We start from the raw sequence: 57,367 nt of genomic DNA, 5'->3' as shown, positions 1-57,367 counted from the left end.
GTTTATCATCGCACATAGCGAAAGGAAAATTATCGGCTTGCCTTTTTAAGGCTTTAAATTCCCGATATCTTCCTTCATTTTTAATTTTATCTATATGATCGCTAAATATAGTATCGTAATAAGACATTAAACCTATTATCTTGTTTGAAAAATTTTTATGTATCCCGTCATTGCGAGCGACTAAAAGGAGCGTGGCAATCTCGTTTTATAATCCTGAGATTGCTTCGTCAAAATTTTCAATTTTTCCTCGCAATGACGTTAACCTATTCGCAACCATTCTACATTAAAACTAATTAAGTTAAAAGCTATAATATAGCTTTTTGTACAATATCATTAAGTCTTTTTGAGAAAGCCCCTGTATCTGCTACCGGTTCACCCTCTAAAATACAAGCTTGATCAAATATTAACTTAACTAGCTCCTCGTTATTTTTATTATTCGCTTTTAAGTCATTAAATATTTTTTCTATGATCTTATTTTTGGGATTCAGCTCTAGATTTTTAGCGGATGCAGCAGCTATTTGCTTCTGCTCGATCAAAAATCGCTCCATACGAATATCCATAGCAGCTTCACTAACAGCAAGACAAGCAGGGCTTGAAGTCAGTTTTTTAGATATCTTAACATCTTTAACTAAACTCCCTAAAATCTCTTTAAAGTAATCAGTTAATGATTTATATTCATCATCAGATTTTTTATCATCCTTATTTTTTTCTTCTGGTGATGAAGTAGCTTGATCTACATCAATATCGCTTCTTGTAGCCGACTTAATTGCATGTCCTTTATATTCGCTATTAACATTTACCCAAAAATCATCAACAGTATCGGTAAATAATAACACATCGATATTTTTACTTAATAACCCCTCTATTTGTGGGCTTGAAAGTAGTTTGTCAGGATTATCACCACTTAAATAATATATAGTATTCTGCCCATCTTTAAAGCCTTTTATATATTCATCAAGGCTAATCATTTTATTATGCAAGGCACTTCTAAATATACATACTTCTAATAACTTTTCATGATCTGTTGTAGCCTCACATAACCCTTCCTTTAAAGCTCCACCAAAATTAGCCCAAAAGTTATTATATTCATCCATAGCCTCTTCTTTCTTTTTCTTAAGTTCTCCTAGCACTCTTTTAGTAATAGCGTTTTTGATTTTCTCAAGTATGTTATTATGTTGCAACGATTCACGGCTTATATTCAGCGGTAAATCCTCTGAATCTACCACTCCTCGTAAAAACCTTAGATATGATGGGATTAAATCAATATTCTCATCAGAAATAAATACTCTTTTTATGTATAATTTTACACGTCTTTTGCGATCAGGATGGAATAAATCATAAGTTTTGCTTGATGGGATAAATAGCAGATTTGTAAACTCTATAGCTCCTTCATTTTTATTATGCATAGTAACCCAAGGATCATCCACCACATAAGATAAGCTTTTATAGAATTTTTTATATTGCTCTTCGGTAATTTCTGATTTTGATCTTGTCCATAATGCTGATGCAGAATTTAGTTGTATTTCGTTATTATCCCCCTCATCAAAGAAATATATTGGCACAGCTATATGATCGGAATAGCTTTTAACTATATGTTTTAATCTAAAATGATCAAGGAAACTATCTTCTTCCTTTTTAATGTGTAGAGCGATTTCCGTTCCTCTGCTAAATTCTCTATCTGAGCTTGATACAATATATTCGCCTTCGCCTTCCGATTCCCAAACATATACTTTATCTTCGCCAGCTTTTCTTGAAGTTACAGTGACCTTATCAGCTACCATAAAGCTTGAGTAAAAACCAACGCCAAACTGACCAATTAGCATATTATCTTTTTTAGAATCACCTGAGAGATTCTTAAGGAAATTTGCCGTACCCGATCTTGCAATAGTGCCTAGATTCTCGATTAAATCCTCTTTATTCATACCGATTCCGTTATCACGGATGATAACCTGACCATTATTTTTATCGACTTTAACAGTAATTTTAAAGTTAGAGTCACCGGCTACTAATTCAGCTTCACTTTGGGATAGATAACGCAGCTTATCACAAGCATCAGAGGCATTAGAAATCAATTCCCGCATAAAAATCTCTTTATTACTATAAAGAGAGTGAATCATTAAATTTAAAATCTTACCGACTTCGGCATCAAATTTCTTTTTTTCTTGTTTCATTACTTAAATCCAATTTAAAATTCTTGTTTTAGTTTTGTTGTATTTAATGTCATCCCGCGACTTGATCGCGGGATCTTATGACTCAGTTTGTGATACAAGACCCCGTGATCAAGTCACGGGGTGACACCAATGTAACAAAACTTTATTCATTTAATATAGGATTTTAAAATCAAATTTAAATACTCTTCATCAATATTTTTTATTAAAATTGTCTTTAAGCTGTTAGTATGTCCTTTAGTAATTTCTAAATTACTCCGCAATAACTGCCATTCTTTTGCCAAAAAATTTATGATCTCTTCGTTAGCTTTGCCTTGTTGTGCATGTGCTTTTATAGATAATTTTAGATGGGGGATATCGTTAATTATAATAAATTCTTTGATAGCATTATTCTTAGCAGCTGCTTTAACTTTTATATTTAAATATGCTGTTTTTAATAAAGAATTATAGATAAAAAAGTTCATGGTAAATAACGTAACAGTTGAAAATTATAAAATTTAATTTATAATGCCTTGTGAAAATTCAACTAAATCTATTTATGAGTTCTACAAACAAATATCAAGCACTTATCACTCAGTTACAAAAAAACGATCCTAATTTTGTACATCTTGACCTTAAAGATATAGATTTAACAATATTACAGCTAGAAGAAATAGCAAGTAAAATCCAAAATAATGATTTTATCGGTAATGTAAGCTGGGGAAAAATGCCTAATTCTTCCAGTGATTTTATACAGAAGATAGAAAATAAAATAATTTTAAACAATCAGAATTATAAGCAGCACCCTAGCGATTTTATTCATGGGTTACTTAGTTTGCATTCTTATATAGATTCTAAAACACAAGAAAAAGTAACTCTTGAAAAAGCAAAATATAATCAATATTTAGAAGATTGGAAGATATTTAAAATATTTAGCGAGTCTAAAATAGGCAGATATTACGCCGTAGCATATGTAAACGACAAGACCAAACAAATAGTATTTGCTCATCGAGGCATTACATTTGAGGGGGTGGGATTTGCTAAAACCGGACTCACCGCTTAAGACCCATTTAAAAAGTATTTTAGGCGGGCAGATAGTAGCACAACAAGCAGCAGCATATCAGACTACGCAGGAAATCACCGAATATGCTAAAAAGCATGACTATAATCTATCTTTTACGGGTTATTCTTTAGGTGCATGGTTTGCAGAATTAAGCTTATATTTTGCTCATCAAGATTTTAACTATTACAAAGGAAAAGCTATAACGTTCGATAGTCCTGGCTCTGCAAAAGTTATAGGTAGTTTTAAACCCAATATAATTAGTCATAAAACTCATTTTGATATAAGAAATTTAGACATAACTACTTATCTATCTGCTCCGAATTTTGTAAATACTAGTAACTCTCATATTCATAAGGCATATAGATTATTTCCTGAAATTACGGCTACCGAGTATAGCAGTAAAATAATAAATACCTTGAATAAAGCCATCCCAATTAAAAATTATATTTCTTTACTATCATTAAGTAGCGACTTACTTACTTCAATGCTGGATGCCTTTGATCCCGAAACCGGTAGACCTATAAAATATGAACAGATAATAGATTGGCCTTGTATCAAATATGAACCTAAAGACAATACGTTAGGAGATAAGTTATTTTATTTTGTGCCTGTTAATAACACAATTAAAGATTTGGCAAGCGATCTAGCAGATAGAGGCATAACGGCAACGACATTAGGAAGTTTTCTTGAGGTAATTAATCAATTTGTCAGCGGTAATGTCGCAATTGAGCAAATTTTAGAAGTTTACAAGCATTTAGAAAACCCTGAACAACTAAAGGGAAAGAATCAATTTGAGCTTTCTTACCAAGGTCATTACCGCTCGCAGGAAGTAAATTTGTCTGAAGATGTAGCTAATATAAATGATAAAAGAAACGGTGATTGGTATTTATGCCAACTAGCAGAACTAAACCTTGAAGTAAAAGAGATACCAAACTTAGCTAGAAAGCAATTAAAGATTATAAAAGAACAATATGAGATAGAACATAAAAATGACAAAGATTATATATTTATAAAATCATCTAATATTAAGGTGGATGATTTAAGGGAGCAAATTTTAAGATTAGTTGAAGTGAGTCATGAGGCAAAAAAAATATTGAAAGATTGTAATGTTTATTCTGCCGGTTATATAGGGAGTGTAAACAGTAATTTACCTATTTTATCAATTCATAACCTTATTCATCGTGAAGAAGCATTTAAACAAATCGATAATGCTTTAAGTAAAAACTCATATGTAGCAATTAGTGCTTTTGCCGGAACGGACAAAACTACTCTAGCTAAGGATTACGGTCGTAAACAAAGAGACGAAGCAAAGAAAATAGTACGCTTTATTAATGCTGATTCTGCCTATAAAATTAATGAAGCATATAGGCAACTTGCTAAAGAGCTTGCCATTTATATAACAGATAAAAAAGAGGGAGAGATAATAAGATTAGTCTGTAATAAAATTGCAAATTTAAATTCAAATACATTATTTATTTTTGATAATGTCGAAGCATATAAAGATATTGAACTTTATATTAACGGTATAATGAATATACCCAAAGATAAAGTACAAACCATAATTACTACTAAAAATAATAAGCTAAGTGATGATATAACAAATATTGAATTAAAACCTTTTAATATAAAAACAGCAATAACATATTTAGAAAATTCCTTAGGAAATAGGTTTAATAATGAAGACATTAACGATTTAATAGAAGAGTTAGGCAATAAAGATGAAGTATTGCCATATAGTTTGTCCAAAGCGGTAGCATATTTTAAAAAAATAAATTACTTAAAGTAAAAGATTATCTTAATTTTCTACGTAATAATAAAGATGAACAACCTGAGACAATACTGCTATTAGAAATATTAGAAAAATCACCAGTAGCCTGGCAGATGTTACAATATTCAGCATATTTAGACCCTGACTTTATAAGTATAGATATTTTCAAAAAACTATTTCTAGTGAGTGAAGAAAAATTACAAGAACCTATAAAAAGATTAGAAGAATTATCGTTAATGAATCTAATACGCCAAGATGAACAAGCAGGTTTACAATTACATGGATTAGTACAGTTTGCAGTAAAAAGATATGCAGATAGACATAAAGAGCATGCAATGGATAAAAAAGAAGTTTTTGTAAGATTAATAGAAGTACTAGATAATTTATTTCCGTCAGTAACAAATGAACCAAGCAAAGATTGGGAAAATGCTAAATTAATTTATCCTCATGTAATAAAAATATTAAATATACATAAACTTAGCAAAGCAAGCTTATATAAAAAAGTGGGGTATTATAATGATCATATATTATGTAAATTTAAAGAATCATTAGAATATCACGAGGAAGCTTTAAAGAGATATAGGGTACTGTATTCAGGTAATCATCCTTATATTGTTATTTCTCTCAAAAATATTGGTATAGCTTATCAAAAATTAGGACAGTTTTCAAAAGCACTAGAATATTTAGAAAAAGCCTTGAAGATAAGGCAAATGGTATATCAAAACAACCATCCTTATATTGCTAACTTGCTTAATTGTATTGGGACTGTTTACAGTGACCTAGGATACTCATCTAAAGGACTAGAATGTTTAGAAGAAGCCTTAAAGATAAGACAAGCATTATATCAAGTTGATCATCCCGATATTGCAAATTCTCTTAATAATGTGGGTATAGCTTATCAAAAATTAGGACAGTTTTCAAAAGCACTAGAATATTTGGAGGAAGCCTTGAAGATAAGGCAAGCATTATATCAAGCTGATCATCCCGATATTGCAAATTCTCTTAATAATGTGGGCTTAGTTTATAAGGATTTGGACAATATTTCTAAAGGGCTAGAATATTTTAAAAAAGCCTTAGAGATGAAACAAAAATTATATCAAATTGATCATCCTACAATTATTACCTCCCTTAATAATGTAAATACAGTTTATGATAAATTAAACCATATCTCTAAAGAACTAAGATATAAAGAAGAAGCGTTTAGGATGATAAAAATATTATACAAAGGAAATCATCATTATATTATTCTTTCTTTTATTGATATTGGAACAGTATATAGAAAATGGGGAGACATAAGCAAAGCAAAAGAACTTCATAAACAAGCTTATTTAATGTATGTACAAACTTTAGGCTTAAAACATTCCCATACTAAAAACTTAGAAAGTTATATTAAAATAATCGCACCGAAGTTTATCCGAAATAACGAGACTAGGGAGTTTATATGGCTCTGTCGCATCTATACATCATGTCTAGTATTTTCACTAAAACCTAAGATTTTAGATATTATGCTGCCATTAACATTTTAAAGTTTTCAAAAGTAGATACCTGCTCATTAGCTCCTACTATTTGTCCTTTTTGAATCATACGAATATTTTCAATACCAGCAATAGTTATCTTAGCACTACGGAAACTCTTAAAACCAAGCATTGGCTTAGTTCGTTTCTTAACAAATCTATGATCTTGTTCTATCAAATTGTTCAGATATTTATTTTGAAGTATTTTTATCTTTTGTTCTTTAGGTGAGTTTTTATTAAAGTCAGTAAGAGCCGAAGTATTACTACCACTCTTATCTATTACTACCTTTTTAGGTATATCGTTACTCTTAAAGGCTTTTTTAAAAAACGCCTTAGCAGCTGCAGCATCTCTACGTTTTCTTAATAAGAACTCAATAGTATCGCCACAAGAGTCGATGGCTCTATATAGATATACCCATTTACCATTGAGCTTAATATATGTTTCATCCATTCTCCAGCTATTGCCAATCGGTTTCTTACGTTTTCTAACCTCCCTATCTATCAAAGGAGCAAATTTAATTAACCATCTTTGAAGAGTAGCGTGATCTATTTTAGCACCTCTGATACTTGCCATCTCCTCAAGTTCTCTGTAACTTAACGAAAATCTACATTTCATATACACAAATAACATGATTATCTCAGGAGATGAACAAAATCCTTTAAAATACTTCAAAAGTTTTGGTGATATTGCAAATGGCATACTGCTAATTTTTTGGCTCTTTATAGCCTATATTACGACACTTGGCAATAGATGCGACAGAGCCAATTATCCGTTCTGTCATTGCTAAAGTAAAGGGGACCACTAAATTGCACGAAAAAGGGACCAGAGAATTTGGTGTAACCTAATAAGGTTATAATGTGCAATATTCACTAGATAATTAATTAAAATAAATATCTAGTGATACAATGATAAGAATAAATATGTACACAACAATTATCACCCTTTATAAGCAAGGCAACAGTCAAAGAAATATTGCCAAACTAACAAGGATAGACCGTAAAACAGTAAGAAAAATAATAAATCGTTACGTAGAGTCTGGTACAGAATATCCTGCACCCTATGAACGATCTTCAGCACTGGATTCTTGGCACGAACAAATAATTGAGTTATTAGAAAAGAATCTAAGTTACATAAGAATTTTTGAAGAGTTAAAAATTCAAGGTTATACAAAAAGTTATGGTTCGCTAACCCGTTATATCAAAAAATATAAGATTCAGAATAACAGTTGCATTCGTTTTCATACTTTAGCAGGAGAGGAAGCACAAGTAGATTTTGGTGACATAGGCTTACAGTATAATGCCCAAGGGCGTAGAGTTAAAGCATATGTGTTTAATATGCGTTTAAGCTATAGTCGCCTTGATTATTATGAAGTAGTGTTTGATCAAAGTTGTAAAACATGGATACAATGTCATATCAATGCATTTAATTATTTTGCTGGTAGTCCAAAAGTAATAAAACTTGATAATCTTAAAGCTGGGGTGGTAGATAGCAATTTCTATGAGCCTGTATATCAGAAGGAATACAAACGTTTAGCTGATCATTATGGGATTTTACTTTCTCCTTGTCGTATATATCAACCTCAAGAAAAAGGCAAAGTAGAATCAGGCATAAAGTATGTCAAAAATAATTTTTTTGCTGGACGTAAATTTCATAGATATGAAGAATTAATACACGATCTTGCAAACTGGTTAAATAAAGCAAATAACCGAATACATGGTACTACTAAAAAAATTCCTCAGGAACTATTTGAGCAAGAAGAAAGTAATAATTTAATGCCCTTACCATTAGAAACGTTTGATTTATCATCGTGGCATAATCGAAAAGTAGCAAAAGATTGTCATATCACCATAGATAATAATTATTATTCCGTACCAGCAAAATATATATACAGTGAAGTATTGGTACAATTATCACCAAACCTTGTTCAAATATTTTCTATACAAAATGATTTAATAGCAAGGCACGTTAGAGTAGATGGCAAAGGAATATTTACCACTAATCCGTCTCATTATGCCAAATATAAACGTCTATGCCCAGGTTTTATAGAATATAGCGAACATTATCAACAACAAATGCAGCAGATAGGCAATAATTGCAGTTTATTATTAGAGTTATTACAACAAACACGAGTAAATGATTGGCAACGTTGTGCCAGAGGTATTATTTCTTTACGTAAGGTTTACAATGATGAGTTAATAGATAAAGCCTGTCATAGAGCATTACATTACGGTATAAGTTCTTACTCTAAAATTAAGAATATCTTAAATAGTAATGCAGTAAACTTACCATTGCCAGAGTTTGGAGGTCAGAATGCAGAACTTGCTTAATGACCTACGTAGTTTTAGATTATCAGGTATAGTCAATAGCTTAAATGAAAGGATTATTTATGCTCAAAATAATAAACTAGGATTTAAAGAATTTCTCTCACTATTATGTGAAGATGAAAAATCTCACCGTAAGGATAATAATTACCGTCGTCGTAAAAATGCTGCTAAATTACCGGTAACTAAAAATTTAGAAGACTTTGATTTTCAGTTCCAACCAAGTATTGATACCAAAGTAATAAGTGATTTATCTACTTGTGATTATATTAATACTAAGGGCAATGTCATATTCATAGGTAATTCTGGAACTGGCAAAACTCATCTTGCTATTGGATTAGCATTAAAAGCTTTAACACGAGAATACTCTGTATATTTTACTACGGTATCGGATATGCTTTATAATTTACATATTGCAAGAGCAGATAATAGCTATCACAAAAAAGTTAAATTACTCTTATCATTTGACTTATTAATTCTTGATGAGTTAGGTTTTAAGCAATTACCAAAACATTCAGTAGATGATTTTTTTAATATTATTGCTAAACGATATGAAAATAAATCTACCATTATCACCACAAACAAGGATTTTGAAAGATGGAATGAAATATTTGCTGATGAGTTATTAACTCATGCAATTATTGATCGAGTAGTACATCATGCACATATACTAAACATCACAGGTAAAAGTTATCGTATTAATAACTATAAATCTGGAGGTAATATGACATAAAAAATTTTAAATAAAGTGGTCCCTTTTTTACGTAATTTAGTGGTCCCTTTTTATTTGACAATGACACCGTTCTTCGGCGTATTATAAAGAACAGTCGCTTAGTAACTATAATTTAAATATATTAAATAGAGTAGACGATATATATACGGATAATCCAGAATTTGGTTATCGTTATATATATCAGCAATTATTAGCAGACGGTTTTAAGATAGGTTGGGATCGTGTGCTAAAATATATGAGATTAATGGGTATTGAAGCGATATACCTTCATCGGAAGAAAGTAACTACTATAAAAGATAGTGAGCATAGAATCTATAGTTATTTGCTTGATAAATATTGGACTAAATCAGGAAAAACTAAAAATGTGTGTGTTCCTTATACTAATGAAGTTTGGAGTGGTGATATAACATATATTCGCACTAAAGGCGGTTTTATGTATCTAGAGCAGCCATTATAGATTGGCATAGTAAAGCCATATGGCTCTGTCGCATCTATTGCCAAGTGTCGTAATATAGGCTATAAAGAGCCAAAAAATTAGCAGTATGCCATTTGCAATATCACCAAAACTTTTGAAGTATTTTAAAGGATTTTGTTCATCTCCTGAGATAATCATGTTATTTGTGTATATGAAATGTAGATTTTCGTTAAGTTACAGAGAACTTGAGGAGATGGCAAGTATCAGAGGTGCTAAAATAGATCACGCTACTCTTCAAAGATGGTTAATTAAATTTGCTCCTTTGATAGATAGGGAGGTTAGAAAACGTAAGAAACCGATTGGCAATAGCTGGAGAATGGATGAAACATATATTAAGCTCAATGGTAAATGGGTATATCTATATAGAGCCATCGACTCTTGTGGCGATACTATTGAGTTCTTATTAAGAAAACGTAGAGATGCTGCAGCTGCTAAGGCGTTTTTTAAAAAAGCCTTTAAGAGTAACGATATACCTAAAAAGGTAGTAATAGATAAGAGTGGTAGTAATACTTCGGCTCTTACTGACTTTAATAAAAACTCACCTAAAGAACAAAAGATAAAAATACTTCAAAATAAATATCTGAACAATTTGATAGAACAAGATCATAGATTTGTTAAGAAACGAACTAAGCCAATGCTTGGTTTTAAGAGTTTCCGTAGTGCTAAGATAACTATTGCTGGTATTGAAAATATTCGTATGATTCAAAAAGGACAAATAGTAGGAGCTAATGAGCAGGTATCTACTTTTGAAAACTTTAAAATGTTAATGGCAGCATAATATCTAAAATCTTAGGTTTTAGTGAAAATACTAGACATGATGTATAGATGCGACAGAGCCGTTTATAGAGTATATTTTTCTGAAATAAAACCTTTATCGATATAGCTAGGTAATTTTGATAATTCTTGTTTTAGTTCGTTATCTACTCCTATAGTTTCAAATTTACGATCAACTAAGAAAATTATAGGCTTAGTATTGTGATTATAGAAAAAATCAAAATTTGGCTTGTTATCAAAATATTGATACACTCGAGGGAAATGATAAGCATGGGTAACAATAGCGATTTCAGTATTATTTAAATCAATATTACCGTCTTCATGTTCTTTATATAAAGTTTTAAACTGTCCGCCAGTGTTAGCCTGATTTTCCGGTAATGCAAAAATATAAAAATTCTCTTTTGGATAATCCTTGATCTCGTTCTTATCTAAATCTTTCTGTAACAAACTGTTACCTTCCGCTCCGCCATTAAATAAAATTATCGGTCCATGCTCCTTTAATTCTTGATAAGTTAAATCAGATACGTGCTTATTAAGCTTTTTAGCGGCTACTTCTCTTGCAATTTCAATACCAAGTCTCATTCTATTATAACCGTCTTCTTTATCTACAGCCCCTATATTTTGGGCATGAGAAATAATAGGCATTTTATTATAAGAATGTCTTGCTGACAAAACCCATACATATTTTATATTCTTATCTATCTCAGGATTTTCAGTGGCATAAATATTTTGTATCTCTGAAATGAAACTTTTACGTACCTGCTCATTATTAATCTCTAAATTATTAAGATCAGTTACTAGTTGTTCAAAATGCTTATCTTGTGTATGTTTTTGGTAATTCTGAAATCCTAGAATCGAAACTATAGCTATAATAATTATAGAAATAGCAATGCCAAAGTTTTTGCAGCTTTTCATATTGTGATAAAGTAATTAGGTTGAAATATGGGAGAGACATATCACGGCTTAATCGTAATATCAAGCAAAATAACTTTTGGTAACTGGTATTACTATTTTCCGTCTGAGCTAAGGAAATTACGGAGTAATTGACGAAGCAATCCAGAAAAAATAATATTAGTATTTTTAACTGGATTGCCGCGTCGATGCTACGCATCTCCTCGCAATGACGGAAAAATTGATCCATTTTATCTCCTACCACCCGCATTCATAGCTAAGCTTGCTGAGACAAATTCTTCGAGATCGCCATCAAGTACGCCCTTAGTGTCAGAAGTTTCATAATCAGTGCGTAGATCTTTTACCATTTGATAGGGCTGCAACACATATGATCTAATTTGATGCCCCCAACTATTATCCGTCTTGGCGGCATTCTGCTCGTTAACACTATCGGTACGTTTTTGCATTTCAAGCTCATAGAGTTTAGCTTGTAGCATTTTCATAGCTTGAGCTTTATTTTTATGTTGTGATCTGTCGCTTTGGCATTGTGTAACCGTGCCGGTAGGTATATGGGTGATACGTACCGCTGAATCGGTAGTATTAACATGTTGTCCTCCCGCTCCCGATGCTCTAAAAGTATCGATTCTTAAATCTTTATCCTCAATTGTAATTGCTATATTGTCGTCAATTTCCGGATATACCCAGCTACTTGCAAAGCTGGTCATACGTTTGCCTGCCGCATTAAAAGGAGAAATACGCACCAACCTATGCACTCCTGCTTCAGTTTTAAGCCAGCCATAAGCACGCTTACCGATTATCCTAATCGTGCATGATTTTATGCCTGCTTCTTCGCCGTTAATCATATTAATGATCTCAGTTTTGAAGCCTAATCTTTCGGCAAAACGTAAATACATACGCATCATAATAGACGCCCAATCATGACTTTCTGTTCCTCCCGCTCCGGCATTTATTTCTAAAAAGCAGTTATTACTATCTGCTTCGCCTGAAAACAAACACTCAGTTTCAAATTTTGCGGCAATAGTGCTTAAATTTTGTAAATCTTTCTCAACTTGCTGCATTATCTCAAGATCATTTTCAGCTTCAGCCATTTCTTCAAGCTCTAATGCATCTTTTAGATTAGACTTAATTTTATTATAAGCTCCTAATTGTTCTTCTAGATTGCTTTTTTCTCGTAGTAATTTTTGAGCATTAGCTTGATCATTCCATAGATCGGGACTTGCCGCTAACTCCTCTAACTCTGCTAGTCTAGTTGCTGACGTTTCGACGTCAAAGTGACCTCCGAAGCAGTTCTAAAGACTGCTCAATTTTCTTAACGTAATTCTCTATTTCCGCTCGCATTATTTTTTCCTGTTATATATTTTGGTTTTGTTATATTATCGTGACTATAGACGTCATTGCGAGGAAAAACTATAAGTTTTGACAAAGCAATCTCAGGATATTTTCATGAGATTGCCACGTCAAGGCTTCGCCTCTCCTCGCAATGACGGAGATGATAAAACGCAAATTATATCACAATAATTATGAATAATCAAAAATATATAAGGAACTTCTCAATAATAGCTCATATCGATCACGGCAAATCTACTTTGGCTGACCGGTTAATTGAATATTGCGGTGGCTTGCAGGCAAGAGAAATGAGCCAGCAAGTACTAGATTCAATGGATATCGAAAAAGAGCGGGGCATAACAATCAAAGCCCAAACAGTGCGGCTTGTATATAAGGCTAAAGACGGCAATACTTACTACTTAAATTTGATGGATACCCCTGGGCATGTCGATTTCGCTTATGAGGTTAGTAGATCGCTTGCAGCGTGTGAGGGGTCGTTGTTAGTGGTTGATAGTACGCAAGGGGTAGAGGCACAAACTCTTGCCAATGTTTATCAGGCAATTGAGAATAATCATGAAATAGTGCCGGTACTGAATAAGATTGATCTTCCGGCGTCAGAACCTGAGCAGGTAAAACAACAAATAGAGGACATAATTGGGATTGATGCAAGTGAGGCAGTACTGATTTCTGCCAAAAGTGGTATAGGTATTGACTTAGTTTTAGAAGCAATCGTAAATAAATTACCTCCACCGAAAGAAAGTAATACAGATATTTTAAAAGCATTGCTTGTTGATAGTTGGTATGACCCTTATCTTGGTGTGGTTATTTTAGTGCGTGTTATTGATGGATCGTTACGTAAGAATATGAAAGTCAAAATGATGGCAACGAATTCGGTTTATACAATAGAGAATGTTGGATATTTTACTCCCAAAAAACATATTTCGGATGTTCTGCATGCAGGGGAAATCGGCTTTTTCACTGCTTCTATAAAGCAGGTAGCAGATTGTAAGGTTGGAGATACTATTACCGATGAGAAGAAGCCTTGTGAGCAAGCTCTGCCAGGTTTTAAACCAAACTTGCCGGTAGTATTCTGCGGGCTTTATCCGACAGATAGTAGCGAGTTTGAGCATTTAAAGGATTCGCTGGCAAAACTTCGCCTTAATGATGCTAGCTTTGAGTATGAAATGGAAAGCTCATCAGCTTTAGGAGTTGGTTTTAGGTGTGGTTTTTTAGGGTTGCTACATTTAGAGATCATACAGGAACGTTTAAGTAGAGAGTTTGATCTAGATTTAATTACTACCGCTCCAAGCGTGGTGTATAAAATTCATATGCGTGAGGGTGAAGTGCTAGAGATTCACAATCCAGCTGATTTACCTGATCTGCAAAAAATCGACTCAATGGAAGAACCTTGGATTAAAGCAACTATAATGGTACCTGATGAGTTTTTAGGTGCGGTATTATCGCTTTGCACTGAAAAAAGAGGAATTCAGTTAGATCACAACTATATAGCAAATAGGGCAAAAGTAGTATATAAATTGCCACTAAATGAGATAGTATATGATTTTTACGATCGGTTAAAAAGTTGCTCAAAAGGTTATGCAAGTTTTGAATGGCAAATGGATACATACGAGCCGTCTGAACTTGTGAAGCTTGGGATTCTGGTTAACAGCGAGGTAGTTGATGCGTTATCGACAATCGTACATCGCTCACGTGCTGAGCAGCGGGGGAGGGCGTTATGCGTAAGGCTAAAGGATTTGATACCGAGACAGCAGATCGATATTGCAATTCAAGCAAGTATTGGCGGCCGTATTATTGCCCGTGAGACTATTAAGGCATTGCGTAAAGATGTTTTATCCAAATGTTACGGCGGTGATATAACTCGTAAACGTAAGCTGCTCGAGAAGCAAAAAGCCGGTAAGAAGAGAATGAGGCAGTACGGCAATATCGAAATCCCACAATCTGCATTCATCGCAGCATTAAAAATAGGGGATGAATAGTAGTTTTTTCTTCGTCATCCCGTGATTTATTCACGGGATTCAGCATAAAGCGAGATAACCTAAGCTTTTTATATTAGTATTTTTTATTATTTTCTGTATTTAGTTTAACACCGGTTCGCAGCATCCTCCTCTCAAAGATCGCCTGATTACGACCAACCACCCCGCCAAGCCTTGCCTTCTCCGCCACATTACCAAAGCCAGTACCGTTCATTATCCCAGTCGTAACACCAGCCGCTAGCATATCCTTGCCTAGCGATCTTAAAGCCTTTTTGCTAGTAGATTCCTTTACTCCCTTTAAAATATTCCCACCATTATTTGCAGCTCCTATCACCACTCCAGACGCAAATCCACTCACCCCAGCCGCTATAGCACTACTTACGCCTGCTCCAACTGCACCTCCAGCTCCTATACCTCCTGCAACACCTGCACCAATCGTACTACCTACTCCGGCGGTTGCTGCCGTTACTGCTGTCCCTATTACCACTTGAGCTTGAGGGGTTAATGTACGTGTCTTACGATCCCAGTTCTTACTTTCTCTCTTTATCTCACCAATATTTACATTCTGCTTGCCCTGCCTTGCCTCCAACATACTCACCCAAGCAGACCTTAACCAAAAACCTACTTCTTTGGTATTTGCGGAGTTTCGATTAGTTTTAGTCTCGCACGTTTAGAATTATCATTTACTGCAAGATATTTAGGATTCTGTTTAAGCCCTAAGTTCCTCATAATATCATTAAAAATATTTTCTATTTCTTTGAACTCGTTTTCTAAATACTCAAGATTAGCATCACATTTACTATAACTATTAACAATGTTTTCTGTTAGCCTTTCTGTTGTCTTTACAGCCGCTTTGCCTAGATTTATAACTAGCATTCTTTGAAAAAGACTTTTTAATATTAATTTTAGCTTTTTATTAACGCCAGTTTAGGATAAGGAGGTCTGAGGATAAGCAAGTAGTGTTAGAAATTTTTTAGATTTATTGAAATTAAAAGCATTTACGCAAGAAAGTATATGAACTAAGAAATTAATAGGGGAGCGATGTCTTGAATGTTCAAGGTTCATGCTGTTTTTTAGTACATTAAATACTGATTCAATTATTGATCTGCTTTTTAAGAGTATTTTATCTTCTATATCTAATAAATGATTTTTCATATCCTTGCGAATCCCAGTAAATAACCGTAGCCCACGACTAAATAATTTAGCGGACATTTCCTTAGAAATATAAGCCTTGTCTCCAAATAATTTACCCCATAATCCTTTGGTAATTGAGTCTACAGCAGATAAATCACTAGCATTACCCTTTGTTATTTTAATTGCCATAATCTGACCTTTATTATTAATTACAATATGTAATTTAAATCCCATAAACCATCCGTAACTACTCATACCTATTTTAGCAATGCCACTAAACACTTTATTATTATTTGTACGTTTTGCATGACATATCGATAATTTGGTTGAATCAACAAAATATATACCAGTCTCATCTCCTGTAAATAATTGTAACATTATAGTTAAAGGTAATACTAATCTTGGCCACAACTGGATTATCCGACTGTAACTAGGAAGACTAAAATATCCTCTATATTGGCTCTGTCGCATCTATTGCCAAGTGTCGTAATATAGGCTATAAAGAGCCAAAAAATTAGCAGTATGCCATTTGCAATATCACCAAAACTTTTGAAGTATTTTAAAGGATTTTGTTCATCTCCTGAGATAATCATGTTATTTGTGTATATGAAATGTAGATTTTCGTTAAGTTACAGAGAACTTGAGGAGATGGCAAGTATCAGAGGTGCTAAAATAGATCACGCTACTCTTCAAAGATGGTTAATTAAATTTGCTCCTTTGATAGATAGGGAGGTTAGAAAACGTAAGAAACCGATTGGCAATAGCTGGAGAATGGATGAAACATATATTAAGCTCAATGGTAAATGGGTATATCTATATAGAGCCATCGACTCTTGTGGCGATACTATTGAGTTCTTATTAAGAAAACGTAGAGATGCTGCAGCTGCTAAGGCGTTTTTTAAAAAAGCCTTTAAGAGTAACGATATACCTAAAAAGGTAGTAATAGATAAGAGTGGTAGTAATACTTCGGCTCTTACTGACTTTAATAAAAACTCACCTAAAGAACAAAAGATAAAAATACTTCAAAATAAATATCTGAACAATTTGATAGAACAAGATCATAGATTTGTTAAGAAACGAACTAAGCCAATGCTTGGTTTTAAGAGTTTCCGTAGTGCTAAGATAACTATTGCTGGTATTGAAAATATTCGTATGATTCAAAAAGGACAAATAGTAGGAGCTAATGAGCAGGTATCTACTTTTGAAAACTTTAAAATGTTAATGGCAGCATAATATCTAAAATCTTAGGTTTTAGTGAAAATACTAGACATGATGTATAGATGCGACAGAGCCGTAAGCTTTAATGTGGATCTAGCAGTTTGCATAAGTGACCTATTCATTTTTGAGTTTGTTGATTTCAGCAATAGATAAACCGGTAGCAATAGATATAGTATTAATATCTATATTCTGAGCTAATAAGTTCTTAGCAACTAATGTCATGGTTTCAGCTTTTCCCTCAGCTTTTCCCTCAGCTTTTCCCTCAGCTTTTCCCTCAGCTTTTCCCTCAGCTTTTCCCTCAGCTTTTCCGATCTGCATACCTCTAGCTTCGCCTCTAGCTTCGCCTCTAGCTTCAGCGGATTCAATCATGAAATCTTCGACAGCTTTGTTATCCATGATGCGTTTAATTTCCTGCTCATAAGCAAGGAGTTCTGCTTCATTCCAGTTAAACTGATTTAATGCTTCATAAGCACGCCCTACTACAAGATCACTACCTATAATTTTCTGCAAGTCAGATTCACTAGTTTTAGAAGCATATTTAAAGAAATAGCACCATTTTTCGGTAATAGTTTTTAAGTCTTCAATTTTATCTATATTAAATTTAGGTAGTTCAATAAAGCTAAAAGAGAAATCCTTTAAATCGTGTTCAAAAGTAATTTTATCTAGGATAACATGATGAGAGATATAATCAACTTTATCAGGGAAGATAATATAATCACTAATAGCAATAAAGATGACTTCCTTAAGGTTAGCATAGAGACCGTCTTGTTTTTGTCCTTGTGATAGTTGTCGAGAATAAGCTTTGGCGGCATAATATTGAGCTCTTTTCTCAAAGCCTTTAGAAGGGGAGACTTGCATTTCTACGATGATTTGCGTACCATTTTGAGCTTTACAAAGAACATCGACGAGAGATTGCTTTTTATAAGCAATATCAGGGTCTTGGATAGGACTTAGGAAAGTAACATCCTGTATTTGTTCATCATCTTTAAATCCCATGATATCATTGATGAAGTGGATAAGAATATCTTTGTTTTTTTCAGAACCAAAGATTTTCTTGAAGGCGACATCATTTTTAGGATCGAGGAACTTTGAAACTGCCATAATTAGTTACTAATATTTGTATGTGCATTATATTATAGCACAAAATAGAAGATAAGTAAGTTATAAAAATAATCGCATAGATGTTGTTGAGTGATATTCATATTCTCATCTTCCGGGTAAAGGAAGGTACAATGAGTCTTGTATTAAAGTAGAACCCAGAGAATGGATTCTACTATTTACATTATATAATATAGATTCTTTAAGTTACTTTAATTTTTTTAGCTTTACTTTGTTCTTTTTTAGGTATTTTAATAGATAAGATACCATCTTTAAATTGTGCTTCTATATGTTCTTCATCAATATTAGATGGTAAACTAATAGAACGGTAGAAAGAACCATAATATCGTTCTTGCATATGATAATTATGATCTTTCTTTTCAGAAGATTGTTCTTTTTTACCTATTATCTTGTGTAATGCCTGGTAATTCCATTTCTAGATTATACGCAGAGTCATTTTCCATAATATAGATTATAGAACAATCTTATATTATTAGGTAAATTCTTGTTCTGTTTCAAAATTTTGAGTTTTATTATCGGTTAATTCATTATTTCTATTTAATTCTTTTGATTTATTTCTTTCTAAATATTTTTCAATTTTTTCAGAAACATAATCAACCGTAGAAAAATTATGGCTTAAATCTAAAGCAGTTAAAGATTAAGTATTTTAAGAGAAGTATTCTTTTTACAAATATAAATTCCAGTACGAAGCTGTTTTTTCAGGAGATTGTGTTGGAAGTGACCCCATTAAAGTAAGAGAAGTTAGAAAAATATGCGTTTTAAAAACTTAGAGAGTGATAATTCTTTATCTTCAAATCTATTGAAAGTTAGCAATATATGTAAATAAGTAATTTAGAAATTAGTTGGCTGGGACGGGAGGATTCGAACCTCCGGATGACGATACCAAAAACCGTTGCCTTACCACTTGGCGACGTCCCAATGTATGAATTTGCTGTGTTGATGTCATTCCCGCATAGGCAAGAATCCAGAAAAATAATAAAAAATACTAGTACTAGTTTGAGTTGACACTTGTGCGTATTACACAATATGTGACATAGTTATAGACTTTATACCAATAAATAGTAGAAACGTCAATTACAATAATAGCTATAAAAATAAATTTATTTCATTATCAAGCCACTTCTGAGCAGCTGGGGATAATAAATGATGAATTTGTGTTTTAATTTTCTGATAATAATGTTTTATATAATTTATTTCATCATTATTAAGCAATTTAACATCAATCAATTCCTTAGCATAAGGCACTAAGCTTAGAGTTTCGAACTCTAGCCAGCCATTATTTTCTTTTACATATATTAAATTTTCAATCCTGATACCATATTCCCCAGGAATATAAAACCCTGGTTCGTTGGATAAAATCATACCAGCTTGCAAAATCGTTTTATTACGGAGATTTATACTTTGCGGTCCTTCGTGAACGCTTAAGAAGCTTCCAACCCCATGCCCTGTGCCATGAGGATAATCCAGTTCGTCTTGCCATAAATATTGCCGTGCTAAGATATCAAGATTTGCTCCCGTAATGATATTTTTAGGAAATTTGGCTTTAGCTAGAGCAATATGCCCTTTAAGCACCTGCGTATAACGCTTTTTCTGCTCATCAGTAGCAGTACCTATTGTAATTGTTCTTGTTATATCAGTAGTAGCACCCTTATATTGACCGCCTGAATCGATAAGCAATATCCCCTGCTCTTCAATCTTCTTAGCGGTTTTAGCATCAGCTCTATAATGAATGATTGCACTATTTTCCCTAAAGCCACAAATAGCCGGAAAACTATCTGAAACATAGCCCTCCTGCTTTGCTCTATATTCGGTAAGTTTTAGACCGAGAGTATATTCGTTTAATATTTTGTCATAGCTCACAGTCGTAGACTGCGTGGCAATCTCCTCATATTTTCCTGAGATTGCTTCGTCAACGCTTTGCATCTTCTCGCAATGACGAGTACTTTCCTCCAAATCAGCAAAAAACTCGCATAAAGCCACTGCATCTTTAATATGAAAATCTATTGCATGCTTAATTTCTACTTCATTTTTACAGGCTTTAAGCATTAAGCAAGGATCTTTAATTTTATGTACTTTTTTATCCGCTATCAAATCCATTATATGAATAGATGCTATGCTGTCATCGATAAAAATATTATCCTGATCTTTTAAAATATTCTCAAATTCTTCTTCAGGTAAAATCGTTATTTCAGGGCGTTCTTCAATAATTTCAGGGCTAATTCTTGCAGGATTAATAAATAGATACAACTTTTTAGGAGTGATTATCACTTTAGCAAACATTAGAGGCGTATAAGCAACATCGCTAGCCCGCATATTTAATAGCCAGCATATAGAAGAGCTATCTAGGAGGATTAAAGCATATTCTTCGGTATCTATTTTTCTGGATTCCGTGGGTAAACCACGGGATGACGTGTTACGGCATTTATCAATCTTCTCTATATGTGAGACACCTGCAAACTGAATGTCATGTAAATAAACTTGAGAATTTGGCTCTTGAGGCTGGTTTTGCCAAATTTTATCAATTAGATTACCTTTGATTTTCTGTAGATTGTCATCCCATGGTTTATCCACGGAATCCAATAGATTAGCTATAGCAGGGTAAGTAAATAATTCTGGATCATACCCTGCTCTACTTAAATAATCTTTCCAAGCAAATTTAGATATGTCCTTTAAGTCAAAAATCTTAAAAAGCTGCGGGTTAAGTTCTTTACGTGCTTGTTCTAAATACCTACCATCAGTAAAGAATAACACTATATCTTTGCATATAACAGCTATACCATTCGAGCCAGTAAAACCTGTAATATATTCAAGCCTTTTAGCATACTCAGGTACATACTCGCTCATATATTTATCATTAGACGGAACTATATAACCATCTATGCTATATTCTTTAAACAAACTTCTTAGCGAATTAATACGTCCTTTTACCATAAACTTTTTTTTATTACCCACTATCATTTAGTTGCTTGTTCGGCTTTGTTGCGTGGCTCGAAAAATGCCCTGTATGTCATTTCTAGCTAAAAGCGGGATACCTAAGCTAATTTTAAAACTTGCTGCTTTTATGTTTATTTTTCTGGATTCCCGCTTCTACGCAGTAGTGTCCGGAAAAAAATGCTAAAATTAGTTATTTTTTACTATTTTTCTGGATTGCCACGCGGTCTACGACCGCTCGCAATGACGGTTTTAATAATACTCCAATTTTTTCCGGACACTATTGTGCTTCTGCGGGAATGACATCGAATAAAAACTGTCCGGTACTATAGATTTATTCACGGAGTCCATTTTTCAGGATTCCGCAGATACAAGCAACTAAATAACATCGAACACTTTTTTAGAGCCATGCAACAAAGCCGCTAAAAGCTACCAACTGTGTAAGCATATTGTATTTAATAAAATATTAAAACTAATAAATAAGAAAATAATAAGATAAATAGTAGAGAAATATGGAATCGGGATGGTTTTTCCTGCATGGATCAGTTCCCTCTGTCATGCCATGGCAGCATTGTTGCGTAGATCGAAAAATGCCCTAAGGTAGTCATACCGTGGCTTGGGAACTAGATCCAGAAAATAATAAAAAATACTAATATTATATTTTTTAGCTGGATTGCTTCGTCAATTACTTCGTAATTTCCTCGCAATGACGGAAAAACTGATTCACGTGGGCAATGCCATCACGGGGTGACAAAGGAAAAATTGAAAATTTGAGCCGTAGCGGTCAAAGACCGCCTGGCAATAGATAGGATTAGATTAGAAATTTACTCGTACTTTTAAACTACCTGAATGTGCTTCGTACTTCTTAGCAAAAGTAGCAGTATAATTAATGCCGTATTCCATCATGTTGTGTTTTAATGAAAGACCGACACCTAAATTATAATCTACTTTATTACTCTTAAAGTTAATTGTTGGTAAAGTTTCATCTATACCTTGCAATTGAGCATTAACACTAGGAGTTTTATTTTTCAGAGAATAATTAACAAAGCTATATAATTCAGGTGTTATAGTTAACTTACCTTGATTTATATTTTTAAATGTTCTAACTCCTAATGTGCTGCTTAACTTATTATAATGTTTCTTCGCAACATTTAAATTCTGAAAGTTAGTTCCAGTTTCTTTATATCCAGAATCTTTAATTAAAGAACCTGTCATACCTAAACTTGGTGTAATATAGATGTCATTACTTGTATGATAATTATATCCTAAAGACACGCTACCGCTATATAAATGTGATTTATATTTGCTTGATGCTACTTCGTTACCATTACGTACATTTTTACCTCTTATAACACTTTCTGCATAAGATATAGTACCATCTACAAACCAATTATAATTTGGTATATTATATGAACCATATAATGAGAACATATTAGTTCTGGCTTTGTCTACATTACCTGCATTTTGATTTTGCGGCTTTATGCTTGTATAAGCGTTAGTATACGCTAAACCAAGAAGTAGATTATCGTTTATTAAGGTATCAACACCTATAGTATTACTATGCCCTTTTGTTTTATAACCACTAAAATATTCTGCTGTCTTATTACTTGTTTTATCTTTACTGTGACTAATTGATGCCCTAGCCCATACGCCATGTTGCCATGTATCACCAACAACATCATCATCACCTGCTGCTACTACTAAAGGTCCATTACTTAACCTGCTATGTATCGCACTCATTGCAGAATTATGGGTATCTGTTAATGCATGTCTTAAAGCTGCACGTATAATTTCGCTATTTCGCTCTTTTGGACGATCAGTTAACTTAGAAAAAGCTTCTTTTACTTGCTGCTCCTCAATTAATTCATCAAGACTATTTCCAAATTTTTCTGCATCACTACCTGGTAATGCTTTTCTTAATTGCTCGACAAATTTTTTATCTTTAGACGAATTAAAAACTTCCTCTTTATCTTCATCTTCAAAATACTCTCTATTTTCTTGAGTGTAGTATTCTCTATCTTCTTGAATAACGTCTTCTCTATTTCCTTTAGTAACGATACCTGCATGTTTGTTACGAAGCATTTGAGCATCTGTTATATTAGAAAGTAATGCTCTTGCTGATTCTAATGTCAATTCATCACCGTTCATTTCTGCTAAAACTACAAGATCTTCAGCAGTAAACGCTCCACAAGAAGTGCCATCACTTTGTTGATGTACTTGTAAATCACGTATTGGTATATCACCCAATTCAACTTTCATTAGTCCTATTATTTTTTCAAGTAATGTTTTAGGATCAGGATTATATCGATTACCTGCAGGATCGTTGTAATATAATGTAGCAGCCCCTGATTTATCTTTACGTATTATTGCCGCAGTCCAATGTCCAACAACATTACCTTTCTCATCTTTACTATTGCCATAAAAATTAGGTATTAAAACTTTTATATCTTGCACTGGAATACCTTGATTGGCAATCTTTTCAATATTGTCAATACAAGACTGAGCCATAAAATCTTTTGTAGGATCATCTTCAAGCTCCGAAATTGGCGGTACGATGTGTATACTTGGATTGTTGCCCACACGATTCTCTAACACTTTAAGAATATCATCCTCTTCATATAAATGGCTAAGATCAACTACCTTTGTAGGTAAAGCAGAAAATGACATGCTACTAGTTAGTAACATTAAAGCAAGAGTACAGCGATTTAGTTTATTAAACATATTAATCTCTCTAATAATTGATTTATTTTTAGTTATGCGTACTATACACATATTTTATTTTTTTGTCAATCAAATTATTAATATGTTAATAATTTAAACTTTATAAATGTAAAGTTTAAATATTGAAGAAAAAAGAGAGTTTTTAAATTTTGTATTTGTGAACCTAGTTTGAAGGACGAAAACCTTGATTACTCTCTGGCTTTTTCATTTGATAAACTGCAAGAAATAGCAGACTGTAGGTACTGGCTCCCCGGGCCGGACTCGAACCAGCGACCGAACGGTTAACAGCCGTTTGCTCTACCACTGAGCTACCGAGGAACATTAGAAGCATCTGGAAAATTCAGATAATTCCTTATAACAAATCTTTTTGTTAACGTCTAGCCTTTTCTTTCAATAAAATAAAAAAAGTTATAAAAATACGGCTAGACATATTTTAATTTAACCTAACTATGGCTTTGCTTTTACTTTTGCATAATTTTTTTAGCTTTAGAAGCATCTTTCTGATGAGCAGTTTTTGATTTTGAATCTTGCTTAGTTGTCTCTATCGCTTTTAGCTTTGTTGGTTTTAAAATCTCTTCTTTTAAATGCTTAATTGCTTTTAGATCTTCTTCATTTAAATCTAATAAATTTGGTTTTTCTTTAGCTTTAGCTTTTTCTTTAGTTGGTGTTTTAACCTTTTTTATCTCAACTTCTTTTGAAAAATCTATTAAATCTTTTTCGTTATTAATTTCTTCATTTAAGCTTTTTATAGTTTTTATTAAGTGTTTTTTTGCACTAGGTCTAATCCCTAGAGTTTCTAGAATTCTGTTTAAAGTAGAACTAACTTTGTCTCGTAATTTAAGTTTCTTTCCTCCTATTTTTCCTTCTTCACCTTTAAGAATTTTTTCAAAGTAATTAGGATGTTCTTTCATTAACGATTTTAATTCTTGCTCTTTTATTTCAAAATAAGGGTAATCGTATTTTTTGGAAATTACATTAGTTAACTTTATTTCAAGACCATATTCTTTCAAAGACTCCTGTCTTTTTAGCATCACATCTAATAAGCTATCTTTAACCTGCTGCGGGGTTATTTTTTCAGATTTATTAAATCGTCCTGGCATAGCCTGCTTAGCAAAACCTGCTATTGCTTCGTCGCTATAATATTTAGTTAATTCATCAAAACTTTCATTAATAGTTTTAGTTAAATTGATTTTGGAAGCCGCAATTAAACTATCACCAAGTTCAGGACTTCTTCTTAATTTAGACGGAAATTCTCTAAAGTGATTAGTAGGACCAAAGCCAGGTAAATGCCTCATTCTTGAATGAGAATAAATTTGATTTGTTAATTTATCAAAACTACCAGCAAAATCAATTCTTACTAATTTAGGTAAAATTTTTGGATTTTTCTCATCTCTAATAACCCCTATATTTCCGACATGTATATCAAAATCACCAATCAACAAACTTGTCGGCATGATATTTTCAAAATTTTGATATTTAACTTCTTTAAAAGCATTTTCTAAAGTTCTAAATAATTTATTCCGGGCTCCCATAAAAAGTGGTCTGCCCCCATCTTTTCTAAACCAAGAACTTGGTTTAGTTTCAGCAGACATATGTTTATCCATATCCACATACATATCACTACTGTAATTCTTAAAGAATTCAGATTTAACATATATTTGCGAATCACTATTTTTAGATTTGCTAAAACCATCTGGAGCAATTAAACTAACTTCAGCACCATTACCAGGGCTTATTGCTGCAAAAAATTTAGACCCTAAAAATTCAGCTATATTTTTTGATGATGAAGCTTCTTGTTTTATCATTGCAGTAATGTTACTATCCGCACTTTGATATACTCCACCGTACTCCCCTGCTTCATTAGCACCACCACTTTTAGGCTTTAAAAATTTCCAATCTTTAAAAGCTGATTTTTTATCTAAACTTAATTCAGGCTCTAAAGACTCAATTACATTTTTTAATACTGGTTTCTTGCTTGTAGCCATTTTTACCTCTCTAAAAATAATTTATTTCTTAAATATACCGCAGATACTTCAAAAGTTGGTAAGTCAAGTAAGCGGTGAGTCTGCGGAACGTAGATAAACTACGTGAGCAAAGACGAATCCCACAATTTGGCTTATACGAAGATCAACTTCAAAAAGAGTAATCGGTTCATAAGACGAGGAGCGGCAGCAGTTACTTAATACGTGGCTACCTGCGTACTTATAGAACATTGTCACCAATTTTTGAAGTTCTATCTGAGTATTTACCGAATCTTGAAGTATCAAAGGTATAGTTCAGCTGCTTCAAGAGCTGCATAAGTAAATATGCTGCTTGCCCCTGCTCTTTTAAAACTAATTAATGATTCTAATAAACCTTTTTCGAAATCTATAGCTCCGGCATTTGCTGCAAATTTTAACATGGCATATTCTGCAGTAATTTGATAAGCAAAGATTTTAGTATTAAAGTTATTAGCTGCTTCACGAATAACATCTAAAAACATCATACCGGGCTTAACCATGACCATATCAGCTCCCTCTGCTATATCATGTTCAATCTCAAGCATTGCTTCTTTAATATTTCGTATGTCCAATTGATAACTTGCCTTATCTAAATAAATTTTCTTAGTACTACCGACTGCATCACGATATAAACCGTAAAAACTTGAAGCATATTTTGCAGCATAAGCAAGTATCCCTACATTAACAAAACTTTCTTCATCAAGATATTCTCTTATAGCCATAATCCTACCGTCCATCATATCAGAAGGAGCAACAATATCAACACCAGCTTTTGCAAGAGTTAAAGCTTGGTTACATAACGCTTTTACCGATCTATCATTATCCACTTCGCCGTTATGTATTACGCCATCATGCCCGTGCGTAGTATAAGGATCAAGTGCAACATCACATATTATTCCAATATCAATACCAGCATTTTTAATACTTCTTATAGTACGGCACATTAAATTATCTAGATTATAAGCTTCGTCACCATTCTCGTTTTTTAAACTTTGATCAATACACGGAAATAGTGCTATAGCTTTGATACCAAGATCAGCTGCTTTTCTTGCCGTTTCTATCACCTGATCTATAGACAAGCGATATATATCTGGCAAAGTTTTAATTTCTTGCCGCTGATTATGCCCTTCTACAACAAATAAAGGTAATACCAAATCTTCTACTCTAAGAGTAGTTTCAGCAACTAAATCACGAAGCCAAGCAGCTTTTCTATTTCTTCTAAGTCTAATAAGTGGGTACATGGTATATCTCATCATTAATAATAATTATTATATATATTAATTTATTATATTACAAAAAAACTTATTTTTTCTTAAAAAGTGTATAACTTTTTAAATTATTGTTATTTTAAAATTTTTCTAATTAAGGTCCCATATTGTAAAAAGTTAGAGACTAATAGTTTTATTTCTTTTTTAATTTCTAAACTTAAAGCAAAATTACCACACAACAAAAAAACTTTTTGTAATATAACAAATAAGTTAGATAAAATTAACTAATAACGCCAGTTTAGGATAAGAGTGTAAGGAATAAAGATAATAAAGCAGGGTATTTACAAGAGAGGAGTGTTGAGTTACATAGATTTTGAATCAAAAAAATATGCACTCAACAATGAAAAGATGTATCATAACTCTATTTTGTATAATAGATAATTATTGTAAAGTTTACGAAGAATGGGAAGAAAGCAAATTAATACCCAGCGTTAGGAAGCGTAGGAGATCAGGGAGTTTAAGGCTTTCAGAACTATATAACTATAGTATTATATTTTTATATATCTCCATGCAAAGATTTTAAGAATTATTATTTATATCATCTATCATGTAAATATAGAGGATATTTTAGTCTTCCTAGTTACAGTCGGATAATCCAGTTGTGGCCAAGATTAGTATTACCTTTAACTATAATGTTACAATTATTTACAGGAGATGAGACTGGTATATATTTTGTTGATTCAACCAAATTATCGATATGTCATGCAAAACGTACAAATAATAATAAAGTGTTTAGTGGCATTGCTAAAATAGGTATGAGTAGTTACGGATGGTTTATGGGATTTAAATTACATATTGTAATTAATAATAAAGGTCAGATTATGGCAATTAAAATAACAAAGGGTAATGCTAGTGATTTATCTGCTGTAGACTCAATTACCAAAGGATTATGGGGTAAATTATTTGGAGACAAGGCTTATATTTCTAAGGAAATGTCCGCTAAATTATTTAGTCGTGGGCTACGGTTATTTACTGGGATTCGCAAGGATATGAAAAATCATTTATTAGAGGCTCTGTCGCATCTATACATCATGTCTAGTATTTTCACTAAAACCTAAGATTTTAGATATTATGCTGCCATTAACATTTTAAAGTTTTCAAAAGTAGATACCTGCTCATTAGCTCCTACTATTTGTCCTTTTTGAATCATACGAATATTTTCAATACCAGCAATAGTTATCTTAGCACTACGGAAACTCTTAAAACCAAGCATTGGCTTAGTTCGTTTCTTAACAAATCTATGATCTTGTTCTATCAAATTGTTCAGATATTTATTTTGAAGTATTTTTATCTTTTGTTCTTTAGGTGAGTTTTTATTAAAGTCAGTAAGAGCCGAAGTATTACTACCACTCTTATCTATTACTACCTTTTTAGGTATATCGTTACTCTTAAAGGCTTTTTTAAAAAACGCCTTAGCAGCTGCAGCATCTCTACGTTTTCTTAATAAGAACTCAATAGTATCGCCACAAGAGTCGATGGCTCTATATAGATATACCCATTTACCATTGAGCTTAATATATGTTTCATCCATTCTCCAGCTATTGCCAATCGGTTTCTTACGTTTTCTAACCTCCCTATCTATCAAAGGAGCAAATTTAATTAACCATCTTTGAAGAGTAGCGTGATCTATTTTAGCACCTCTGATACTTGCCATCTCCTCAAGTTCTCTGTAACTTAACGAAAATCTACATTTCATATACACAAATAACATGATTATCTCAGGAGATGAACAAAATCCTTTAAAATACTTCAAAAGTTTTGGTGATATTGCAAATGGCATACTGCTAATTTTTTGGCTCTTTATAGCCTATATTACGACACTTGGCAATAGATGCGACAGAGCCTTACTTTTCATCAATTCTTTTCTTAACTATGTTATAATTCTTCATTAGATAATTAAATTCTGCACCATAAATAAATATCATATTAATAATATAGAAAAATATTAGTGTAACTATTATACTACCAAGAGATCCATACATTAAATTTAGCTGGTTATAATAAACTATATAAGTTGAAAGTAAGTAACCGCTTATTACCCATAATATTACTGTTAATAAAGCTCCTGGAAATACATCTATAAAGTTTAGTTTTACATTAGGTAGTATATAATATAAAGAGGAGGCTCCTAGAAATAGTAAAACTAAGATTAAAACATATCTTATAAAATTTAAAATATTTTTATATTGTTCTATAGTTTCTAATAATACTGGAATTTTTGTGAAAACTATTGGAATAAATACTAAAAGAAACATAGTGAAAGTAATTAAAATACTAATTACAAGGAATTGTAAAATACTAAGTAATCGTCTTCTTATATAAGGGGGAGGGGACTTAATCTCATATACACGATTTAGAATGGTTCTTAAGCATTCTACAAAGGAAGAAGCGGTCCAAACACTACCTACAACAGCAAGATTCATTAAACTCTGCGGCGGTACACTTAATAATTCTTTTATTCTTTTTTCGATCGATTCCGTTGCTCGCTCTGGCATACTTTCTAAAAAAATTTGTATAAAATTTTGCCCAAGTTCTGAAGCCCCTAAAAAGCTTGTTAGAGCTAGTAAAAATACTAAGAATGGAAAAATAGATAAAAGTACCATGAATGACATATATCCGGAATGTTCGACTCCATCATGCTCTATTGTTTTAAATAATGCAACATAAAGACAATTAAATATTTTTTTCATTAAAATCAATTTCCAAAATTAGTTAAAATGTTACTTGTATAAAAAAAGATTAGAAACATTGCAATAGAAATTAAATTTATCATTGCATTTATTTTATATTTTTCTATAATACCCCAGAACTTTATTTTTTTATTAAGTTACAATCTTATAAAGATTTAAATCTAAAAAAACACATTTTATTTTATATATAATACTTCTATTACAAATTTAATATAATAATCTAGTATATTAATATATAAATTAAATTGGCTCTGTCGCATCTATACATCATGTCTAGTATTTTCACTAAAACCTAAGATTTTAGATATTATGCTGCCATTAACATTTTAAAGTTTTCAAAAGTAGATACCTGCTCATTAGCTCCTACTATTTGTCCTTTTTGAATCATACGAATATTTTCAATACCAGCAATAGTTATCTTAGCACTACGGAAACTCTTAAAACCAAGCATTGGCTTAGTTCGTTTCTTAACAAATCTATGATCTTGTTCTATCAAATTGTTCAGATATTTATTTTGAAGTATTTTTATCTTTTGTTCTTTAGGTGAGTTTTTATTAAAGTCAGTAAGAGCCGAAGTATTACTACCACTCTTATCTATTACTACCTTTTTAGGTATATCGTTACTCTTAAAGGCTTTTTTAAAAAACGCCTTAGCAGCTGCAGCATCTCTACGTTTTCTTAATAAGAACTCAATAGTATCGCCACAAGAGTCGATGGCTCTATATAGATATACCCATTTACCATTGAGCTTAATATATGTTTCATCCATTCTCCAGCTATTGCCAATCGGTTTCTTACGTTTTCTAACCTCCCTATCTATCAAAGGAGCAAATTTAATTAACCATCTTTGAAGAGTAGCGTGATCTATTTTAGCACCTCTGATACTTGCCATCTCCTCAAGTTCTCTGTAACTTAACGAAAATCTACATTTCATATACACAAATAACATGATTATCTCAGGAGATGAACAAAATCCTTTAAAATACTTCAAAAGTTTTGGTGATATTGCAAATGGCATACTGCTAATTTTTTGGCTCTTTATAGCCTATATTACGACACTTGGCAATAGATGCGACAGAGCCATTAAATTTGTCTTTAAATAAGAATATTTTTTATTTTACAAATATTTCAATAATATTAAAGTTTATAATTAATTATTATTTACTAAATAATTACAAAAAACTTAAAAAATGTTATTTTTTAGTTGTATATGATATTGAAATGTGTTATTATTTCCACTAATAATTGTATAAGTTTAATATTATATAATTATTAATAACTATAGTATAGTAGTTATTGAAATAATTATAAATATATAAAATAACCAAGGAGAAGAGAATGGCTAGAAAAAATGATATAATACAAAAAATCGATAGTTTTATAGGAAAGAAAATCTATTCCTTAAGGCTAGCAAAAGGATTATCTCGTCAACAACTTGCAGAAGTAATTGACGTTACCCATCAGCAATTACAAAAATACGAAAGAGCGATTAATAGAATTTCCGTAGGAAGACTCGTATTAATTGCCGAAGCATTAGATAGAAACATTGATTATTTCTTTGAAGGATTAGAAGAGGCAAATAAGCCACAACCTGTGCATACTCAACATCAACGTATGTGTATTGAAGTTTCAAGAAATTTCATGAAAATTCAAAGTACAGATGAGCAACAAGCTGTTAATAATCTAGTAAAATGTTTAGCTGGAAAAGATAAATTAAAAACTAGTACTAATAACGCATAAAAATAAAATCCAATCGAATGCACCAATAGGAAATAATAAAACCAAGGATCGGTTTATTATGGTTATTTTCCATAATATCAGTTCTCGGTGATAACATTCTTTCATTGTAAGAGGAAGGATAAGAAAAAGAAGCTATTTCATTAAAGAAGTTATTAAAGACATCATCAATATAGCTTCTTTTATTAGAGTTATTTTGTAGTTCTGATTTATTTCTAATACGTGGTAAATTAAAAGGCTCTGTCGCATCTATACATCATGTCTAGTATTTTCACTAAAACCTAAGATTTTAGATATTATGCTGCCATTAACATTTTAAAGTTTTCAAAAGTAGATACCTGCTCATTAGCTCCTACTATTTGTCCTTTTTGAATCATACGAATATTTTCAATACCAGCAATAGTTATCTTAGCACTACGGAAACTCTTAAAACCAAGCATTGGCTTAGTTCGTTTCTTAACAAATCTATGATCTTGTTCTATCAAATTGTTCAGATATTTATTTTGAAGTATTTTTATCTTTTGTTCTTTAGGTGAGTTTTTATTAAAGTCAGTAAGAGCCGAAGTATTACTACCACTCTTATCTATTACTACCTTTTTAGGTATATCGTTACTCTTAAAGGCTTTTTTAAAAAACGCCTTAGCAGCTGCAGCATCTCTACGTTTTCTTAATAAGAACTCAATAGTATCGCCACAAGAGTCGATGGCTCTATATAGATATACCCATTTACCATTGAGCTTAATATATGTTTCATCCATTCTCCAGCTATTGCCAATCGGTTTCTTACGTTTTCTAACCTCCCTATCTATCAAAGGAGCAAATTTAATTAACCATCTTTGAAGAGTAGCGTGATCTATTTTAGCACCTCTGATACTTGCCATCTCCTCAAGTTCTCTGTAACTTAACGAAAATCTACATTTCATATACACAAATAACATGATTATCTCAGGAGATGAACAAAATCCTTTAAAATACTTCAAAAGTTTTGGTGATATTGCAAATGGCATACTGCTAATTTTTTGGCTCTTTATAGCCTATATTACGACACTTGGCAATAGATGCGACAGAGCCATATGGCTTTACTATGCCAATCTATAATGGCTGCTCTAGATACATAAAACCGCCTTTAGTGCGAATATATGTTATATCACCACTCCAAACTTCATTAGTATAAGGAACACACACATTTTTAGTTTTTCCTGATTTAGTCCAATATTTATCAAGCAAATAACTATAGATTCTATGCTCACTATCTTTTATAGTAGTTACTTTCTTCCGATGAAGGTATATCGCTTCAATACCCATTAATCTCATATATTTTAGCACACGATCCCAACCTATCTTAAAACCGTCTGCTAATAATTGCTGATATATATAACGATAACCAAATTCTGGATTATCCGTATATATATCGTCTACTCTATTTAATATATTTAAATTATAGTTACTAAGCGACTGTTCTTTATAATACGCCGAAGAACGGATAATTGGCTCTGTCGCATCTATTGCCAAGTGTCGTAATATAGGCTATAAAGAGCCAAAAAATTAGCAGTATGCCATTTGCAATATCACCAAAACTTTTGAAGTATTTTAAAGGATTTTGTTCATCTCCTGAGATAATCATGTTATTTGTGTATATGAAATGTAGATTTTCGTTAAGTTACAGAGAACTTGAGGAGATGGCAAGTATCAGAGGTGCTAAAATAGATCACGCTACTCTTCAAAGATGGTTAATTAAATTTGCTCCTTTGATAGATAGGGAGGTTAGAAAACGTAAGAAACCGATTGGCAATAGCTGGAGAATGGATGAAACATATATTAAGCTCAATGGTAAATGGGTATATCTATATAGAGCCATCGACTCTTGTGGCGATACTATTGAGTTCTTATTAAGAAAACGTAGAGATGCTGCAGCTGCTAAGGCGTTTTTTAAAAAAGCCTTTAAGAGTAACGATATACCTAAAAAGGTAGTAATAGATAAGAGTGGTAGTAATACTTCGGCTCTTACTGACTTTAATAAAAACTCACCTAAAGAACAAAAGATAAAAATACTTCAAAATAAATATCTGAACAATTTGATAGAACAAGATCATAGATTTGTTAAGAAACGAACTAAGCCAATGCTTGGTTTTAAGAGTTTCCGTAGTGCTAAGATAACTATTGCTGGTATTGAAAATATTCGTATGATTCAAAAAGGACAAATAGTAGGAGCTAATGAGCAGGTATCTACTTTTGAAAACTTTAAAATGTTAATGGCAGCATAATATCTAAAATCTTAGGTTTTAGTGAAAATACTAGACATGATGTATAGATGCGACAGAGCCCATTTTTTGCTTTTTTTTCTAATTGAGCAATTTCTTTGCTTATTTCATTTGTAGGTATTAGCTCATAATTAAGTTTCGTTCTTTCATCTTTAAGCTCACTAATCTTTGTATTATATTCTTTTAGCTCATCCGGTTGAATTTGTTCTATATCTTGAGCTAATTCTTCCGACAAAAAAAGTTTTTTAAATGCAGCAAGCCATGGACCGAAAGCTGTAGGCTCTAATAACTTAAATTTCTCTTGTAATTTCATATGAACCTGATTATACCCCGATACATCCGTATGTTATATATAAATCATTACTATTACCTATATCCCTAACTTCTTTTATTAAGTTGCATAAATATCCTAATAATGCATTTGTTCCCACCCTTATCGGCTCAAAATATTTATTATATTCTTTATTTGCAGGTTTCCCAAATTTTTTAATTAGTTCGGGTTTTTTAAGGACAGCTTGAAAAAATTGAATTTTTGATTGTAACTTCATATAGATCTACGTATTAATTTACTTTTGCACTTAAATATCTTATTAAACTAATTAAAAATTTAATAGCTTATTTAAAGCTATAATAGTAACTATTTTCCTTAGCTTCTATTTGTCGCAACCTTTTTATCATATGTATTAAAAAACCTTTACTTTTATTGCAGTTTACACTCCACTACATCCATAATTATATTGCCCTAATAAATATGCTTCTATTTCTTGAATGCTTTCTTTTATTTGGCTGTAATGTATTTTTTTCTTCCTTTGCAAAATAATCTTTAAATTCTCTATGATCCTTAGGAAGCTTTATTAGAAAGTCTAAAAATTCTTTACTTAACCTCATACCTAACTCCCTATTTATTTGAGGTTTTGTTGTATATAATAAAAGTTGTCATTGCGAGAAGAAACTGAAAGTTTCGACGAAGCAATCTCAGGAAGTTTCACAAGATTGCAGCAAAGCTTTGCTCCTCGCAATGACGGGAAAATAACCCACGCAATAATACCGCCACGGGGTGACATTGAACAATACCATTTACTTATGATGCATTTATTATATAATTAAGCTGAAAATAATCAAACTATATTTTCTACTAATAGTTAATAATCATATAAAATTTTAGCTTAACGCAATAATTGAAAAAGTTTACTTAAGATATTAAAATAATTTGACTATTTCAGAAAAAATTCATAATATTTATTAATAAACTCAATCTTAACAATAATATAATATATGAAAACAGCCTTTATCTTTCCAGGTCAAGGATCGCAAGCCATTGGCATGGGCAAGGATTTTTACGATAATTTTAAATCCGCAAAAGAAATGTTCCAAACAATCGATGAAGCACTAAAACGAAAACTTACTGATATAATTTTTAATTCTACTTCGGAAGAATTAACATTAACTACTAATGCACAGCCAGCATTAATGGCTGTATCTATGGCGATAATAAATACCATAAAAGCCGAGACTAATAAAAATATAGTTCAGCTTTGTGATTATGTTGCCGGTCATTCCTTAGGTGAATACTCTGCTCTATGTGCTGCTGAAAGTATTAGCATTGAGACGGCAGCGAAATTACTGCATATACGCAGCAGCTCCATGCAAGAAGCCTGCCCTGCTAATTTTGGTGCTATGGCTGCTTGTATCGGTATATCCATAGATGAGCTTGAGACAATAGCAAAAGAAAGTTTATGTGAAATAGCAAATGATAATATCGAAGGACAAATTGTAATTAGTGGTAAAGCAGATGCTATCGATTATGCTATTAACCTTATTAAAGAAGCAGGCTATAAAGCAATAAAGCTAAAAGTTAGTGCTCCGTTTCACTGTAGTTTAATGAAGCCGGCAGAGGAGAAAATGCGAATAGCTCTTGATAATAGAGTAATTAATAAACCTCTAATACCAGTAATTCAAAATTATACCGCAAAACCTACGTTAGACCCCTTAGAAATCAAGCAAAATCTGGTTTTACAAATATGCGGACGAGTTAGATGGCGTGAAACTTTAGAGCTATTTAACACACTAGATATCACCCATATAGTAGAAATAGGAGCAGGAAATGTGCTAACAAATATGCTTAGAAAAATCAACTATCCATTTAAATTAAGTAATATAAGTAATGTAGAAGAGATGAAACTATTTCTACAAGCTTATGAAACTGCAAATTAGGTTTTTTGCTAATTTATATAATTTTTTAATAGAAGATTATCCTCTGCAACCGAATAAAGAAAATATAATAAAATTATCAAAATCTTTATTTAAGAATTCAGCAGAGGTTAATTTCCTATTAAAAAATATTCACATATTAGATTTGCCAGATCTAAAATTAAGTAGAGTACAAGCCATAAAAGAGATATTAAAATTATATCTTTTAAAGTCTGATATATTAAACATTAGTATACCGAAATTTGAATATCAAATAAAACAGGATGATTTTCATGGAAAAGATCTAATACTCATAGAAAAAGTTTTGCAGCCACCAATTAAAGAATGTGAAACTCATTATTTTTTATTTAAAGATTATAGCCTTCCAGAGTCAAACACTCTTATAGATAAAGGGCGTAATTTACTACTTTTTAATTTTAAACTAAATGAATTTGTTAAATTACTATATTTTATAAATCAATTTCTTTGTATTGGCTATAGCAAGATAAATGATTGTACATTGTATATTGCTAGTACATTTTATGATGAAGAGGATCTAAAAATTTTATTGGATACAGAAATTGATATAGAATTAAATTATAGTAGTAAAATAAATAATGATGGATATAAAAACATTGATAGTTTTATAGGTTCAAAACAAGTGGTTTATAATAGATTTTTAGTTTTATATCATGAAGCATTTAAAAGCTTTAATATAAAAGAGTTAAATATATTATTTAATATTTGTAGCAATAATCATCATTTAACAAAATCATTAATTACTTGTTCTAATCCTCTTACCCTAGAAACATGTACCAATAATATTAAAAAATTAATATATACATATAAACCTACTGAACCACTTAAAACATTAATTCGTGTAGTCCCTAATTATAAACAACTTTTAATTTTATATAAAGATTTATTTGATAATAAACTTATCCTAAAACAATCTGATTTATTACTAAATGTTTGTAATAGTAATAAAGATTTAGTAAAATCTTTAATTTCTGATCGTACCCCTCTTACTTTGGAAGAAAGATTTAGCATTATAACCAAAATAATAAATAAATATGAACACGATCTGAAGTTAATTCCGCGTCTAATCATACAGCTTTTAAACTTATTAGCTTATGAAAAAGTTAAACCTAATATAAAAATGGATATAAATTCCTTAATAGATAGTTTAGCTAAAAATGATAATATACCCATTAATTGGTGTTATCCTAATGGAATTACTTTTGAATCTAGTAAATACTGTAAATTATTAGGAGAAGACTTTTATGCTTAAAAAAATATACAAATGAAAAAATAACTCTGGAAATTCTTTTAATTAGCTGATATAAAATAGTTCTGCATAAATGGAGAGATGGTCGAGTGGCCGAAGGCGGCGGTTTGCTAAACCGTTATACGGGTCATACCGTATCGAGGGTTCGAATCCCTCTCTCTCCGCCACGTGGGACAATTAGCTATTTCTTGTAGTTTGTCGAACGGAAAAGCCAGAGAATAATCAAGTTTTCCGCCCCTCAAACTTAGGTGTGAAAATACAAAATTTAAAAATTCTCTTTTTTCGTCCATTTTCGAACCTTTAAAAGTTTCATACGCATTTGTTGTTATATTTATGAAGTCTAAGAGCTTTTTAGAAAGCTTATCATCTATCCGAGGATTAAAGCAGCAAGCAAATAGTTTAAGAAACGGTGATATAAGGCGAGTAGCTTGCTCCACCCTTTAAATTTCTATGCTGCTTGTAAATTTTACTGCATAATAGAATTTATTGTAGGAAAAGATAATTTTCTCATAAAAGATGCTTTTTTCGTTGTTTATAAAACTTTTAGTAGTTGAGTTGATTTTAAAAATCGTTGAAAATATTATAAATTTAAATATTTTCTGTTTGTAAATTGCCTGATATCTCAATTTCAGTTTTAGTAAATTTTGCATTATATAATCTATCTATAAATAAGATACCATCTAAATGATCAAGCTCATGCTGTAAACATCTTGAAAACCACAAATCATAATCTGAATTATTACCATTACATGTTAATTCTTTTGAATTACCTTCTAAATCAATATAGCTAATACTTATATTTTTAGGTCTTTCCACATCTCCTATAATAAAAGCTATCCCATCTTCTTTCCTTATAGAAAGGCAATCTTCATTTAAAATAACTTTTTCTTCTGACAAATAATTTACTTCAGGATTTATTATAAAAAAAGGTTCTCTTTTAATTTGATCATTTTCTTCTTTAGGTATATCAACTATTAAAGCTCTTATAGGTTTCCCTACTTGAATTGCTGATATTCCTATACCTTCTTCATTATACATAGTTTCTAACATTGATTTCATAAAGTCTTTCATTTGACTATCGATTATAGTAACAGGCAGTGATTTTATTCTAAGCAAAGAGTTAGGTGTTTTTATTATTTTTAAAATGGGCATGATAGACCTTAGGTAAACGCCAGTTTAGGATAAGGAGGTCTGAGGATAAGCAAGTAGTGTTAGAAATTTTTTAGATTTATTGAAATTAAAAGCATTTACGCAAGAAAGTATATGAACTAAGAAATTAATAGGGGAGCGATGTCTTGAATGTTCAAGGTTCATGCTGTTTTTTAGTACATTAAATACTGATTCAATTATTGATCTGCTTTTTAAGAGTATTTTATCTTCTATATCTAATAAATGATTTTTCATATCCTTGCGAATCCCAGTAAATAACCGTAGCCCACGACTAAATAATTTAGCGGACATTTCCTTAGAAATATAAGCCTTGTCTCCAAATAATTTACCCCATAATCCTTTGGTAATTGAGTCTACAGCAGATAAATCACTAGCATTACCCTTTGTTATTTTAATTGCCATAATCTGACCTTTATTATTAATTACAATATGTAATTTAAATCCCATAAACCATCCGTAACTACTCATACCTATTTTAGCAATGCCACTAAACACTTTATTATTATTTGTACGTTTTGCATGACATATCGATAATTTGGTTGAATCAACAAAATATATACCAGTCTCATCTCCTGTAAATAATTGTAACATTATAGTTAAAGGTAATACTAATCTTGGCCACAACTGGATTATCCGACTGTAACTAGGAAGACTAAAATATCCTCTATATTTACATGATAGATGATATAAATAATAATTCTTAAAATCTTTGCATGGAGATATATAAAAATATAATACTATAGTTATATAGTTCTGAAAGCCTTAAACTCCCTGATCTCCTACGCTTCCTAACGCTGGGTATTAATTTGCTTTCTTCCCATTCTTCGTAAACTTTACAATAATTATCTATTATACAAAATAGAGTTATGATACATCTTTTCATTGTTGAGTGCATATTTTTTTGATTCAAAATCTATGTAACTCAACACTCCTCTCTTGTAAATACCCTGCTTTATTATCTTTATTCCTTACACTCTTATCCTAAACTGGCGTTGATAGATGTTGCTATACAAAAAGGTATACCAATAACAGGAATATGCGGTGGGCATCAACTTATAAATGTATATTTTGGAGGTAAATTAGCTAATGTTGATGAGCTAGATTATTCAAAAGTTAGGATTGATAAAGATTTAGAATTAGCCCGTATTACTAAAAATTCATCTATTGTTGAAGATTTAGAATCAGCCCATCTACCACCTCAAAAATTTTAGGCTTCTCATAAACAAATAGTAAAAAAATTGGTAATTTAAACTTTATAAATCCAGTTGCAATGATAGAAAATGAAATAGTGGCAACTGAATCAGAGTTTGGAGCCCCAATTAAAACTTTTCAGTTCCATCCAGAAATATTATCTGAACAAAGTGAAATAGAATTAGAACGAAATAAAAAAATATTTAAAATATTTGTTGAGACTTGTAATAATTACCGAAATAAAAAAATAAATTTAGGAGAAATAAAGCAAGACATAGAAATAATTACTGAACCCCAAGATGATAACCATGAAAATGAAATATCAGTTGAAAACCTTAAGGATTTTAGAAATTCTATCAAGGAAATTTCTTCTAAAATTTCTACTAATAAATATTCTACTTTCGAAGAAATAGAAACAAATAATAAACGATTACAGCAAATTATCATCAGTAAAAAAATTAATCGTGATTTAAATGAAAAGGAAATAGCATTAATTAATTTAGGTGTAACTGCTAAACAATTTATAGAGCAAGATGATGATTTAATCTCGACATTATGTAATAATTTCTATGGGCTAAAAAGCTTAACAGAATTAGGATTTACTTTAGAAGAAATATTTAGTAAGGATACTGAAGAGCAAAAGTTCTTTATTCAAAATGGCTATAATATAAAAACCTTAACAGAGTTAGGAATTTCTTTAGAAACATTACTTAATAAGGATACTGAAGAGCAAAAATTCTTTATTCAAAACGCCTATAATATAAAATATTTAAAAGAAATAGGGATTTCTATACCTGAATTAGTTGCTATGGAATCAGAACAGCAAAAGTTTTTGATTCAGTATACCTCAAATGTTAAATATTCAATCGAAACAAAATTTCCTACAGCTGAGCAAAAGTTAATTATAGAAGCTATATTAATCAAAAAATTAGTTTCGTTAAGTGAGTTTCATAACATGGGTCTCAATCAACAAAAATCCTTTGTTGAAAATATAGATTTCAAAAAATGCGATGCTCCAGTATTAGATCAAGAAATAACTGATACGCCTGTAATAGGCGTAGCTTCTGAATTTCCTACAGATCAAGCGTAAAAAATACAAGCTGCTATCGGTTTTTAGCTGGTAGTAGCTTCATCTGCCAATTATTTCATCTCCTAATAATTCAAATTTTAGTCCATGAAATAATTCGGAGCAAGGACCGGTTTTCAACGCTTCATTATAAGAAATAGTTACATATTCATCAGTATTATTGATCAACTTTACATTATGTTTAACCAACGTTACTTCACTATGAGGATAAAATAGTTAACCACCCTGCATTGCAAATGCAGGGCTTAAGATTATGGCATCAATGCCTTAGCTATAGCTAGTTTTCAACTTGAAAGTTTCCAAACTTATCATCTCTCGATTCATGTTTATCAATATAATCCTTGATCATTTGGTCAGTCACATTGCCTGTGGTTCTGACAAAATATCCAACAGCCCATAAGTGTTTACCCCAATACTGTTTCCGTAATTCTGGAAATTCCTGCTGAATCTTCCTTGAACTCTTTCCTTTTAGATACTGTACCACCTTACTAATACTTTGATAAGGTGGCACAGATACATAGATATGTACGTGATTTGAAGCTATCTTCCCTCTTAATATCTCTACTCCATTATCCTTACATATCTCTTGGGTTAGGTCCTTGACTCTCCTACCAATATCACCAACCAATATATTATATCGATATTTAGTCACCCATACTATATGATAAGTGCAATCGTAAACTGTGTGGCTTATCTTCTTGTAATACTGCATCTCTACATTCTATATGTTAAAACGACGCACTGCAAGTGCGGGGTTTTTCTCCCAAATTTGGGACAATAAATCTTTATTATCATACTCTTTAATTATAATTGTATTCTTACCTTTTATAGGTATAACATTACCTAGCATACATACTCAATTTAAAATTATAGTTACCAAATATAATATGCCAATTATTTAAATAAGTTGCATAAAATCGTTTTTTTAAGTATACTTTTCTTCTTTTAATTTAAACTTTTTTTATGTCACAAAAATTAGGATTTTGGGCAGTTTTTGCATTAGTTACCGGTAGTCAAATCGGTACTAGTGTTTTTATACTTCCTTTGAGTTTAGCACCTTACGGTATATATAGCATATGGGGATGGGTGCTTTCGCTATTCGGTGCTATGAGCATCGCACTTGTATTTTCATATCTATGTGCAAAATTTCCTAAGACAGGCGGTCCGCATGTTTATATTCGTGAAAGCTTTGGTGAAAAAGCCGCCTTTTTTGTTGGCTGGACTTATTGGGTTATATCATTTATTAGCACTAGTATAGTTGTAATCTCTGCTATAGGTTATCTCACTCCTTTCTTCAAATCACAAGCAATATTAGATTTAATATTACAGATAATATTACTAGCTGCCATTATGATCTTGAATTTAAAAGGTCCTGAAGTGGCAGGTAAAGCAGAATTTTATTTAACATTATTAAAATTCGTACCTTTATTAATAGTGGGAGTATGTGCGTTATCACATTTTAACATAGATAATATAGCTATTGCTGAGGAAGTAGAGAATTTAAGCGTTCCAACCATTATGGGTAGGGTAGCACTGCTTACTTTCTGGGGATTTATTGGGGTAGAGTGTGCAACAACTACGGCAGGCTCAGTAAAAAATCCTTCTAAGACTATCCCGAGGGCTATAATGCTTGGAACTTTCTGCGTTGCCGTGCTATATCTTATTAATAGTATCGGTATAATGGGTTTAATTCCTGCCTCAGAGCTAATTGTTTCAAAAGCTCCTTATACTAATGCCGCAGCTTTATTATTTGGCGGTAAATGGTCTAGTGTGATTTCTGTTATTGCTTCTATTATTTGCATTGGCACGCTTAATGCCTGGGTACTAACTAGTGGGCAGATTGCTTTAGGGCTTGCCGAAGATGGTTTATTGCCAAAATTTTTTGCTAAGAAAAATAGTAATAATGCACCAGTGTGGGGAATCATTGTAAGTTGCCTTGGCATCGTGCCGTTATTAGTATTTACAGCGAATGATAATTTTGCTGAGCAGATTACCAAAATAATAGATTTCTCGGCAATAGCGTTTTTATTCGTTTATTTAATTTGTAGCTTAGCGTTTTTAAAAGTAATTCTTAGTTCAAAGAAAAATTTTTCTTATTATTATTTATTGATTGCCATAATATCAATAGTTTTTTGTGCTTGGGTTATTTATGAAACACCTATTAAAACATTAATCATAGCTAGTGCTTTTACTATAGCCGGCATTCCTTTATATTATTTATGGTATAAAGGTAGAAAATAGCTTTTTGGTGAGGGCAATGCCATGACTTGTCATATTGTCGTATGGCTTCGATATCATTCCCAGTAACGGCAGAATCCAGTTCTTTTATTGTCATACCGTGATTTACTCTATAGTACCGGACAGTTTTTATTTATGTCATTCCCGCTTTTAGCTAGGAATGACATAAATAAGTTAATATTTTAGAGTTTTTTTAATATATTACGTTACAGTAAAAATTCCTATTGACTTTTATATAAAAAGGTATTAAATTTTTTATAAAGAATTTTATGCTAGACTACGCAAAAGAACAAAGAAATTTAACAAGAGAACAAAAAGAAGCCATAGGCTTACTATCTATCGGTACATTTCTAGAATATTTTGACCTAATGCTATATGTACATATGGCTGTACTTTTAAATGAATTATTTTATCCAAAAGCTGATGCACATGTTGCGGCTCTTTATACTGCTGCTGCTTTTTGCTCAACTTATTTACTAAGACCTGTTGGAGCTTTAATATTTGGATGGATAGGCGATAATATAGGAAGAAAAAGTACTGTGGTAATAACTACTGCTTTAATGGGCTCTGTCGCATCTATACATCATGTCTAGTATTTTCACTAAAACCTAAGATTTTAGATATTATGCTGCCATTAACATTTTAAAGTTTTCAAAAGTAGATACCTGCTCATTAGCTCCTACTATTTGTCCTTTTTGAATCATACGAATATTTTCAATACCAGCAATAGTTATCTTAGCACTACGGAAACTCTTAAAACCAAGCATTGGCTTAGTTCGTTTCTTAACAAATCTATGATCTTGTTCTATCAAATTGTTCAGATATTTATTTTGAAGTATTTTTATCTTTTGTTCTTTAGGTGAGTTTTTATTAAAGTCAGTAAGAGCCGAAGTATTACTACCACTCTTATCTATTACTACCTTTTTAGGTATATCGTTACTCTTAAAGGCTTTTTTAAAAAACGCCTTAGCAGCTGCAGCATCTCTACGTTTTCTTAATAAGAACTCAATAGTATCGCCACAAGAGTCGATGGCTCTATATAGATATACCCATTTACCATTGAGCTTAATATATGTTTCATCCATTCTCCAGCTATTGCCAATCGGTTTCTTACGTTTTCTAACCTCCCTATCTATCAAAGGAGCAAATTTAATTAACCATCTTTGAAGAGTAGCGTGATCTATTTTAGCACCTCTGATACTTGCCATCTCCTCAAGTTCTCTGTAACTTAACGAAAATCTACATTTCATATACACAAATAACATGATTATCTCAGGAGATGAACAAAATCCTTTAAAATACTTCAAAAGTTTTGGTGATATTGCAAATGGCATACTGCTAATTTTTTGGCTCTTTATAGCCTATATTACGACACTTGGCAATAGATGCGACAGAGCCTGATAATGTCCTAAAATCTTCTTTTTTTAGCATTATTTCATTCTAACATTATATTTTAGTATTTGCAACTATTATGTCAGGTATTTAATTGGTGGGTTAATAAATTAAAGGAAAGATAAGCAAAATTACCTGTATGCCTATTCTTTAAATCTGTACCTATAGTAAAGTTTAAGACGCCTCTTTTGGTAATATTTTTTTGGTAAGTTACTGATATAATATTTGATCTTTTATTTTTGAGTGTACCTTTTATAGCATAAGTTAAAAAATTTACGCTTATATTACCAATATCGCCATCACCGTAACTTGCTGAGATTTGATATCTTAAATTTGAATAAGTTTTATTAGGATAATTATACACGTCTCTATAATTTTTATTATTCCAATCTAAATTACTATTAAAATCAAAATATTCTGATTCATAAGTATATCCGCAGTTAACTCTTTGAGAATGTCCAAAGTTTTTGATATTACTTGCTAATGAAATTCCAGCAACTCCATAATTACCAATTTTAAAATTACTGGTTGTACCAACAGTTCCATTATTTTTCAAAAATTCAAAATGTCCACCACTTGTTAAATAATCATTTATACCAAGCATATAATCAGTATTAAGAATTAAATATTTATAATCATTACTCTTAATAGTAAAATTGGCTCTGTCGCATCTATTGCCAAGTGTCGTAATATAGGCTATAAAGAGCCAAAAAATTAGCAGTATGCCATTTGCAATATCACCAAAACTTTTGAAGTATTTTAAAGGATTTTGTTCATCTCCTGAGATAATCATGTTATTTGTGTATATGAAATGTAGATTTTCGTTAAGTTACAGAGAACTTGAGGAGATGGCAAGTATCAGAGGTGCTAAAATAGATCACGCTACTCTTCAAAGATGGTTAATTAAATTTGCTCCTTTGATAGATAGGGAGGTTAGAAAACGTAAGAAACCGATTGGCAATAGCTGGAGAATGGATGAAACATATATTAAGCTCAATGGTAAATGGGTATATCTATATAGAGCCATCGACTCTTGTGGCGATACTATTGAGTTCTTATTAAGAAAACGTAGAGATGCTGCAGCTGCTAAGGCGTTTTTTAAAAAAGCCTTTAAGAGTAACGATATACCTAAAAAGGTAGTAATAGATAAGAGTGGTAGTAATACTTCGGCTCTTACTGACTTTAATAAAAACTCACCTAAAGAACAAAAGATAAAAATACTTCAAAATAAATATCTGAACAATTTGATAGAACAAGATCATAGATTTGTTAAGAAACGAACTAAGCCAATGCTTGGTTTTAAGAGTTTCCGTAGTGCTAAGATAACTATTGCTGGTATTGAAAATATTCGTATGATTCAAAAAGGACAAATAGTAGGAGCTAATGAGCAGGTATCTACTTTTGAAAACTTTAAAATGTTAATGGCAGCATAATATCTAAAATCTTAGGTTTTAGTGAAAATACTAGACATGATGTATAGATGCGACAGAGCCGTAAAATTTTGCCTTTGAAAACCTGTTTCATACGAAAAATCAGAAAGTCCAGGACGTAGTAAGCTCGGTGCTGCATAATAAGGAATGGTAATTGTTTCGATTTTACCAGTTATATCCTGCGTTTTAACTATTAAATCCCCCCTACCCGTAATAACCGGAATATTGCTTATATCAAAATCGCCCATTCTAGCTTTTGCATTATATATAGGAATATTATTCGAAAATAATTCAACACTACTAGGAAGCTCTGATTTTCCCCTGAAATCAAGTAAAGGATAAATGATTAAATTTGGTCGCACAGAAAAATTAGTAGCATATTGAATTCCAGCAAATCTAGTTGAATTAGACCAAATAGCCGGTTTTGTAAAACTATCACCCACTCGCCAATTGGTCATTTTATTTTCATTTTCATATGTCCAATTAGTTTCTAAACGAGTGAACTTATTATAGTTTTTTTGAGCACTCCTTACTTTGGAAAAATTTGAATTAACGGCTTTGCTTTGAAATAAAAAGCTATAACTATATACGCCGTTTTCAGTGGCATAATCCAATTCCTCTACCCCTGCTAGATAATTACTATGATCATCTTGAGTAAGGGTAAGATTATAATTGAAATATGCTCCATTAATTAGCTTATTGTCAACTTCCTTAATAGGTATATCAGTAGCATTAAATGATTGACCTTGCATTTTTTCGGTAGGAAAAATAATATCTAAATCTAAATTTTCATGATTTAAACTATATTTAGTGCCTGTTAATAAATCTAAATTAACATATTGTATATCATGATAAGTCACTAAGCCTTGTTTTAGATATTCTTCCTGCACGTTAAAATGCTCAATATCTTCAAGGGGGATTAGATAATTCCCTTGTTTATTTTGCATAATTGTCGGGAATATATCCGTCTCTACATAATTTACTTTTAATGAAACAATTAATTCACTATCATCTGTAATTTCTGCATAGCTTAATGAATTAAATAATACCTATAAATAATGATATTATTTTATATAAAAAGCACATGGCTTTGATTTATTAAATTAAAAAATTTTTAGCTGGAAATTGTTATGGGTACGTTAAATTCGACAATAAAATCTACTGTTGAAGTGATAGTATTATCTATTTTTATTTTATGTGCTAATTCTTTTACAGAAATTCTATAAGCATTTTCTGCTGTGGAAACATTTTTTTTATCCTTTACAGCAATCCTGATTATCTGGATTTTACCACCCTGTACAGGGAACATTAAAGGTGTTGCTATCAAATCTTTTTTTTCTTTATATTCTTCTTTGCCGTTTTCATATTCTCTTTTTAATACTGTTAACTGAAAACTTCTTTCCATTAGATCATTATTTTGTAATTTTATGGTTGCTATTTTATCATTTTTATTAATATTTATTTTTACCGGCATAATAGTAAAATTAGCAGCAGAGGATAGATTTGAAAATAATACCAGTGAAAATATCACTAAATTAAAATATTTTTTTAACATATAACCTTATAATTATTAAGTTTAGATATTTATGGGATTGTTATGCTTGCTGCAATTTGATCGCTATAATTATCTACCGGTACAGTAGTCTTCTGACCTGATGGTATACGACCATAAACAGTATAGGTTTGAGCAAGACCAGTACCTGCTCCTGGTGGTGAATCACTATTATTTGCGTTATTTCCCCAAATAACAGTTCTAGCAGAATCAGAATAGAGAAAATACTGAAGTAAATTACTAGCACTTGCAGCACCTTTCATCTTACGAGTACTAGTAGAGCTACTGTTTTGACCCGAATCTAATTTTACATGATAACCTGTGCCAGCAGTACAAGTTACGGTAATAACGGATGTTTTATCGCTATTATTTTGAGAGGTATAGGGATCAAAACTTAAATTAGTTGCTGCAATTGAGCAATAAGGCTGAACTGTTGCAGTAACTGAAAAATTTACAGAAGTAGCAAAAATTTTATTGCTGTTTAATATTAAAATACTAACAACAATAATATTACGTAGGACCTTAAGGTTATTCTTCATAAATATCCTGTATTAAATTAAAAATAATTAATTTCTATTATTAATCTTTTACAAATCTTATACATTTTAAATGATTTTTATGATATTTTTCTCACAGAGTTTTTAAAGGAATAAACTTGTTTTATTTTATATCTATTTTTATTATTAATTAAAAAAATAATATTATTGTTGTACTATTAGTAGAAAATGTATATAGTGCGTTTTATATTAGTCAAAATTAAACTCCAAAAAAAGAGAAGACGTTATGAAAAGTATAGCTCACCATTGGATGCAACAAGGTAGAGAAGAAGAAAAAGCTATTATGGCAAAGAAGATGCTAAAAGAAGGTATATCATTAGATTCTGTTATAAAAATTACCAAATTATCTAAAGAAGATTTAGAAAAATAAATATTATGAAAAGTATAGCTTACCACTGGATGCAACAAGGAAAAGCAGAAGCAAGAGAAGAAGAAAAAGCTACTATGGTAAAAAAAATGCTAGAAAAGAATAAACCTTTGGGTGGAATAATATATTTTACAGGTTTAACCAAAGAAGAAGTTGAGAAGTTAATGTAAGATATAAGAAAAAGATTTAAAAGCCAAAATGATACAAGTAATTATGACTAGATAAAAATATAATTGACTATTACATCTGACCATTATAATATAAAGATAATTTTACTTTTTGTGCGATATAAAATGTCTACTAAAATAGCAATCAGTTACTTTAAATCTCATTGTCTTGAAATAATAGATAAATTACAAACCGATAAAGAATCTATTATAATTACTAAAAGAGATAAAGCTGTAGCTCAAATATTACCTATGGATAATAAAAAAATCTCATTATTTGGTATGCTAAAAAATAAAGCTGAGATAAAGGGTAATATATTAGAACCAATAGAAGAAAAATGGAACGTGGAACATGAATAATACTTTAGTATTAGATACACATGTTCTACTGTGGTCATTATTACAACCTAAAGAATTATCAGATGATATAAAACATAAGATTAATCTAGCTCAAGAAAATTCACAATTATTTTTAAGTTCTATTTCTTTATGGGAAATAGCCATGCTTAGTTTTAAAAAGCGTATTAATATCTATGAACCTATAAAAGATTTTCTGAACTCTATAACAGATATTAATGGATTAGCTATTAAAGATATTTCTTCAGAGATTGCAGCAGAAAGCATTTCCCTTATGGATGATTTTCATGACGATCCAGCCGATAGAATTATTGTAGCAACAGCAAAATGTCTTGGGGCTACATTACTTACTAGAGATCAAAAAATTCTTACTTGGGCTAAGTTAGGGCATATTAAATCAATATCTATTTAAACATTGTAATTAATAACAATTGATTATTTCCCTAATATCCAATAAAATCCTGTTTTAAAATCAAATATAAAATAATAATGCACAATACTGATGTTTTAATAATAGGTGCAGGACCTAGTGGGTTATTTGCCATTTTTCAAGCAGGAATGTTAGGAATGAAGTGCCATTTAATCGATGCACAAGAGGTTATAGGTGGTCAGTGTATTACACTTTATCCTGAAAAGCCTATTTACGATATACCAGCCTACCCTAAAATTGCCGCAGCAGAGCTAATAAAACAACTGGAATTACAAGCAGCTCCGTTTAATCCGGTTTATCACTTAAACCAACAAGCGGTAGAATTAAAAAAAGAAGGTGAATTTTTTGAAGTAAAAACCTCAAAAGATATTGTTATTAAAAGCAAAGTAATCATTATTGCAGCTGGAGCTGGCTCATTTGGTCCTAATAAGCCTCCTCTTGCAAATATTGAAGAATTTGAGAATGAATCAGTTTTTTACTTTATTAATAACCGCAGTAAGTTTACAGGTAAAAATATAGTTATAGCAGGTGGCGGTGATTCTGCTGTTGATTGGGCTATTTCTCTTTCTGAAATTGCTAATAAAATATATCTAGTTCACAGACGTGATAAATTTAGAGCAGCAAATGAGAGTTTAAGACAATTAAAAGATATAGCAGAAAGTGGAAAAATTGAGTTAGTTACCGGCTATCAACTAGATTCATTAGATGGAAATAATAGCAAACTTCAAACTGTTATAGTTAGAGACTTACAAAATAACACACGAAAGCTAGATGCTAATATATTATTACCGTTTTTTGGTTTAAAGCAGGAGTTAGGTAATTTAGTAAATTGGGGACTTGATATAAAACTTCATCATATTGAAGTTGATCCTGTACATTACCAAACTAATATTTCAGGTATATATGCTATTGGTGACGTTGCTCATTATAGCGGTAAGCTTAAACTAATTCTTACCGGTTTTGCTGAAGCAGCAAGCAGCCTTCATCACGCTTATGGTAAAGTATTTGATGGCAAAGCTTTACATTTTGAGTACTCAACCACCAAATTCGGAGAAGCAAATAAGAGTGAATAACGTAATTGACGGTAAAGCTTTAGCAAGTGAAATATTAAATGAGTTAAAGCATGAAATTCAAAAACTTAAAGACAAAACAGGAGAATCACCAAAACTAGCAATAGTCTTAGTTGGTGACAATCCTGCAAGTATTATTTATGTCAAAAATAAAATAAAACATGCCAATAAAATAGGTATTGATACGCTGTTATTAAATCTTCCTATTACTATAAAAACAGAAGATTTAATAGCAAAAATCAGTGAATTAAATCTTGATCAAAATGTTTCAGGAATCATAGTTCAGCTTCCTTTACCCGACTCTATAGATAAAAATAAAATCTTATCTGCTATCTCGCCTTCTAAAGATGTTGATGGTTTTCATCCTTTAAATGTTGGTTATTTACATAGCGGGATTGATAACGGATTTGTACCCTGCACTGCTCTTGGCTGCCTTGAAGTAATTAAGAAACATGAACCAAATTTAAGCGGTAAAAATGCCGTAATTGTTGGCCGCTCAAATATCGTTGGCAAACCTTTGAGTGCATTACTCTTAAAAGAGGATTGCAGTGTAACTATTTGCCACTCTAAATCACAGAATTTAAGTTCTATTACCTCCAAAGCCGATATTATTGTTGCAGCTATCGGCTCACCTCTAAAATTAACTTCTGAATATTTTAAGCCAAATGCGATAGTAATTGACGTAGGAATTAATAGAATCGGCGGTAATAAAATTATTGGCGACGTCGATTTTGAAAATGTTAAATCTAAAGTCAAATATATTACCCCTGTCCCGGGCGGCATCGGACCTATGACTATTGCTTTTTTGCTCAAAAACACAGTGCAAGCATTTAAGATATGTATCTAAGTACATTTTTTATTCTATGTTGTTCCCGTGGCGGCATTGTTGCGTGGATCGAAAAACGCCCTCGGTGTCATCTAGTTGCTTGTACCTGCGGCATCCAGAAAATAATAAAAAATACTAATTTTATTAGTATTTTTTAGCTGGATCCCGTGGACAAGCCTATAGTACCGGACAATTATTAAAAAAATGTTATATTTTATTCAGATGTAGGTGACTTTGTATGTCATTCCCACGAAAGTGCAGTAGTGTCCGGAGAAAATTGGAGTATTATTAAAACCGTCATTGCGAGTGGTCGTAGACCGCGTGGCAATGACGAAAAAACCCAATAATAACAACGTTTATTTTTTTCCGGACACTACTGTGCCTACGCAGGAATGACATAGAATAATAACTGTCCGATACTATAGAATAAATCACGGGATGACAGGAGGGAATGATCCACGCAGCAATGCATACAAGACTTAAGAATCGTCATTGCGAGAAGAAACTTTAAGTTTCGGCGAAGCAATCTCAGGGGGCTTAACGAGATTGCTTTCGCCCTCTTCTACAAATCTCCTCGTAATGACGACTAAGCTTTATCTCATTCTAATATCCCTCAATGGTAATACCTAAAACTTTTGAATCATTATCTATCTTAAAGTGTTCTATTTCTTTTAGAAATTTTTCTTCCAAGGTTGCAATATTATATTTGGTAATTTCATTAGCTGGAAGAAATTTTAAATATTTATTTACTGTTTCTATAAGTTCAGTTATTTCATTTATATCTTTTACAAGAGCTTGCAGGTTATTATTTGCATTTCTTGCATCATCAGTTATTTCCTCCGTATTGGCTGTTTTTTTAGTGACAATATTATTAAGTTTATTAATGTTAGTTGATATACCCCCTAACATTGTTTTTATTGAAGAGCTCTCCTTATTACTTATTTCACAATTTAGCTTATTTATTAATTCTTCAAATGTTGCAATTTTTGCTGATAATACTTGTTTACCAATAACCTCTTGTGCTTTTAATTGCTCTTTTAATTGATTATGTTCTATCTTCTGCTGCTCTATCACTCTTTTGACTTTTATCTCCACACTAAAAATATCTTTTTTGGTAAAATTATTTAAGAGTGGTTTTATAAGATTTTCTATTTCTCTTTTATCTTCGCTGCAACTAATAGAATTAGCAGCATCCCATATATTATCCGCAGCTTCTTTTATTTGCTCCTGATCTATAGCTATTTTCTTAATTTTATCATTTAATTTATCTTTAAGTTTTTGAAAACTTATTTCACATAATAAATTACATATATCTTTAAATTTTTTATTTTCAGCTAAACTTAATGCCGTATCACCCCTATTATTAACTTGATTGATAGCTTCATATGTCATTTTAAAAGCAAGCCTTTCACAAACTGTATATAACCCCTTATTAGCAACCGACATTAAAATTGTGTAGCCATTATCACTAGCTTTGTTAAATTCTTTGGGGTCTATTTCGTTAATATATCTAAGTGCTTTTTCTTCATTTTGTTCTTTTATTGCGTTTATAAAATTTTCATATGGTCCGTACCATAATTCTATCATTGTTTGAACAAGTGTTTTAACCATAACTATTTCTTTATTAAAAATTGGTAATAATTAAGGTTATAAAAATAAGTTTGAAAATGCAACAGAAATTTAATTAATGATTTACATTAATTACTTAAGAAAGCAGTTTTATATATTGTTTTCATGTTTTTGATAATTAAACTTTAGATTGGCGATATTATAATTTGTTTTATCTTATTGCGTAACCTTTTTATGTTTTATTTGCAATAATATTAATATAAGATTTTCTACTTAGAATTTAAGCTTAAATAAAGTATTAAAAATTTATAGATTTTTTTATGAAATTTGTTATAAGGATTTAAAACAAACTAGCTTATACATATGCTAAGGATAGAAAAAGCTGAAGATGCAGAAGTATTTATGGGTGCAATTGTAGCACTTAAGCCTAAAAGCTTTTATTATGGCAAAAACAGAGACAATATATTTAATAATGAATTTGTATTTGGACTATTGGGTGATAGATTTTTTCCTCATATAATGGGTGGTAAATATCTATGTTTATACTTATTTCAAATGGGCAAAACTACAAATGAAAATATTTATTTAAATTCAGATAAGCTAGAATTAAATGAAGCAGGTTACCTAGATATGAGATTTGCTAATTTAAAAGAAATAAAAACCTTGAGGCATTTAGTAGATTTTAATTATATAATATTAAATAGCTTTAATAAAACTTATACTATTTACATGTTAAATAACATTTTAACCTATGACCCTGATATTAACTTATTAGATATAAACTATAATAAAGATACTCTCGATATAACCTTAGACTAGCATAATTATAAAGAAAAAGAAAATACTAAAATATTAGGTTTTGTGGACATTTCTAATTGATTCTCATTGCAACTATAAATTAACTTCTATATTATTCCATAATATATTGATTGTTTTAAGCTCTTAAATTATTTATATGCGGATTAATTATTTGATAAGAGTATTGCTATGTATAAACAAATTTTAAAAAACATCGAAAATAAGATAGAAAGTAATAATATGACTCTTAAAACTTTAGAGGGGTTAAAAAAATATTTGGATTTGAAAACGCTAAGCGTGAGGGACTTAGCAACGTTCTTTTAGAGCTTTATAGTATTCACACAGGATTATTACATAAAGCTGATAATAAGTATGAACAAGATTCAGAAGCCCAACTAAAATTATCTGTTATAAACACTTTGATAGGGGATATTAATAATTTCCTTGATAATCACCCTGAATAATAAACTGTTACAATGTTTTAAGTACTTAGGTTCTTATATCTTTAAAGTGTGATAGGATGGAAATTATAAAGTTATATTAGGAATATAACGCTTAAATATCAGATTTATCCGGAATACATTCATGATTTTTAAAGTAGTTCGAAAATTGCAGAAAAAAGGAATTTAGTAAACCTAGTATTCTTTAACTTTTCTTTAAATACCAAAAAGCTTGATTTTAAGCTATGTTTGACGTTTGATGTGTTATAAAAAAATACCAAGAACTGGAGAATGGTGGGTTTGAGAAGACTTGAACTTCCGACCTCACGCTTATCAGGCGTGTGCTCTAACCAGCTGAGCTACAAACCCATAGTTAATTAATATTTTTGGTGTTTTGCTGTTTATCTTTTTACCTATTACTTATTAGGTTTTTCTCACAATTGTCACCAAATAGGGCTGAATTAACTATAGAATGCGAAGTTAGGATAAGAAATTATTTTAACTTCGGTAAAACGGTTAAATAATATGGTGAGCTCGCCGGGATTCGAACCCGGGACCCTTTGATTAAAAGTCAAATGCTCTACCAACTGAGCTACGAGCTCTTAAATATATTTATATACTCGCTTTATTTGAAAAATTGGCGACAATGTTCTATAAGTACTGCGGTACGAAACTATATTAAGTATACGCTTCGTTCCTCGTCTTATGAACTCCTTGCTCTTTTCCAAATAAAACTTCGTCTATATTACTTTTTAAATTTATACGTTAAAGTTTTATACTTAGTATAGTTAACCACCCTGCATTGCAAATGCAGGGCTTAAGATTATGGCATCAATGCCTTAGCTATAGCTAGTTTTCAACTTGAAAGTTTCCAAACTTATCATCTCTCGATTCATGTTTATCAATATAATCCTTGATCATTTGGTCAGTCACATTGCCTGTGGTTCTGACAAAATATCCAACAGCCCATAAGTGTTTACCCCAATACTGTTTCCGTAATTCTGGAAATTCCTGCTGAATCTTCCTTGAACTCTTTCCTTTTAGATACTGTACCACCTTACTAATACTTTGATAAGGTGGCACAGATACATAGATATGTACGTGATTTGAAGCTATCTTCCCTCTTAATATCTCTACTCCATTATCCTTACATATCTCTTGGGTTAGGTCCTTGACTCTCCTACCAATATCACCAACCAATATATTATATCGATATTTAGTCACCCATACTATATGATAAGTGCAATCGTAAACTGTGTGGCTTATCTTCTTGTAATACTGCATCTCTACATTCTATATGTTAAAACGACGCACTGCAAGTGCGGGGTTTTTCTCCCAAATTTGGGACAATAAATAATATTTAAAATTATGTTTTACTTTATCGCTGAAAAAGGCTAATCTGTCAACAATTATTTTCGGATTTAATTTAAATAAGGTAAATTCATGAAGCATCAAGACGTTGCTATAATCATCCCTTCCCGTCTTAGCTCAACTAGACTTACACGTAAACCTCTACAGCTAATCGGCACATCTACTCTAATCGAACGTGTATTTAAACAAGTAAATCAAACTAATCTTGAACATATTTATGTTGCGACTGATTCACAGGAGATAGCAAGCGTAATTGAAAAGCTCGGAGGGAAAGTTATATTTACCGATAGTAATATTCCAACTGGTACTGATCGTACTTATGAAGCTTTTAAGTTAATTCCAAATAATCAAAATATTAATTATATAGTTAATGTGCAAGGTGATATGCCTTTCATTGAACCGGAATCAATTTTAAAAGTAATAGAAGATTTAAAAAATAGCAAATATGATATTGTAACTCCTGTAGTAAAAGTAGAGAAAGATTCAGTAGAAGCTGCAAGTAATGTTACTGTAGCTATTGACTCTCAGGGAAAAGCCATATATTTTTCACGTAGTCTTATTCCAAATGGTGCGGAAGAATTTTTATATCACGTGGGGATGTACGGATTTCGTAAAAGTGCTTTGGAAAAATTTGTGGCTCTTGAACCAACATTTTTAGAGAAAACAGAACGCTTAGAGCAATTACGACTTCTTGAAAATGGCATGACAATCGGCACATGTTTAGTTAATAATGTCCCTATTTCGGTTGATACACCTGAAGATTTAAGTAAAGCAGTAAAATTTTATGAAAAGAATCAATTAGTTTAAAGAATGGTGCGTTTTATCTTTATTACAGGCGGAGTAGTTTCATCTTTAGGTAAAGGTCTAACTGCCGCCTCTCTTGCAATGCTTTTGCAAGCAAAAGGTTTTAAAGTTTGTTTACGGAAACTAGATCCTTATTTAAATGTCGACCCTGGAACAATGAATCCTCATCAACATGGTGAAGTATATGTTACCGATGACGGGGCTGAAACTGATCTTGATCTTGGGCATTATGAGCGTTTTACAGGGGTGCCTGCTTGTAAGTTTGATAATATCACAACAGGTGCTGTATACTCAAAACTACTTAAGGAGGAAAGATTAGGAAATTATACCGGTCTTACTGTACAGGTTATTCCACATGTTACAAATATAATAAAAGATTTTATACTTTCTAATACCAAAGGTTTTGATTTTGTACTTTGCGAAATAGGCGGTACAGTAGGTGATATTGAAGGGTTGCCTTTTTTTGAAGCTATAAGACAAATCGGAAATGAATTAAAAAGCAAACAATGTTTATTTATTCATCTAACTTTATTACCATATGTTAAAACTGCTCGTGAGCTAAAAACTAAATCTACTCAACATTCTGTAAAAGAACTCCGCACTATCGGTATTTCGCCGAATATTTTAGTGTGCCGAGCAGAACGCAAAATTGCTAAAAGCGAAATAGAAAAAATAGCTCTATTTTGTAATATAGACTCTGAGTATGTTATTCCGGCAATAGATCAGAAAAATATATATTTAGTACCTCTTGCTTACCATGATTATGGGCTTGACAATAAAGTATTAAAATTTTTTAATCTTACTATTGCACCTTCTAAATTAAATAGATGGCATGAGATAATTGAAAGATTAAAAGAATCTCATTCAAAAGTACGAATCGCTATTATAGCTAAATATCATAAATTAAAAGATGCTTATAAATCAGTAATCGAAGCTCTTGACCATGCTGGCATATATCATAAATAT

At 31.4% G+C, this 57,367-nt stretch carries 60 protein-coding genes, 5 tRNA genes and 3 pseudogenes (2 of these 68 running past the window's edge); 30 read left to right on the top strand and 38 right to left on the bottom strand.

The window, feature by feature from the left end:
• The 3 genes from hemA to AAGD54_RS05200 all read right to left on the bottom strand — a co-directional run.
• On the bottom strand, positions 1-127 hold the start of the coding sequence (gene hemA / locus AAGD54_RS05210) for a 5-aminolevulinate synthase (protein ID WP_341794296.1). 1,118 nt of this gene lie to the left of the window's left edge; only the first 127 of its 1,245 coding nucleotides appear in the window; its start codon is at positions 125-127; the stop codon falls past the left edge of the window.
• 178 nt (positions 128-305) lie between these two features.
• Positions 306-2,171: a molecular chaperone HtpG gene (gene htpG / locus AAGD54_RS05205; RefSeq protein ID WP_341794295.1), complete on the bottom strand. Its 1,866-nt coding sequence runs from the start codon at positions 2,169-2,171 to the stop codon at positions 306-308.
• A 146-nt stretch (positions 2,172-2,317) separates the two neighbouring features.
• Positions 2,318-2,632 carry a DUF167 domain-containing protein gene (locus AAGD54_RS05200; protein ID WP_341788038.1) on the bottom strand — a complete coding sequence of 105 codons (315 nt, stop codon included), beginning with the start codon at positions 2,630-2,632 and terminating at the stop codon, positions 2,318-2,320.
• A gap of 74 nt (positions 2,633-2,706) precedes the next feature.
• On the opposite strand from AAGD54_RS05200, the gene AAGD54_RS05195 reads away from it, so the two are divergent.
• The 3 genes from AAGD54_RS05195 to AAGD54_RS05185 all read left to right on the top strand — a co-directional run bounded on the left by AAGD54_RS05195 (position 2,707) and on the right by AAGD54_RS05185 (position 6,504).
• Positions 2,707-3,210: a hypothetical protein gene (locus AAGD54_RS05195; RefSeq protein ID WP_341794294.1), complete on the top strand. Its 504-nt coding sequence runs from the start codon at positions 2,707-2,709 to the stop codon at positions 3,208-3,210.
• Positions 3,185-4,996 carry a hypothetical protein gene (locus tag AAGD54_RS05190; RefSeq protein ID WP_341794293.1) on the top strand — a complete coding sequence of 604 codons (1,812 nt, stop codon included), beginning with the start codon at positions 3,185-3,187 and terminating at the stop codon, positions 4,994-4,996. The genes AAGD54_RS05195 and AAGD54_RS05190 overlap by 26 nt, the downstream gene beginning before the upstream one ends.
• A 95-nt stretch (positions 4,997-5,091) precedes the next feature.
• A complete protein-coding gene (locus AAGD54_RS05185) occupies positions 5,092-6,504 on the top strand; it encodes a tetratricopeptide repeat protein (protein ID WP_341794292.1) in 1,413 nt (470 codons plus the stop codon).
• Here the strand turns inward: AAGD54_RS05185 and AAGD54_RS05180 are convergent.
• Positions 6,482-7,192, bottom strand: coding sequence for an IS6 family transposase (locus tag AAGD54_RS05180; RefSeq protein WP_341794245.1), 711 nt, complete (start codon positions 7,190-7,192; stop codon positions 6,482-6,484). The two genes, AAGD54_RS05185 and AAGD54_RS05180, sit on opposite strands and share 23 nt — an antisense overlap.
• A gap of 221 nt (positions 7,193-7,413) precedes the next feature.
• Between AAGD54_RS05180 and istA the strand changes: the two genes are divergently transcribed.
• The 5 genes and pseudogenes from istA (at position 7,414) to AAGD54_RS05160 (ending at position 10,800) form a co-directional block, all read left to right on the top strand.
• Entirely contained in the window at positions 7,414-8,820 is a 1,407-nt protein-coding gene (istA, locus tag AAGD54_RS05175; protein ID WP_341794291.1) for an IS21 family transposase, read from the top strand.
• Positions 8,804-9,547, top strand: coding sequence for an IS21-like element helper ATPase IstB (istB, locus tag AAGD54_RS05170; RefSeq protein WP_341794290.1), 744 nt, complete (start codon positions 8,804-8,806; stop codon positions 9,545-9,547). The genes istA and istB overlap by 17 nt, the downstream gene beginning before the upstream one ends.
• Before the next feature lie 118 nt (positions 9,548-9,665).
• Positions 9,666-9,761 (top strand): annotated as a pseudogene (locus AAGD54_RS09460) (hypothetical protein); the annotation flags it as partial.
• 9 nt (positions 9,762-9,770) lie between these two features.
• The gene (locus tag AAGD54_RS05165) at positions 9,771-10,004 is read left to right on the top strand and encodes a hypothetical protein (RefSeq protein WP_341794289.1); all 234 of its coding nucleotides are present in this window, start codon (positions 9,771-9,773) and stop codon (positions 10,002-10,004) included.
• Between the two features lie 85 nt (positions 10,005-10,089).
• Positions 10,090-10,800, top strand: coding sequence for an IS6 family transposase (locus AAGD54_RS05160; protein ID WP_341794245.1), 711 nt, complete (start codon positions 10,090-10,092; stop codon positions 10,798-10,800).
• A gap of 62 nt (positions 10,801-10,862) precedes the next feature.
• On the opposite strand, the gene AAGD54_RS05155 is transcribed toward AAGD54_RS05160, so the two are convergent.
• The gene (locus tag AAGD54_RS05155; protein WP_341794288.1) at positions 10,863-11,711 is read right to left on the bottom strand and encodes a hypothetical protein; all 849 of its coding nucleotides are present in this window, start codon (positions 11,709-11,711) and stop codon (positions 10,863-10,865) included.
• 227 nt (positions 11,712-11,938) lie between these two features.
• A protein-coding gene (prfB, locus tag AAGD54_RS05150; RefSeq protein WP_341789106.1) for a peptide chain release factor 2 occupies positions 11,939-13,046 on the bottom strand; the annotation gives its coding sequence in 2 pieces (ribosomal slippage) (positions 11,939-12,976 and positions 12,978-13,046; 1,107 coding nt in all).
• Between the two features lie 182 nt (positions 13,047-13,228).
• Between prfB and lepA the strand changes: the two genes are divergently transcribed.
• Positions 13,229-15,031, top strand: a complete 1,803-nt coding sequence (gene lepA, locus AAGD54_RS05145; RefSeq protein WP_341794287.1) for a translation elongation factor 4 — start codon at positions 13,229-13,231, stop codon at positions 15,029-15,031.
• A gap of 73 nt (positions 15,032-15,104) precedes the next feature.
• Here the strand turns inward: lepA and AAGD54_RS05140 are convergent, their stop codons facing one another.
• The 3 genes from AAGD54_RS05140 to AAGD54_RS05130 are packed head-to-tail and all read right to left on the bottom strand — an operon-like array spanning position 15,105 to position 16,633.
• Positions 15,105-15,620, bottom strand: a complete 516-nt coding sequence (locus AAGD54_RS05140) for a DUF637 domain-containing protein (protein WP_341795186.1) — start codon at positions 15,618-15,620, stop codon at positions 15,105-15,107.
• A 29-nt stretch (positions 15,621-15,649) separates the two neighbouring features.
• The gene (locus AAGD54_RS05135; protein WP_341794286.1) at positions 15,650-15,904 is read right to left on the bottom strand and encodes a hypothetical protein; all 255 of its coding nucleotides are present in this window, start codon (positions 15,902-15,904) and stop codon (positions 15,650-15,652) included.
• Positions 15,905-15,955: 51 nt separating this feature from the next.
• On the bottom strand, positions 15,956-16,633 hold the full coding sequence (locus AAGD54_RS05130; RefSeq protein WP_341794285.1) for an IS982 family transposase: 678 nt from the start codon (positions 16,631-16,633) through the stop codon (positions 15,956-15,958).
• 51 nt (positions 16,634-16,684) lie between these two features.
• On the opposite strand from AAGD54_RS05130, the gene AAGD54_RS05125 reads away from it, so the two are divergent.
• Positions 16,685-17,395: an IS6 family transposase gene (locus tag AAGD54_RS05125; RefSeq protein ID WP_341794245.1), complete on the top strand. Its 711-nt coding sequence runs from the start codon at positions 16,685-16,687 to the stop codon at positions 17,393-17,395.
• Positions 17,396-17,494: 99 nt separating this feature from the next.
• On the opposite strand, the gene AAGD54_RS05120 is transcribed toward AAGD54_RS05125, so the two are convergent.
• The 8 genes and pseudogenes from AAGD54_RS05120 to hemB form a co-directional block, all read right to left on the bottom strand.
• Positions 17,495-18,481, bottom strand: coding sequence for an Rpn family recombination-promoting nuclease/putative transposase (locus AAGD54_RS05120; RefSeq protein ID WP_341794284.1), 987 nt, complete (start codon positions 18,479-18,481; stop codon positions 17,495-17,497).
• 199 nt (positions 18,482-18,680) lie between these two features.
• A pseudogene (locus AAGD54_RS05115) lies at positions 18,681-18,945 on the bottom strand (Hsp20/alpha crystallin family protein); the annotation flags it as partial.
• 397 nt (positions 18,946-19,342) lie between these two features.
• A tRNA-Gln gene (locus AAGD54_RS05110) sits at positions 19,343-19,417 on the bottom strand.
• Positions 19,418-19,585: 168 nt separating this feature from the next.
• On the bottom strand, positions 19,586-21,430 hold the full coding sequence (locus AAGD54_RS05105; RefSeq protein ID WP_341795185.1) for an aminopeptidase P family protein: 1,845 nt from the start codon (positions 21,428-21,430) through the stop codon (positions 19,586-19,588).
• A gap of 816 nt (positions 21,431-22,246) precedes the next feature.
• On the bottom strand, positions 22,247-24,151 hold the full coding sequence (locus tag AAGD54_RS05100) for an autotransporter outer membrane beta-barrel domain-containing protein (RefSeq protein WP_341794283.1): 1,905 nt from the start codon (positions 24,149-24,151) through the stop codon (positions 22,247-22,249).
• Positions 24,152-24,394: 243 nt separating this feature from the next.
• Positions 24,395-24,469, bottom strand: a tRNA-Asn gene (locus AAGD54_RS05095).
• A 143-nt stretch (positions 24,470-24,612) separates the two neighbouring features.
• Positions 24,613-26,136, bottom strand: coding sequence for a hypothetical protein (locus tag AAGD54_RS05090; protein ID WP_341794282.1), 1,524 nt, complete (start codon positions 26,134-26,136; stop codon positions 24,613-24,615).
• 278 nt (positions 26,137-26,414) lie between these two features.
• The gene (gene hemB / locus AAGD54_RS05085; protein ID WP_341794281.1) at positions 26,415-27,392 is read right to left on the bottom strand and encodes a porphobilinogen synthase; all 978 of its coding nucleotides are present in this window, start codon (positions 27,390-27,392) and stop codon (positions 26,415-26,417) included.
• Positions 27,393-27,895: 503 nt separating this feature from the next.
• On the opposite strand from hemB, the gene AAGD54_RS05080 reads away from it, so the two are divergent.
• Positions 27,896-28,477: an IS982 family transposase gene (locus tag AAGD54_RS05080; protein WP_341795184.1), complete on the top strand. Its 582-nt coding sequence runs from the start codon at positions 27,896-27,898 to the stop codon at positions 28,475-28,477.
• Positions 28,478-28,488: 11 nt separating this feature from the next.
• On the opposite strand, the gene AAGD54_RS05075 is transcribed toward AAGD54_RS05080, so the two are convergent.
• The 3 genes from AAGD54_RS05075 to AAGD54_RS05065 all read right to left on the bottom strand — a co-directional run bounded on the left by AAGD54_RS05075 (position 28,489) and on the right by AAGD54_RS05065 (position 31,127).
• The gene (locus AAGD54_RS05075) at positions 28,489-29,199 is read right to left on the bottom strand and encodes an IS6 family transposase (RefSeq protein ID WP_341794245.1); all 711 of its coding nucleotides are present in this window, start codon (positions 29,197-29,199) and stop codon (positions 28,489-28,491) included.
• A 64-nt stretch (positions 29,200-29,263) separates the two neighbouring features.
• Complete coding sequence (locus tag AAGD54_RS05070; RefSeq protein ID WP_068042189.1) at positions 29,264-30,109, bottom strand: YihY/virulence factor BrkB family protein; 846 nt, start codon at positions 30,107-30,109, stop codon at positions 29,264-29,266.
• Positions 30,110-30,416: 307 nt separating this feature from the next.
• Positions 30,417-31,127, bottom strand: a complete 711-nt coding sequence (locus tag AAGD54_RS05065; protein ID WP_341794245.1) for an IS6 family transposase — start codon at positions 31,125-31,127, stop codon at positions 30,417-30,419.
• Between the two features lie 320 nt (positions 31,128-31,447).
• Between AAGD54_RS05065 and AAGD54_RS05060 the strand changes: the two genes are divergently transcribed.
• Entirely contained in the window at positions 31,448-31,849 is a 402-nt protein-coding gene (locus tag AAGD54_RS05060; RefSeq protein WP_016948668.1) for a helix-turn-helix domain-containing protein, read from the top strand.
• Between the two features lie 293 nt (positions 31,850-32,142).
• Here AAGD54_RS05060 and AAGD54_RS05055 read toward each other — a convergent pair whose 3' ends face one another.
• On the bottom strand, positions 32,143-32,853 hold the full coding sequence (locus AAGD54_RS05055; RefSeq protein WP_341794245.1) for an IS6 family transposase: 711 nt from the start codon (positions 32,851-32,853) through the stop codon (positions 32,143-32,145).
• Between the two features lie 85 nt (positions 32,854-32,938).
• Positions 32,939-33,358, bottom strand: a complete 420-nt coding sequence (locus AAGD54_RS05050) for an IS3 family transposase (protein WP_341794280.1) — start codon at positions 33,356-33,358, stop codon at positions 32,939-32,941.
• Positions 33,359-33,399: 41 nt separating this feature from the next.
• Between AAGD54_RS05050 and AAGD54_RS05045 the strand changes: the two genes are divergently transcribed.
• Entirely contained in the window at positions 33,400-34,110 is a 711-nt protein-coding gene (locus AAGD54_RS05045; protein ID WP_341794245.1) for an IS6 family transposase, read from the top strand.
• Here the strand turns inward: AAGD54_RS05045 and AAGD54_RS05040 are convergent.
• The 3 genes from AAGD54_RS05040 to AAGD54_RS05030 form a co-directional block, all read right to left on the bottom strand.
• Positions 34,088-34,420: a hypothetical protein gene (locus AAGD54_RS05040; RefSeq protein WP_341794279.1), complete on the bottom strand. Its 333-nt coding sequence runs from the start codon at positions 34,418-34,420 to the stop codon at positions 34,088-34,090. The two genes, AAGD54_RS05045 and AAGD54_RS05040, sit on opposite strands and share 23 nt — an antisense overlap.
• A gap of 10 nt (positions 34,421-34,430) precedes the next feature.
• Positions 34,431-34,655: a hypothetical protein gene (locus AAGD54_RS05035; protein WP_341794278.1), complete on the bottom strand. Its 225-nt coding sequence runs from the start codon at positions 34,653-34,655 to the stop codon at positions 34,431-34,433.
• A gap of 184 nt (positions 34,656-34,839) precedes the next feature.
• Positions 34,840-34,995, bottom strand: a complete 156-nt coding sequence (locus AAGD54_RS05030) for a hypothetical protein (protein WP_341794277.1) — start codon at positions 34,993-34,995, stop codon at positions 34,840-34,842.
• A gap of 387 nt (positions 34,996-35,382) precedes the next feature.
• Between AAGD54_RS05030 and fabD the strand changes: the two genes are divergently transcribed.
• The 3 genes from fabD to AAGD54_RS05015 all read left to right on the top strand — a co-directional run bounded on the left by fabD (position 35,383) and on the right by AAGD54_RS05015 (position 37,752).
• Entirely contained in the window at positions 35,383-36,321 is a 939-nt protein-coding gene (gene fabD / locus AAGD54_RS05025) for an ACP S-malonyltransferase (protein WP_341794276.1), read from the top strand.
• A complete protein-coding gene (locus AAGD54_RS05020; RefSeq protein ID WP_341794275.1) occupies positions 36,305-37,588 on the top strand; it encodes a hypothetical protein in 1,284 nt (427 codons plus the stop codon). The genes fabD and AAGD54_RS05020 overlap by 17 nt, the downstream gene beginning before the upstream one ends.
• Positions 37,589-37,660: 72 nt before the next feature.
• Positions 37,661-37,752 (top strand) — tRNA-Ser (locus AAGD54_RS05015).
• 421 nt (positions 37,753-38,173) lie between these two features.
• Here AAGD54_RS05015 and def read toward each other — a convergent pair.
• Positions 38,174-38,737 (bottom strand): peptide deformylase, encoded by a 564-nt coding sequence (gene def / locus AAGD54_RS05010; RefSeq protein ID WP_341794274.1) that lies wholly within the window; start codon positions 38,735-38,737, stop codon positions 38,174-38,176.
• A gap of 24 nt (positions 38,738-38,761) precedes the next feature.
• Entirely contained in the window at positions 38,762-39,478 is a 717-nt protein-coding gene (locus AAGD54_RS05005) for an IS982 family transposase (protein ID WP_341795139.1), read from the bottom strand.
• 269 nt (positions 39,479-39,747) lie between these two features.
• On the opposite strand from AAGD54_RS05005, the gene AAGD54_RS05000 reads away from it, so the two are divergent.
• On the top strand, positions 39,748-39,966 hold the full coding sequence (locus AAGD54_RS05000; RefSeq protein ID WP_341794273.1) for a gamma-glutamyl-gamma-aminobutyrate hydrolase family protein: 219 nt from the start codon (positions 39,748-39,750) through the stop codon (positions 39,964-39,966).
• A gap of 59 nt (positions 39,967-40,025) precedes the next feature.
• On the top strand, positions 40,026-41,036 hold the full coding sequence (locus AAGD54_RS04995) for a hypothetical protein (protein ID WP_341794272.1): 1,011 nt from the start codon (positions 40,026-40,028) through the stop codon (positions 41,034-41,036).
• 274 nt (positions 41,037-41,310) lie between these two features.
• On the opposite strand, the gene tnpA (AAGD54_RS04990) is transcribed toward AAGD54_RS04995, so the two are convergent.
• Together tnpA (AAGD54_RS04990) and AAGD54_RS04985 are read right to left on the bottom strand one after the other, a co-directional pair.
• A complete protein-coding gene (gene tnpA, locus AAGD54_RS04990; RefSeq protein WP_341794258.1) occupies positions 41,311-41,745 on the bottom strand; it encodes an IS200/IS605 family transposase in 435 nt (144 codons plus the stop codon).
• Positions 41,746-41,754: 9 nt separating this feature from the next.
• Positions 41,755-41,883, bottom strand: coding sequence for a hypothetical protein (locus tag AAGD54_RS04985; RefSeq protein ID WP_341794271.1), 129 nt, complete (start codon positions 41,881-41,883; stop codon positions 41,755-41,757).
• Positions 41,884-41,996: 113 nt separating this feature from the next.
• Between AAGD54_RS04985 and AAGD54_RS04980 the strand changes: the two genes are divergently transcribed.
• Positions 41,997-43,274: an APC family permease gene (locus AAGD54_RS04980; protein WP_341794270.1), complete on the top strand. Its 1,278-nt coding sequence runs from the start codon at positions 41,997-41,999 to the stop codon at positions 43,272-43,274.
• 266 nt (positions 43,275-43,540) lie between these two features.
• Positions 43,541-43,840 (top strand): annotated as a pseudogene (locus AAGD54_RS04975) (MFS transporter); the annotation flags it as partial.
• Between the two features lie 54 nt (positions 43,841-43,894).
• On the opposite strand, the gene AAGD54_RS04970 reads toward AAGD54_RS04975, so the two are convergent.
• Positions 43,895-44,605: an IS6 family transposase gene (locus tag AAGD54_RS04970; RefSeq protein ID WP_341794245.1), complete on the bottom strand. Its 711-nt coding sequence runs from the start codon at positions 44,603-44,605 to the stop codon at positions 43,895-43,897.
• Positions 44,606-44,745: 140 nt separating this feature from the next.
• The gene (locus tag AAGD54_RS04965; RefSeq protein WP_341794269.1) at positions 44,746-45,267 is read right to left on the bottom strand and encodes a hypothetical protein; all 522 of its coding nucleotides are present in this window, start codon (positions 45,265-45,267) and stop codon (positions 44,746-44,748) included.
• A 118-nt stretch (positions 45,268-45,385) separates the two neighbouring features.
• Between AAGD54_RS04965 and AAGD54_RS04960 the strand changes: the two genes are divergently transcribed.
• Positions 45,386-46,096, top strand: a complete 711-nt coding sequence (locus tag AAGD54_RS04960) for an IS6 family transposase (RefSeq protein ID WP_341794245.1) — start codon at positions 45,386-45,388, stop codon at positions 46,094-46,096.
• An 11-nt stretch (positions 46,097-46,107) separates the two neighbouring features.
• Here AAGD54_RS04960 and AAGD54_RS04955 read toward each other — a convergent pair whose 3' ends face one another.
• From AAGD54_RS04955 to AAGD54_RS04945, 3 genes are all read right to left on the bottom strand, one after another.
• A complete protein-coding gene (locus AAGD54_RS04955) occupies positions 46,108-47,040 on the bottom strand; it encodes a fimbria/pilus outer membrane usher protein (RefSeq protein ID WP_341794268.1) in 933 nt (310 codons plus the stop codon).
• A 167-nt stretch (positions 47,041-47,207) separates the two neighbouring features.
• Positions 47,208-47,648, bottom strand: a complete 441-nt coding sequence (locus tag AAGD54_RS04950; protein ID WP_341794267.1) for a molecular chaperone — start codon at positions 47,646-47,648, stop codon at positions 47,208-47,210.
• A gap of 29 nt (positions 47,649-47,677) precedes the next feature.
• Positions 47,678-48,184 carry a spore coat U domain-containing protein gene (locus AAGD54_RS04945; RefSeq protein WP_341794266.1) on the bottom strand — a complete coding sequence of 169 codons (507 nt, stop codon included), beginning with the start codon at positions 48,182-48,184 and terminating at the stop codon, positions 47,678-47,680.
• 244 nt (positions 48,185-48,428) lie between these two features.
• Between AAGD54_RS04945 and AAGD54_RS04940 the strand changes: the two genes are divergently transcribed.
• From AAGD54_RS04940 to folD, 6 genes are all read left to right on the top strand, one after another.
• The gene (locus AAGD54_RS04940; protein ID WP_341794265.1) at positions 48,429-48,572 is read left to right on the top strand and encodes a hypothetical protein; all 144 of its coding nucleotides are present in this window, start codon (positions 48,429-48,431) and stop codon (positions 48,570-48,572) included.
• Between the two features lie 29 nt (positions 48,573-48,601).
• Complete coding sequence (locus tag AAGD54_RS04935) at positions 48,602-48,739, top strand: hypothetical protein (RefSeq protein ID WP_341794264.1); 138 nt, start codon at positions 48,602-48,604, stop codon at positions 48,737-48,739.
• A 123-nt stretch (positions 48,740-48,862) separates the two neighbouring features.
• Positions 48,863-49,096 (top strand): type II toxin-antitoxin system Phd/YefM family antitoxin, encoded by a 234-nt coding sequence (locus AAGD54_RS04930; protein ID WP_341789156.1) that lies wholly within the window; start codon positions 48,863-48,865, stop codon positions 49,094-49,096.
• Entirely contained in the window at positions 49,089-49,505 is a 417-nt protein-coding gene (locus tag AAGD54_RS04925; RefSeq protein ID WP_341794263.1) for a type II toxin-antitoxin system VapC family toxin, read from the top strand. The genes AAGD54_RS04930 and AAGD54_RS04925 overlap by 8 nt, the downstream gene beginning before the upstream one ends.
• Before the next feature lie 77 nt (positions 49,506-49,582).
• The gene (locus AAGD54_RS04920) at positions 49,583-50,596 is read left to right on the top strand and encodes an NAD(P)/FAD-dependent oxidoreductase (protein WP_341794262.1); all 1,014 of its coding nucleotides are present in this window, start codon (positions 49,583-49,585) and stop codon (positions 50,594-50,596) included.
• On the top strand, positions 50,589-51,440 hold the full coding sequence (gene folD / locus AAGD54_RS04915; protein WP_341794261.1) for a bifunctional methylenetetrahydrofolate dehydrogenase/methenyltetrahydrofolate cyclohydrolase FolD: 852 nt from the start codon (positions 50,589-50,591) through the stop codon (positions 51,438-51,440). The genes AAGD54_RS04920 and folD overlap by 8 nt, the downstream gene beginning before the upstream one ends.
• Positions 51,441-52,022: 582 nt before the next feature.
• Here folD and AAGD54_RS04910 read toward each other — a convergent pair.
• Complete coding sequence (locus AAGD54_RS04910; RefSeq protein WP_341794260.1) at positions 52,023-53,030, bottom strand: hypothetical protein; 1,008 nt, start codon at positions 53,028-53,030, stop codon at positions 52,023-52,025.
• Positions 53,031-53,351: 321 nt separating this feature from the next.
• On the opposite strand from AAGD54_RS04910, the gene AAGD54_RS04905 reads away from it, so the two are divergent.
• Positions 53,352-53,807 (top strand): hypothetical protein, encoded by a 456-nt coding sequence (locus tag AAGD54_RS04905; protein ID WP_341794259.1) that lies wholly within the window; start codon positions 53,352-53,354, stop codon positions 53,805-53,807.
• Between the two features lie 711 nt (positions 53,808-54,518).
• Here AAGD54_RS04905 and AAGD54_RS04900 read toward each other — a convergent pair.
• The 3 genes from AAGD54_RS04900 to tnpA (AAGD54_RS04890) form a co-directional block, all read right to left on the bottom strand.
• Positions 54,519-54,595, bottom strand: a tRNA-Ile gene (locus AAGD54_RS04900).
• 157 nt (positions 54,596-54,752) lie between these two features.
• Positions 54,753-54,828: transfer RNA gene (locus AAGD54_RS04895), tRNA-Lys, on the bottom strand.
• A gap of 247 nt (positions 54,829-55,075) precedes the next feature.
• Positions 55,076-55,510 carry an IS200/IS605 family transposase gene (tnpA, locus tag AAGD54_RS04890; RefSeq protein WP_341794258.1) on the bottom strand — a complete coding sequence of 145 codons (435 nt, stop codon included), beginning with the start codon at positions 55,508-55,510 and terminating at the stop codon, positions 55,076-55,078.
• Positions 55,511-55,669: 159 nt separating this feature from the next.
• Between tnpA (AAGD54_RS04890) and AAGD54_RS04885 the strand changes: the two genes are divergently transcribed.
• Together AAGD54_RS04885 and AAGD54_RS04880 are read left to right on the top strand one after the other, a co-directional pair.
• A complete protein-coding gene (locus tag AAGD54_RS04885) occupies positions 55,670-56,404 on the top strand; it encodes a 3-deoxy-manno-octulosonate cytidylyltransferase (RefSeq protein ID WP_341789150.1) in 735 nt (244 codons plus the stop codon).
• A 3-nt stretch (positions 56,405-56,407) separates the two neighbouring features.
• A protein-coding gene (locus AAGD54_RS04880) for a CTP synthase (protein ID WP_341794257.1) crosses the window boundary here: on the top strand, positions 56,408-57,367 show its 5' portion. Its footprint extends 663 nt past the window's final position; the window shows 960 of its 1,623 coding nt (coding positions 1-960); the start codon lies at positions 56,408-56,410; its stop codon lies beyond the right edge, outside the window.

This window comes from Rickettsia endosymbiont of Rhinocyllus conicus, assembly GCF_964026465.1.
In the GTDB taxonomy this organism is placed as follows: domain Bacteria; phylum Pseudomonadota; class Alphaproteobacteria; order Rickettsiales; family Rickettsiaceae; genus Rickettsia.
Note: the sequence above shows the minus strand (reverse complement) of the source record. Positions and strands in the feature narration are given on the sequence as shown.

Coding starts and splice junctions, on each gene's coding strand:
- htpG (WP_341794295.1), bottom strand. CDS start 2,171: ATGAAACAAGAAAAAAAGAAATTTGATGCCGAAGTCGGTAAGATTTTA.
- AAGD54_RS05200 (WP_341788038.1), bottom strand. CDS start 2,632: ATGAACTTTTTTATCTATAATTCTTTATTAAAAACAGCATATTTAAAT.
- AAGD54_RS05195 (WP_341794294.1), top strand. CDS start 2,707: ATGAGTTCTACAAACAAATATCAAGCACTTATCACTCAGTTACAAAAA.
- AAGD54_RS05185 (WP_341794292.1), top strand. CDS start 5,092: ATGTTACAATATTCAGCATATTTAGACCCTGACTTTATAAGTATAGAT.
- AAGD54_RS05180 (WP_341794245.1), bottom strand. CDS start 7,192: ATGCCATTTGCAATATCACCAAAACTTTTGAAGTATTTTAAAGGATTT.
- istA (WP_341794291.1), top strand. CDS start 7,414: ATGTACACAACAATTATCACCCTTTATAAGCAAGGCAACAGTCAAAGA.
- istB (WP_341794290.1), top strand. CDS start 8,804: ATGCAGAACTTGCTTAATGACCTACGTAGTTTTAGATTATCAGGTATA.
- AAGD54_RS05160 (WP_341794245.1), top strand. CDS start 10,090: ATGCCATTTGCAATATCACCAAAACTTTTGAAGTATTTTAAAGGATTT.
- AAGD54_RS05155 (WP_341794288.1), bottom strand. CDS start 11,711: ATGAAAAGCTGCAAAAACTTTGGCATTGCTATTTCTATAATTATTATA.
- lepA (WP_341794287.1), top strand. CDS start 13,229: ATGAATAATCAAAAATATATAAGGAACTTCTCAATAATAGCTCATATC.
- AAGD54_RS05140 (WP_341795186.1), bottom strand. CDS start 15,620: ATGTTGGAGGCAAGGCAGGGCAAGCAGAATGTAAATATTGGTGAGATA.
- AAGD54_RS05135 (WP_341794286.1), bottom strand. CDS start 15,904: ATGCTAGTTATAAATCTAGGCAAAGCGGCTGTAAAGACAACAGAAAGG.
- AAGD54_RS05130 (WP_341794285.1), bottom strand. CDS start 16,633: ATGCGACAGAGCCAATATAGAGGATATTTTAGTCTTCCTAGTTACAGT.
- AAGD54_RS05125 (WP_341794245.1), top strand. CDS start 16,685: ATGCCATTTGCAATATCACCAAAACTTTTGAAGTATTTTAAAGGATTT.
- AAGD54_RS05120 (WP_341794284.1), bottom strand. CDS start 18,481: ATGGCAGTTTCAAAGTTCCTCGATCCTAAAAATGATGTCGCCTTCAAG.
- AAGD54_RS05105 (WP_341795185.1), bottom strand. CDS start 21,430: ATGGTAAAAGGACGTATTAATTCGCTAAGAAGTTTGTTTAAAGAATAT.
- AAGD54_RS05100 (WP_341794283.1), bottom strand. CDS start 24,151: ATGTTTAATAAACTAAATCGCTGTACTCTTGCTTTAATGTTACTAACT.
- AAGD54_RS05090 (WP_341794282.1), bottom strand. CDS start 26,136: ATGGCTACAAGCAAGAAACCAGTATTAAAAAATGTAATTGAGTCTTTA.
- hemB (WP_341794281.1), bottom strand. CDS start 27,392: ATGTACCCACTTATTAGACTTAGAAGAAATAGAAAAGCTGCTTGGCTT.
- AAGD54_RS05075 (WP_341794245.1), bottom strand. CDS start 29,199: ATGCCATTTGCAATATCACCAAAACTTTTGAAGTATTTTAAAGGATTT.
- AAGD54_RS05070 (WP_068042189.1), bottom strand. CDS start 30,109: ATGAAAAAAATATTTAATTGTCTTTATGTTGCATTATTTAAAACAATA.
- AAGD54_RS05065 (WP_341794245.1), bottom strand. CDS start 31,127: ATGCCATTTGCAATATCACCAAAACTTTTGAAGTATTTTAAAGGATTT.
- AAGD54_RS05060 (WP_016948668.1), top strand. CDS start 31,448: ATGGCTAGAAAAAATGATATAATACAAAAAATCGATAGTTTTATAGGA.
- AAGD54_RS05055 (WP_341794245.1), bottom strand. CDS start 32,853: ATGCCATTTGCAATATCACCAAAACTTTTGAAGTATTTTAAAGGATTT.
- AAGD54_RS05045 (WP_341794245.1), top strand. CDS start 33,400: ATGCCATTTGCAATATCACCAAAACTTTTGAAGTATTTTAAAGGATTT.
- AAGD54_RS05040 (WP_341794279.1), bottom strand. CDS start 34,420: ATGAAATTACAAGAGAAATTTAAGTTATTAGAGCCTACAGCTTTCGGT.
- AAGD54_RS05035 (WP_341794278.1), bottom strand. CDS start 34,655: ATGAAGTTACAATCAAAAATTCAATTTTTTCAAGCTGTCCTTAAAAAA.
- AAGD54_RS05030 (WP_341794277.1), bottom strand. CDS start 34,995: ATGAGGTTAAGTAAAGAATTTTTAGACTTTCTAATAAAGCTTCCTAAG.
- fabD (WP_341794276.1), top strand. CDS start 35,383: ATGAAAACAGCCTTTATCTTTCCAGGTCAAGGATCGCAAGCCATTGGC.
- AAGD54_RS05020 (WP_341794275.1), top strand. CDS start 36,305: ATGAAACTGCAAATTAGGTTTTTTGCTAATTTATATAATTTTTTAATA.
- def (WP_341794274.1), bottom strand. CDS start 38,737: ATGCCCATTTTAAAAATAATAAAAACACCTAACTCTTTGCTTAGAATA.
- AAGD54_RS04995 (WP_341794272.1), top strand. CDS start 40,026: ATGATAGAAAATGAAATAGTGGCAACTGAATCAGAGTTTGGAGCCCCA.
- tnpA (WP_341794258.1), bottom strand. CDS start 41,745: ATGCAGTATTACAAGAAGATAAGCCACACAGTTTACGATTGCACTTAT.
- AAGD54_RS04985 (WP_341794271.1), bottom strand. CDS start 41,883: ATGCTAGGTAATGTTATACCTATAAAAGGTAAGAATACAATTATAATT.
- AAGD54_RS04980 (WP_341794270.1), top strand. CDS start 41,997: ATGTCACAAAAATTAGGATTTTGGGCAGTTTTTGCATTAGTTACCGGT.
- AAGD54_RS04970 (WP_341794245.1), bottom strand. CDS start 44,605: ATGCCATTTGCAATATCACCAAAACTTTTGAAGTATTTTAAAGGATTT.
- AAGD54_RS04965 (WP_341794269.1), bottom strand. CDS start 45,267: ATGCTTGGTATAAATGATTATTTAACAAGTGGTGGACATTTTGAATTT.
- AAGD54_RS04960 (WP_341794245.1), top strand. CDS start 45,386: ATGCCATTTGCAATATCACCAAAACTTTTGAAGTATTTTAAAGGATTT.
- AAGD54_RS04955 (WP_341794268.1), bottom strand. CDS start 47,040: ATGCAAAATAAACAAGGGAATTATCTAATCCCCCTTGAAGATATTGAG.
- AAGD54_RS04950 (WP_341794267.1), bottom strand. CDS start 47,648: ATGTTAAAAAAATATTTTAATTTAGTGATATTTTCACTGGTATTATTT.
- AAGD54_RS04945 (WP_341794266.1), bottom strand. CDS start 48,184: ATGAAGAATAACCTTAAGGTCCTACGTAATATTATTGTTGTTAGTATT.
- AAGD54_RS04940 (WP_341794265.1), top strand. CDS start 48,429: ATGAAAAGTATAGCTCACCATTGGATGCAACAAGGTAGAGAAGAAGAA.
- AAGD54_RS04935 (WP_341794264.1), top strand. CDS start 48,602: ATGCAACAAGGAAAAGCAGAAGCAAGAGAAGAAGAAAAAGCTACTATG.
- AAGD54_RS04930 (WP_341789156.1), top strand. CDS start 48,863: ATGTCTACTAAAATAGCAATCAGTTACTTTAAATCTCATTGTCTTGAA.
- AAGD54_RS04925 (WP_341794263.1), top strand. CDS start 49,089: ATGAATAATACTTTAGTATTAGATACACATGTTCTACTGTGGTCATTA.
- AAGD54_RS04920 (WP_341794262.1), top strand. CDS start 49,583: ATGCACAATACTGATGTTTTAATAATAGGTGCAGGACCTAGTGGGTTA.
- AAGD54_RS04910 (WP_341794260.1), bottom strand. CDS start 53,030: ATGGTTAAAACACTTGTTCAAACAATGATAGAATTATGGTACGGACCA.
- AAGD54_RS04905 (WP_341794259.1), top strand. CDS start 53,352: ATGCTAAGGATAGAAAAAGCTGAAGATGCAGAAGTATTTATGGGTGCA.
- tnpA (WP_341794258.1), bottom strand. CDS start 55,510: ATGCAGTATTACAAGAAGATAAGCCACACAGTTTACGATTGCACTTAT.
- AAGD54_RS04885 (WP_341789150.1), top strand. CDS start 55,670: ATGAAGCATCAAGACGTTGCTATAATCATCCCTTCCCGTCTTAGCTCA.